This is a genomic window from Mesorhizobium sp. LEGMi-168a (genome assembly GCF_058312955.1).
The window spans coordinates 112,916-167,475 of sequence record NZ_JBZEGV010000007.1 but is presented as its reverse complement, the minus strand read 5'-3'; the positions used below and the strand labels follow the sequence as shown (position 1 = coordinate 167,475).

Here is a 54,560-nt window from a genome sequence, read left to right as displayed (position 1 = left end):
GCTCGCCAGCGGTCCGAACTATGCGCCGAACTGCGCCTATCTCGGCTGGGGCGTCTATGTCATGGCCCGCGTCGACAGCGACGAAAAGAAGAAGAAGGCGGCATGGTCCGCCGCCGCCCATCTCGGCGGCAAGGATCTGTCGCTCTGGTGCGCGGCGTATCCGTCCGGCTTCCAGCCATACCGGAACAGCCATTTCAACATTCCGGAATGGGTGGCGGCCGGCTATGACGAAGCGTTCATCAGTTCATATCTGAAGTCGGAGGGCGACTCTTACAACCATCCGAACGCCGCGATCGAGCCGCGCATCCCCGGCATCTTCCAGTATTACAGCGCCGCCGAGGACATCCTGGCCAACACCTTCGCCGGCAAGATGAAGGCGCAGGAAGGGGCCGACGCGATCGCCGCCGCCTGGGAGAAGCTGACTGACCAGATCGGCCGCGAGAACCAGATCAAGCTCTACAAAGCCTCGCTGGGCATGTAGGCTGTCTACGGAGAAGTCGCGGCCCGGCGACACCCTGTCGCCGGGCCGCATCTTTACCGGCAACGACCGGTCATTCTTGCAAACGAGGCGAGAGGCGTGGCTGACCAGATTTCGACCGCGAACGCGTGGCCGGCAAATTCCACATCGGCCGATCTGATCCCGCCCGGCCGCAAGCGCCTCGGCTGGGCCCTGCTGATCGCCGCGACGCTCGCGCTGCTGGCGACGATCGTGATGCAGATCCTTTACAAGACCGAGGTCGACACGATCGGCTTCTATACCTGGCGTCCCGTGGTCTATGCCTATGTGCTGTGGGGCGTGGCGCTTGGCGCCTGGCAGGTGCTGACGCGCGGCGAGGAGGGCCAGCGCGCGCTATTCCTGCTGCCCGCGCTGCTCTTCACCATCGCCATGGTGATCTTTCCGACCCTGTTCGGCTTCTACATCGCGCTGACCGACTGGAACCTCTCTTCCTTCTCGGGTCGGAAATTCAACGGGCTCGACAATTTCTGGCAGATGCTGGCCGACCCCTATTACCGCAACGCGTTGTTCAACATGGTGTTCTATGTGCTGGCGGTGCTGGTCGAATACACCATCGCCTTCGGCCTGGCACTGCTGCTCAACGCGCAGATCAAGGCGCGAAAATTCTTCCGTGTCGTCTTCCTGCTGCCGCTGATGCTGTCGCCGGTCGCTGTCTCCTGGATGGTCGGCAAATCACTGATGGAATACCGGTTCGGACCGGCAGCGACGCTGGCTCGCCATCTCGGCTGGGACAATCCCGCTTTCTTCTCCGATCCGATCATCGCGCGTATCTCGATCATGGTGCTCGACGCCTGGACGTTCATTCCGTTCATGATGATCATGCTGCTCGCCGGTCTGCAGGCAATGTCGCGCGAGGTGCTCGAAGCGGCACGCGTCGACGGCGCGACCACTTGGCAGACATTCTGGCAAGTCACCTTCCCGCTGATGCTGCCGGTGTCGCTGACGGCGGTGATCCTGCGCATCATCTTCAAGCTCAAGCTTGCCGACATCATTATCACGGTGACGTCCGGAGGACCCGGCGGTGCCACGGATTCGGTGTCGAGCTTCATCTATCGCGAGTATCGCGACCGCTCGAATGTCGGCTACGGCACGATGCTCGCCATGGTCTACCTGATCATCATCATCGTGTTCGTCACCTGGCTGCTGAAGATTGCCAGCCGCTTCGTGCGCAACGTCAACTGAGCGGCATCATGAGCGTCCAGACCACCGACTACACCGTTTCCGAGATCCGCTCGCCGGCGGCCTTCGTCACCAGCCGCGTCTTCATCTATGGCGCGCTGGTGTTCTGGTCCTTCGTCTGCCTGTTCCCGATCTACTGGACGATAACCACCTCGTTCAAGTCGGCGGTCGACGTCACGCAAGGCCACCTCATCCCCTTCGTCGACTTTCTGCCTGACTGGAAGGGCTGGCGCTCGCTCGGCCTGTCGCCGGATTCGATCTTCCAGACGTCGACCGTGCGCGACGAGTTCCTCAAGCGCTTCATGAACTCGGTCATCACCTCGGTCGGCGCCTCGAGCCTCGCCATCGTCATCGGCAGCCTCGCCGCCTACGGCCTCACGCGCTATCGCTATCACTTCGCCTGGTTCAAGAATGAGGACATCTCCTTCTTCTTCCTGTCGCAGCTCATCCTGCCGCCGGTCGTGCTGGCGCTGCCCTTCCTGGTGCTCTACCGGGAAGTGGCGCTGCTCGACACGCGCATCGGGCTTGTGCTCCTCTACACGCTGATGGTGCTGCCGATCGTCATCTGGATCATGCGCGACCAGTTCAATTCTATTCCCGTCGAGCTCGAGGAGGCGGCGCTGGTCGATGGCCTGTCGATCTGGGGCGCCTTCTTCCGCATCGTCATGCCGATCGCGCTTCCCGGCATGGTCGCCGCCTTCATCCTGGCGATGGTGCTCTGCTGGAACGAGTATTTCTTCGCCGCCTTGCTCACCTCGACCGATGCCAAGACGATCCCCGTCATGGTGGCGAGCCAGACCGGCTCGCAGGGCATCAACTGGTGGTCGATGGCAGCCCTTGCCACGGCCGCGATCGCGCCGCTGGCGATCATCGGCGTCCTGCTCGAACGCTACCTGATCATGGGCATGACGGCCGGCTCGGTGAAGTAGGCTTGGCGGTACTGACCAGCGCCCTGATCGGAGTACAGCGCCCGGCAGTGCCGGGCGCATACCCTAAGTTTGTGCTTACATCGCTTCTGACGGCGCGAAGAAGCAGTTTTCGTGCTCCTCAGTCGGATGCAAGCAGATGTGAAACTTGTCGTCGCCGGACGGAATGACAACGTCATAAGGGACAAAATAGCGGTCTTGGTGAGTGACTTTACGGTGATCGCCCGGCCGCAAGATGATCACATAGCCGTCACGCTGCGGTGTAACCGTCACGCTCGGAATGCTGCTGCATTCGCCCGAGATTGCGTCTCCGTGGCAGCAGGCCGGCGGATAGGTCCACCCGCTAGTAGCGCTGTGCGCGAAAGCCGAGAGATCCTCAAGCCCTGCAGCCGCGATGATTGCGCCTGCCAAGCACGCCATGCGTCGCTTTCCGACTGTGTGCACAGAATGGCTCCACGGTCCGACGACATTGTAGCAATATTATATTACAAATTGCTAATATAGCAACCAAAAGCTCCCGATTGCCTTGTTCGAAAGCGCATCGGCTAGGTCCGAAGCGTCGCGCGCAAATGCTCGAGGATCATCGCGACGCCCTTTTGCCCGAGCTCGGCCGACGCCTCCGGCGCGCTTTTCGTGTACCAGCCGGTATTGTCCGCGAAATGACCGGCATCCACTGCTTCGGGGCATAGTGCCAGCATCAGCGATGTCTCGCCGATGCCGGCATGGTCGAATGGGTATTGGCCGTTCATCGCGTCCGGCATCAGCGGATGCACCTGCACCCAGTTGAAGACGTTCTCGCCCTGGGCATGGCCGGCATAGTAGTCGGCCATCTTGTCGGAGCCCCACCAGCCCTCGCCGCGCTCCTTTTCCAGGAAGCGGAAGATCGCCTGCCGCCCGGCGGTCTTGAAGGCGAGATCGGTCGGCATGCCGGCAACGAAATTCTCGGTCTGGTGATGGATGATGGCGTGGATGTTGCGGAAGCCGATGCGCAGCAAGCCGTAGAAAAGCTCCTCGGCGAAAGGCGCCAGCACCGGACCGCCGACCTGCACCGAGCCGCTGCTTTCCGGCGGCGCCACGGCATAGCTCGCCGCGCCATAGTAGAACGGCGGCAGGATGACGATGTCCCTCTCCTTCTCGAAGAGTTCCAGCGTCTTGACGACGGCGAGCGTATCCATGCCGACCGCCATGTGCTCGCCATGGTATTCGAGCACGCCGAGCGGCAACACGACCGGCCAGTTCTCCTTGATCGCCTCGCGGATCTGGTGCGGCAACATCAGCTCGTAGCGCATCACCCTACTCCATGTTGGTGTGCCGGGCGCGCATCGCCTCCGGCGTCGCGCCGGTCAGCGCCTTGAGCTTCAGCACCATCACTTCGAACAGCAGGAACAGCACCCCCTCGAACAGCGAGCCCATCGGCAGCACCGAGGTTCTGACAGAGCCCTGGTCGCTGGCCATGGTTTGGGCCGAAATAAGCAGCGTGAAGTCGGCAAGCTTGGCCGCGCTGCTTGCCGGCTGGGCGGTCAGCAGCAGCACTTTGGCGCCGGCGTCGCGCGCGACACGCATCAGGGTCAAAACCGTCGTGGTCTCGCCCGGTCCGGAACTCGCGAGGAAGATGTCCCCTTTCCCCAGCGCCGGCGTGGTCATGTCGCCGACGACAGCGACAGGCAGGCCGAGATGGAAGAGCCGCATGGCGAAGCCTTTGACTTGCAGCGCTTCGCGGCCGCAGCCGTAGACGACGATCCTGCCGGCGCTTGCAAGCATTTCGCAGGCGGTGTCGACCCGGCCGTCATCGATGCGCCCCACCACGGCGCCAAGCTCGTCCAGCGCGGTCTCGAACATCTCCGATCCGGCTTGCGTCATGGCAATTCGTCCCATCTGCCGAAGGTTGGAAACACTTGATTTTGTTCATGCTATCACCGCGAAAATTCGCGTCCAAGGAGCCTCGCCGCTTTTGCTGTACCACCGGCGTGATAGTGTCATTTCAGACAAATCAATCCGGGACATTCGAGGATATGAAGACACGGCATTTCGACCGCATCGGCAATGGCGGCATCACCTTCACAGAGCTCGGCTTCGGCACCGCGCCGCTCGGCAATCTCTACCGCGCCGTCTCCGACGAGGATGCCAATGCCACGCTGGAGGCGGCATGGGAGACCGGCTGCCGCTACTTCGACACCGCTCCTCTCTATGGCCTCGGCCTGTCGGAAACCCGGCTCAACCCTTTTCTGCGCGGCAAGAAGCGGGACGACTACGTGCTGTCGAGCAAGGTCGGCCGCCTCATGCGCGTCTGCCCGCCCGACCAGCGCACCGGCATCGGCAAGTTCTTCGAGACGCCCTCGCGCAAGGAAGTCTACGACTACAGCTATGACGGCGTGATGCGTTCCTTCGAGGCCTCGCTGGAGCGTCTCGGCGTCGACCGCATCGACATCCTCTATGTGCACGATGTCGACATCTTCACCCATGGCAGCAAGGAGGCGTCCGACCGGCGCATCGAGGAATTCATGTCCTCTGGCTATTACGGGCTGCTTTCGCTGCGCGACCAGGGCGTGATCAAGGCCTTCGGCGGCGGCATCAACGAATGGCAGGTCTGCCAGACGCTCGCCGAGCGTGGCGATTTCGACCTCTTCCTGCTCGCCGGCCGCTATACGCTGCTCGAGCAGGAAGCGCTGGGCTCCTTCCTGCCGCTCTGTGAAAAGCGCGGCATCGGCATCGTTCTCGGCGGCCCTTACAATTCCGGCATCCTGGCGACAGGGCCGAAGCCTGGCGCTTTCTATAACTACACCGAGGCGCCAAAGGACGTGCTGGAGCGCGTGGCGCGCATCGAAGCGGTCTGCAAGCGCCATAGCGTGCGGCTGATCGAGGCGGCACTCCAGTTCCCGCTGCAGCATCCTTCCGTGATGTCGGTGATCCCCGGCGGCCAGCGCCCGGCCGAGGTCGAAAGCAACCGCGCGCTGCTCGACGTCAAGATCCCGGCGGCCCTGTGGGCGGATCTGAAGCAGGAAGGCCTGATGCGCGCCGACGCGCCGACCGCCTGAATACGCATGCAGCCGCAGGGCACAAAAAAGAAGAGCCGGGGCAAGCCCGGCTCTTCTGAGCTTAAAAGAAAAAGGTCTTAGTTGACCGCGTCCTTGAGGCCCTTGCCAGCCGAGAACTTCGGCACGGTGCGCGCCGGAATCTTCACTTCCGCGCCGGTCTGCGGGTTGCGGCCGGTCGAAGCAGCGCGTTTTGACACGGTGAAATTTCCGAAGCCGACAAGCCGGACATCGCCGCCCTTCTTCAGTTCGCCAGTGATCACGGAGAACACCGCATCGACGGCGGACTGCGCATCAGCCTTCGAAATGCTTGCGGAGTCGGCGACAGCGGACACCAGTTCGTTCTTGTTCATCAAAATTCCCTTCCATGAGAAAACCGGAACTACGACTCATCCGGCAGGAAACGGACTTTAGAAAGAAGCGTTGAGGAACCCAAGCCGAAAACCGCAGAATTCCGGGCTTTTTTGCACTTTTTCGGAGATTTTTCACATGAAAAAGCCGGGCTGGAAGCCCGGCTCTCTCTTTGTGCGCTGCAACGTTAGAACATTCTAATGAGCTAGCGATTTCCCGGCATCGTCGCCGGCATCCACCCCGGTCGGCGGAACCACCGGCTCGACCCACTCGATCGGCTCCGGCATCCTGACCAGCGCGTGCCTCAGCACCTCGCCGACCCGCGACACCGGAACGATCTCCATGCCGTTCTTCACATTGTCCGGAATCTCCGCCAGATCCTTGACGTTTTCTTCCGGGATCAGCACCTTCTTGATGCCGCCGCGCAGTGCGGCAAGCAGCTTCTCCTTCAGACCACCGATCGGCAAGATGCGGCCGCGCAGCGTTATCTCGCCGGTCATCGCCACATCAGCCCGGACCGGAATGCCCGTCAGGACCGAGACGATGGCCGTGGCCATGGCAGCACCTGCAGACGGGCCATCCTTCGGCGTGGCGCCTTCCGGCAAGTGCACGTGGATGTCGCGCTTGTCGAACAGCGGCGGCTCGACGCCGAAATCGATGGCCCGCGAGCGGACATAAGAAGCCGCCGCCGAGATCGATTCCTTCATCACGTCGCGCAGGTTGCCGGTCACCGTCATGCGGCCCTTGCCGGGCATCATGACGCCTTCGACCGTCAGCAGCTCGCCGCCGACTTCCGTCCAGGCGAGACCAGTGACGACGCCGACCTGATCGTCGGCCTCGACCTGACCGAAGCGGAAGCGCGGAACGCCGAGATAATCGGCGAGGTTGTCCGCCGTGATCTTCACCGTCTTCTTCTTCGTCTTCAGGATCTCGGTCACCGCCTTGCGACCGAGCTTCATCAGCTCGCGTTCCAGGCTGCGCACGCCGGCTTCCCTTGTGTATGTCTGGATGATGCCGCGGATCGCGTCCTCGCCGACCGAGAATTCGTTCGGCTGCAAGGCGTGGTCGCGGATCACCTTGGGCATCAGGTGCCGCTTGGCGATCTCGATCTTCTCATCCTCGGTGTAGCCGGCGATACGGATGATCTCCATGCGGTCCATCAGGGGCGCAGGGATGTTCAGCGTGTTCGCCGTCGTCACGAACATCACGCTCGACAGGTCGTATTCGACCTCGAGGTAATGGTCCATGAACGTCGAGTTCTGCTCCGGATCGAGCACCTCGAGCAGGGCCGACGACGGGTCGCCGCGGAAGTCCTGGCCCATCTTGTCGATCTCGTCGAGCAGGAAGAGCGGATTGGACTTCTTGGCCTTCTTCATCGACTGGATGACCTTGCCAGGCATCGAGCCGATATAGGTCCGCCTGTGGCCACGGATCTCGGCCTCGTCGCGCACGCCGCCGAGCGCCATGCGGATGAACTCGCGACCGGTCGCCTTGGCGATCGACTTGCCGAGCGAGGTCTTGCCGACGCCGGGCGGGCCGACGAGGCACAGGATCGGCCCCTTCAGCTTCTTCTGGCGGCTCTGCACGGCGAGATACTCGACGATGCGCTCCTTGACCTTGTCGAGGCCGAAATGATCGGCGTCGAGCACGTCCTGCGCGAAAGCGAGGTCCTGCTTGACCTTGGAGTTCTTGCCCCACGGGATCGACAGCAGCCAGTCGAGATAGTTGCGCACGACGGTGGATTCAGCCGACATCGGCGACATCGACCGCAGCTTCTTCAACTCGGCTTCCGCCTTCTCGCGGGCCTCCTTGGACAGCTTGGTCTTCTTGATGCGCGCCTCGATCTCGGCGGCCTCGTCGCGGCCGTCCTCGCCCTCGCCGAGCTCCTTCTGGATCGCCTTCATCTGCTCGTTGAGATAGTACTCGCGCTGCGTCTTCTCCATCTGGCGCTTGACTCTGCTGCGGATGCGCTTCTCCACCTGCAGCACGGAGATCTCGGCTTCCATGAAGCCCATCGCCTTCTCGAGACGCTCCTTGATGGAGAGCGTGGCAAGCATTTCCTGCTTCTCGGGGATCTTGATGGCGAGATGCGAGGCAACCGTGTCGGCGAGCTTGGAGTAGTCGTCGATCTGGCTGGCCGCGCCAACCACTTCGGGCGAGATCTTCTTGTTCAGCTTGACGTAGTTTTCGAAGTCGGTGACGACCGAGCGGGCAAGCGCCTCGATCTCGACCTCTTCCTCTTCCGGCTCGACCAGCGCGGTGGCGCGGGCCTCGTGGAAGTCGGCACGATCGGTGAACGAGACGATCTTGGCGCGCGAAGCGCCCTCGACCAGCACCTTCACGGTGCCATCGGGAAGCTTCAGGAGCTGCAGCACATTGGCGAGCGTGCCGATGTCGAAAATGGCATCGGGCTCAGGATCGTCGTCGGCTGCATTCATCTGGGTGGCAAGCAGGATCTGCTTTTCCTGACCCATCACTTCTTCCAGCGCCTTGATCGACTTCTCGCGCCCGACAAAGAGCGGGACGATCATGTGCGGGAACACGACGATATCGCGCAGTGGGAGAACTGCGAAAACGCCGTCGCCGGAAGCCTTGGATATCTTGGCCATTGTCCAACCTTTCATGTCGCGGACGCTAATTGAGCCAACCGCGAATCTCATATTAACGACCGAGTGTCGTTCCGCCTACCACCGTTTGTGACGGGAGTTTTACAGCACAGAATTCGGCGCTTCGGCCTTCTGTTGTTAGGTGGATGCGGGCGGAGCAAAGATCAAGGGTTAACATGGTCCGCTCATCCACTCCGTCACCTGCCAATACCCCCTTCACAGCAAAACGGCGCCACACGGGCGCCGTTCCATGAAAAATTGCAGGGTCAGCTGCCATGTCAGGCGCTGACGTTGCCCTTCTTTTCCTTCTGCTCGGAATAGATGTAGAGCGGCCGGGCGTTGCCCGAGACCACCTCTTCCGAGATCACCACTTCGCGCACGCCTTCCAACGCCGGCAGCTCGAACATCGTGTCGAGCAGGATCGCTTCCATGATGGAACGCAGGCCGCGCGCGCCGGTCTTGCGCTCGATGGCGCGCTTGGCGATCGCAGACAGCGCGTTCTCGTGGAAGGTCAGGTCGACATTTTCCATCTCGAACAGCCGCTGGTACTGCTTGACCAGCGCGTTCTTCGGCTCGGTCAGGATCTGGATCAGCGCCGGCTCGTCGAGATCCTCGAGCGTTGCCAGGACCGGCAGACGGCCAACGAATTCCGGGATCAGGCCGAATTTCAACAGATCCTCCGGCTCGACCTGGCGGAACAGATCGCCGGTGCGGCGATCCTCGGGTGAGGCCACGGTGGCGCCGAAGCCGATCGAGGTCTTGCGGCCGCGGTCGGAGATGATCTTGTCGAGCCCGGCGAAGGCGCCGCCGCAGATGAACAGGATGTTGGCGGTGTCGACCTGCAGGAACTCTTGCTGCGGGTGCTTGCGGCCGCCCTGCGGCGGCACGGAGGCGACCGTGCCTTCCATGATCTTCAAGAGCGCCTGCTGCACGCCCTCGCCCGACACGTCGCGGGTGATCGAGGGGTTGTCCGACTTGCGCGAGATCTTGTCGATCTCGTCGATATAGACGATGCCGCGCTGGGCGCGCTCGACATTGTAGTCGGCCGACTGCAACAGCTTCAGGATGATGTTCTCGACGTCCTCGCCGACATAACCGGCCTCGGTCAGCGTGGTGGCGTCGGCCATGGTGAAGGGCACGTCGATGATGCGGGCCAGCGTCTGCGCCAGCAGCGTCTTGCCGCAGCCGGTCGGGCCGATCAGCAGGATGTTCGACTTCGCCAGCTCGACGTCGTTGTTCTTGCCGGCATGCGCAAGGCGCTTGTAGTGGTTATGGACGGCCACCGACAGCACCCGCTTGGCGTAGGGCTGACCGATGACATAGTCGTCGAGGACCTTGAGGATCTCCTGCGGGGTCGGCACGCCCTCGCGCGACTTCACCATCGAGGTCTTGTTCTCCTCGCGGATGATGTCCATGCAGAGCTCGACGCATTCGTCGCAGATGAAAACCGTCGGACCGGCGATCAGCTTGCGCACTTCGTGCTGGCTTTTGCCGCAAAACGAGCAATAAAGCGTGTTCTTTGAATCACCGCCGTTGTTGCTGACCTTGCTCATTTTTCTGTCCTTTCACCGCCTGCCTGCCGATGGTCTGGCTGCATGGGCGTCTCACCAATCTATCGCGGGAATCCGCCACCGCCAGTGTTCCGGCTCACACAGCGCATTCCGTACGAAACCCAAATCAGAAAACGCGACAATGATTCGCAGCAACCCCATGCAAAGCTAAGCCGTCGAAAATCAACATAGCCTTAACGTAGGCAATCCCGACCTTTGAGGGAACAGGCAATTGTGGCCGAAATGCCGCAAGCCGCGCCAAAAGCGCGTTATCCCGCCATTCAGCTGCCAATCAGGGCCTACGCGACGGCGGTTTCGCCCAGCTCTCGCGTCGTGATGACCTTGTCGATCAGACCAAAGTCCTTGGCCTCGTCGGCGCTCATGAAATGGTCGCGGTCGAGCGTCCGTTCGATCTCGTCATAGCTTTTGCCGGTGTGCTTGACATAGACCTCGTTCAAGCGGCGCTTCAGCTTGATGATGTCCTGCGCATGACGTTCGATGTCCGACGCCTGACCCTGGAAGCCGCCGGACGGCTGATGGACCATGATGCGGGCATTCGGCGTGGCAAAGCGCATGTCCTTGTGGCCGGCGCAAAGCAGCAGCGAGCCCATCGAGGCGGCCTGGCCGATGCAAAGCGTCGACACCGCAGGCTTGATGAACTGCATGGTGTCGTAGATCGCCATGCCCGAAGTGACAACGCCGCCCGGCGAGTTGATGTAGAGGTTGATTTCCTTCTTGGGGTTCTCCGCCTCGAGGAACAAAAGCTGTGCACAAACCAGCGTCGCCATGCCGTCTTCGACCGGGCCGGTGATGAAGATGATGCGTTCCTTCAACAGGCGGGAGAAAATGTCGTAGGCGCGCTCGCCGCGATTGGTCTGTTCGACCACCATCGGAACGAGGTTCATGTAGGTTTCGACGGGGTTCTTCATGGACTACCCTTATTGGATGGATTCCGGCGCCGTGAAATTATGAGCAATCGGGCGGAATCGGCTCTGGATCGTTAAACCCTAAATAGGATGCCGGCTCACCCTAGCGCAAGGCCGCCCCTCCTAGCCATCTGGTTAAGTCGAATCAAGCGCCTCGGCCCAAGGAATGCCGGCGGTTGCGCCTGAAAAATATCCGGGATCGGAGAGCGATCCGCCAAGGTAGCAGTTTCTTAACCGCACCGCTTAACGACAAGCCCCGAAATCCCTGTCCGGCAGCGGACCTTCCGATACACTCCTGCGTTGAACCGGCGTCCTTTTTCAACGGGGGAATGTCATGTTTCGCCAGAGTTCCTTTCGCAAGGGTTCCGCATCGCTCGCCACAGCCAGCCTCGCAATGCTTGCCACTGTGTCGCAAACCGCCGCCGGCGGCCGTGCGCTCGAATGCTACGAGCCGGTGCGCAGGCCGGCGCTCTACGATACCGTTTATGAAGACGTGATGGTGAGCCCCGGCGGCCAGCTCGTCGACTACGACCCGCCAATCTACGGCACGAGCGAAGGCCTGGAGCAGATCGCGCCGCCTCGCGTCACCTATGAGGTCGTGCCCGCCGTCACACGCACCGTCTACCATACGGTCAAGGTTGACGACGGTGGTTATGCCTGGGAGTGGCGCGTCATCCATGGCCGCAAGGTGCTGTGCAAGGTGTGGCGCAAGGCCCGCTACGCGCGGGTCGCCGAAACCGTGGTCGTCGAGCCGGAACGTGTCCGGCGCGTCGTCCTTCCAGCCGAATATGAAGGCGTTGCCCGCGAGGTGCTGGTGCGGCCCGAGCAGCAGCGCATCACCGAAATCCCGCCTTCGTACAGGACTATGGCGCGCCGCGTGGTGGTGCGGGAAGGCTCGACCAACTGGCGGCGGGTGCATATTCCGCGGCATTGCCGGGACTAGGATCGACCGGAATTGTTGCATCCGTGGACCGGAAGCCGATCTTTCGGCATTTCGCCTGGCTTGCCCTGTGGTAGCTTCTACATCTAACTGCCAGGAATCCGAGGAATGCGGCCTTCAGACATCCCCGTTGTCGGCATGCTGCTGGCCGGCGACCGGTCGTATCCGAGCTTCGGCACTTTCTGCGCCGGGATCAGGGAACTGGGCTACCGGGACGGTGAAAACATCCAGATCGAGCCTCGCTTCGCCGACGGGCATCTCGATCGCCTTCCAAGCCTTGCAGCGGAGCTTGTTCACCGGCGAGCCAAGATCATCGTGGCCATTGGGGCAGTGAGCTACTGGGCTGCTCGCGAAGTGGCGCCCGATTTGCCGATCGTCTTTGCCATCGTGCTCGATCCAGTATCGGCGAAAATCATCCAGAGTGCCGAGTGGCCCGGTGGCCACACAACGGGATGTACGAACTTCGACCCCGGCCAGATCGGCGAGCAAGTGCGGATGTTGAAGCAGGTGGTGCCGAGCCTGAGATGCTTGGCGGTTTTGGGCGACGCTGGGGTTCCGGACATCCTGCCGAGGCTTTCGAAGGCGGCCGCCAAAAAGCAAGGCCTCGACATCTGCGTTCACCTGCTTGGCCGCGAGGAAGACCTGGAGGCGGCCTTCGCTGCATTCGCCGCCGCCGAGGCGGGTGGTCTTCTGTGCCTGGAGGTGCCGCGAACCACGACATACGGAGCCAAGATCGTCGAGATGGCGAACGCCGCTCGGCTGCCGGCTATCTTCGGCAGGGATCATGCAAGATACGGTCCGCTGATGGCCTACGGCACGAGCCTTGCCTTTGCCGCGCGCCGAATGGCCAGCCAGGTCGATATCATCCTCAAGGGAGCCGACGCCGGCGCGCTGCCAGTCGAATATGTCCGCCGGCCCGAGTTGATCGTGAACTTGAACGCCGCGCGGAAAATGGCAGTCACATTGCCCGACCGTCTCCTGAGGTCGGCCAGCGAGATCGTCGGATAGCTGCCGGGATGGGCGCGACACGGCTTAAGCCACCGCTCCGCTCGCGGCCTTCTTTGATTTGAGAACGCCGGGTTGGTCGCAGGAGGCTCGACCAACTGGTGGAGGGCACAAATCCGGCAGCACTGCCGGACTATAGGCGGCAGGTCGCTGGGAGCAGCTCAGGCCAGATCGATGTCGAGGATCGCCATCGAGAAATTGTAGTCGCCGTCGTCCTCGTCCTTGAAGACGATGCCGAGGAACTCGTCGCCGACATAGACCTCGGCCGAGTCCTCCTTGCGCGGGCGCGCCTTCACCTGCAGCTTGGGGTTCTGGAAGACGCGCTTGAAATAGGCGTCCAGCTTTCTGATCTCGTCGGGCTTCAAAGTCTTCTCCGAATGCGGCTGTTCGTTGGGACGCGCTTCTGACACGCCGACGATGGCGATGTAAAGGCAAGCCGGCAGCATAACACGGGACAACCGGCGCTTGAAACGGCAGCCGGAATCCGGCCGCCGTCAATGAGGGCCGAATTCAGATGTCGAAGCTGACGACGTGGTCCATCGTCTGCGAAGGCAGGAGCTGGTCCATCTGCCGCGAAGGCTGGTCGCAGCCGGTCTCGCCGACGACACGCGCCGGCACGCCGGCGACCGTCTTGTTGTGCGGCACGGGCGACAGCACGACCGAACCGGCCGCGATCTTCGAGCAGTGGCCGACCTCGATATTGCCGAGGATCTTGGCGCCGGCGCCGATCAGCACGCCGCGGCGGATCTTCGGATGGCGGTCGCCGCTGGCCTTGCCGGTGCCGCCCAGCGTCACGCCGTGCAGGATCGACACGTCGTCCTCGATCACGGCCGTCTGGCCGACGACCAGGCCGGTAGCGTGGTCGAGGAAGATGCCCTTGCCGATACGGGCGGCCGGATTGATGTCGGTCTGGAACACCGAGGACGAGCGGCTCTGCAGATAGAGCGCGAAGTCCCTGCGGCCCTGGTTCCACAACCAGTGCGCCAGCCGGTGCGTCTGGATGGCATGGAAACCCTTGAAATAGAGCACCGGCATGATGAAGCGGTCGCAGGCCGGGTCGCGATCGTAATAGGCCTGGATGTCGACGCGCACCGTGGCGCTCCAGTCGGGGTCGTCGGCTAGCATCGCCTTGAACGTCTGGCGGATGAGGTCGGAACCGATGTCCTGATGGTCGAGGCGCTCGGCCAGGCGGTAAATCACCGCCTCTTCCAGGCTCTCCTGGTTGAGGATGGTGGAATAGAGGAAGGCGGCGAGCAGAGGATCGCGGTTCACCGCTTCCATCGCCTCGTCGCGGATCGCGCGCCAAATCGGGTCGACCGGCTGCACCATGCTGGGGCGGGCTATCGTAACGCTGTTCATCGACGGTCTCCGGCCTGCTCATTCTCCGGCGGCACATATAGGCCAGATCATAGCACGGTTGAACTCAATTTTCCTTAGTGCTTTGTCAAATGGACTTGGTTCACGGAAATTCAAGCGGCCATGGAAAACGAACCCTTGATCGACGAAGCGCTCAAAACCGAGCTTTCCGCTCTCTATCACGCCGGGGATCGGCACTATCACAGCCTCGCCCATATCGAGGCCATGCTGGCGCTGGCCGGAGAATACCGGCGCCTGCTCCATGACCCGGATGCCGTCGAGGCGGCGATCTGGTTCCATGACGCCATCTATGACAGCCGCGCCAAGGACAACGAGGCGAAAAGCGCTGATCTGGCGAAGAAAAAGCTCGCCGGGCGCGCCAGTCCCGATCGCATCGCCCGCATCGCGGCGATGATCAATGCCACCGCCACGCACCAACTGCCGCCACTCAGCGATGAGAAAGCCGCCAATGACACAGCTCTCGTCCTCGACATGGACCTGGCGATCCTCGGCGCCGAGCCGGACGCCTTCGATGCCTATGAGAAGGCCGTCCGACGAGAATATGGCTGGGTCGAGGAGCCGATGTGGCGCGCCGGCCGCGCGGCGGTACTGAAGAGCTTTCTCGCACGTCAGCACATTTTCCACACCACAGAATTCCAGCAGCGCTTCGAGCCGAGGGCCAGGCTGAACTTGGAGCGCTCTCTCGCAGCGCTCGAAGCCGGATAGGCAGGGCCTTCAGAGCGGATTCTCGGCGTAGAACTCCAGCACCCGCTGCTTGAAGCTCTTGTCGCCGACGGCGAGCATGTGGTCGCGGCTCTCGATGTGAAAGGCTTTGGCGTTGGGCATCAGGGCGGCCAGTTCGTCGGGCGAGCCGGCGATGTCGTCCCTGGTCCCGACGGCAATCAAGGTCGGCTGGGCAATGCGCGCGACGTCGTCCTCGCTCATCGACGCGCGCGAGCCGACGATGCAGACGGCGAGCGCCCGGCGGTCGCTGCGCGTCTGGTCGGCGAAGGCGCGGAACGAGCGGCCGCGCGCATGGCTGATCGTACCGGGATCCTCGGCCAGAAGCGCATCGGCGATCGGGTCCCAATCGCCGACGCCGTCGACAAGGCCGATGCCGAGGCCGCCGAACACCAGCGTCGCCACCTTGTCCGGATTGGACAACGCCATGAATGCGGATACCCGCGCGCCCATCGAATAGCCCATGACATGGGCGCGTTCGATGCCGAGATGGTCGAGCAGCACGGCCGCGTCCGAGGCCATCTTGGCTGGCGTGTAGTCGGCCTCGTCGTAGCTTTTCGAAGAGGAGCCGTGGCCGCGATTGTCGAAGGCGATGGCGCGGTACCCGGCGTCGTTCAGCGTCTTGAACCAGCCGGGCGAGACCCAATTGACGTAATGGCTCGAGGCGAAGCCGTGGATCATCAGCACCGGGTTGTCCTCTCCGGACGCGGGCTGGCGATCGAGATAGGCAAGTTCGAAGCCATCGTGGGAAAAATATTGCATCGATGCTGCCGCGGTCAGTTGGAACCGGCGCCCGAGGCTTGGGCGATCGCCGGGTGGCGCAAGAGGTCACCGTCCTTGAGACCGTCCTTCGCGGCCGTTCCCGCCTTCAGCTCGAGCACGAAGCTCACCGGCTGTCCGGGCGAGATGATCGCCTCCGATTCTGGTTCGCCGCGCTTGATGGCCTTGATCCTGCCGTCCTGGCCGATGAAGACCAGGTCGAGCGGCATCGGCGTGTTCTTCATCCAGAAATTCACCTCGCCGGGCCGCTCGAACACGAACAGCATGCCGTGATCGTCGGCCATGTCCTTGCGGAACATCAGCCCGGCCTCACGCTCGTCCGAAGTGTCGGCGATCTCGATCGAGAAGGATTGCTTGCCGGAGCCGGTCACCGCGACCAGCGGCGTCGGATCGACCGGCAGCATCATGGCCTGGCCGTCCGCCGAGCTCGGTTTCGAGGTGCCGAGATACGAAGCCAAAACGATAGCGACGCAAAGCGCGCCTGCAGTCAGCCAGTTGCGATGAGCCATATGATACCTCGTCCAGGCCCTCGTCCTAGACCATGATCCAGACAAGTGGAACCGGTTTTCGGACAAGATTGGGCCTCACGGGAGACAAGGCCTTCCAGACACGTCTGGAAGGTCCTAGTGCGAGACCGGCAAGGTGCCCATATCGGGGTGAATTTCTGCGGCCATAAGGCCTTTGTCACCGCGCCCGAAGCGGACCAGAACGACCTGGCCGGGCCTCAGCTCGGTGATGCCATAGCGGCGTAGCGTCTCCATGTGGACGAAAATGTCCTCGGTGCCCTCGCCCCGGGTCAGGAAGCCGAAGCCCTTGGTGCGGTTGAACCACTTCACCAACGCCCGCTCGAGCCCGCTCTCCGCCGTCACCGTGACATGCGTACGTTGCTCCTGCTCCGCCGGATGAACCGCGGTCGAGGCATCCATCGAAAGGACACGGAAAGCCTGCAGGCCGCGATCGCCCTGCTTGACGAGGCAGACGACGCGGGCGCCTTCCAGCGCGGTCTGAAAGCCATCCCTTCGAAGACAAGTCACATGGAGGAGAATATCACCCGAGACGCCGTCGTCCGGAAGAATGAAGCCGTAGCCCTTGGCCACGTCGAACCATTTGATAGCGCCGGCGATTTCGACAAACTCGGCGGTCTCGCCGCCACTGTCTCGCGTCAAGGCGTCGTCAAGGCTTCCGTCCCGCCTCAAGAAAGAGGCTTTTTCCCCCATAAGAATGCCCCCTTTTCGAACTGCAACCAGAACTGATTCTTGCCAAGAGATTAACACCGCGGCTTCCCGGGTGTGCAAGACCTGACGTGCCTTTTTTCACTGTTGAACACCGGAAAGCCTTAATTGTTGTTTGCCGGCGCTGCTTGACGCGCAATCGCGCGGCCCGAAATCGCCTGCTTCGCCCGTTTTGTCAGACGATTGCCCTTTGGCGGAGCGGCTCCTATGGTGCGCCGCAACGCAATGCATCGAGGAAACCGATATGCGCTATCTCCACACCATGGTCCGCATCGCCGACATCGATCGATCGCTCGATTTCTACTGCAACAAGCTCGGCCTCAAGGAAGTGCGTCGCTACGAGAACGAACAGGGGCGCTATACGCTGATCTTCCTCGCCGCGTCCGAGGACGAGCAGAGCGGCATTTCCGAGAAGGCGCCGCTGGTCGAATTGACCTACAATTGGGATCCGGAGGAGTATAAGGGCGGCCGCAATTTCGGTCACCTCGCCTATGAGGTCGACGACATCTACGCCACCTGCCAGAAGCTGATGGACAACGGCGTGACCATCAACCGGCCGCCGCGCGACGGCAACATGGCCTTCATTCGCTCGCCGGACGGCATCTCGATCGAGCTCTTGCAGAAAGGCCGGGCAAAGGCCAAGGCCGAGCCGTGGGCCTCGATGCAGAACACGGGAAGCTGGTAGGCCGCTCGCTACAATTTGACCGGCAATCTTATGGCGTTTGGCAGGAGGCTGCCTATCTATCTGGTTATGGCGCCAGCCTGGAGGGGCTGGTGTTTTTCTTGATCCGCCAGGAGAATTTCATGCCGACCAGCCGCGCCGACGTCGCCACCGAACACGCCAGCCGCTATCTGCAGCAGCTCTGCAAGCACTGGGCGCACAAGTTCCCGGTCGAGTTCGATCCGCATCACGGCGCCATTCAGCTCTCGCTCGGCCGCACCGTCATGGATGCCGACGACAAGGCCCTCCACATCGCGGTTGCCGCTGATGACGCTGCCGCGCTCGAGCGGCTGGAAATGGTCGTCGCCGACCACATCAAGCGCTTCGCCTTCCGCGAAGAGCTGACCTTCGACTGGCAGAAGGCCGCCTGAGCCGATTGGTGTCAGGCGCCGGCCTTGCCCGCCATTTCGAGCAAGGCAAGCACGCTGCGCCAATTGCGCGCCGTGCCCGGCACCTTGAGCGTGCGCGGGATGAGGTTGGCGAACACCGACTTGCCGAGTCCGTCAGGCGCATGCAGGTAAAGCACGTCGCCCTTGATCTCGAAGCTCTCCGGGCCGATACACTTTTCCGAGAGCCGCCTCGCCTCCTCCGCGGTCGGCTCGCGTTCCAGCGCGTAGGCATGCAGCTTGGTCGGCTCGCCGGCAACCTCGGGATAGGGATTGTCCTTCACTAGCCGCTCGAACCAGCCGGCGTCGCGCACCATGATGCGCGAATTAAAACCCCACTTCTTCTCGAAGGCCGCTTCAAGCTGCTTCGTCAGCGAGGCCGCATCGCCCTTCTTTGCGCGAAACACCACGTTGCCGCTTTGCACATAGGTCGCGATATCGGTGAACCCTGACCCCTCGAAGAACGACCTCAGCTCCGCCATCTTGACGATGCGGTTGCCGCCGACATTGATGCCGGAAAACAGCGCGACGAAGACCGTCCCTTTTTCGCTCCTTTTTGGCCCGCTCATATGATGAACCCTGCCAGCGTCTCGTTGTCGGTGATATCCTGATATTGCACGCCTTCGGCGTCGAAATTGGCTTTCAGCAGATCGAAATTGCGCCGGTCCTTGGTTTCGATGCCGATCAGCACCGAGCCGAAATTGCGCGCCGACTTCTTCAGATACTCGAAGCGGGCGATGTCGTCGTCCGGACCAAGCATTTCGAGGAAATCGCGCAGCGCGCCGGGCCGCTGTGGGAAGCGGATGATGAAATACTTCTTCAGGCCCTCGAAGCGCAGCGCGCGCTCCTTGACGTCAGGCAGGCGCTCGAAATCGAAATTGCCGCCGGAGACGACGGCGACAATGGTCTTGCCCCTGATCTCCTTGCGCGAAAAATCCTTGAGCGCGTCGATCGCCAGCGCGCCGGCCGGCTCCAGCACCACGCCCTCGACATTGAGCATCTCGATCATCGTCGCGCAGAGCCGGTTCTCTGGAACGAGGCGCACGGCGTCGGCGGTGAACTCCTTGAGATGGCGCAGCGGCTCACGGCCGATCTCGGCAACCGCGGCGCCGTCGACGAAATTGTCGACCTTGGCGAGCTTGACCCGCTTGCCGCTGGCGAGACTCTCGCTGAGGCTCGGCGCGCCCGCCGGCTCGCAGAACACGAAGCGCGTGTCGCGGTGCTGGTCGGCGAAATAGTGCGTTACCCCGGCAGCCAGGCCGCCGCCGCCCACCGGCAGCATGACGATGTCGGGAATGCGCCCGCCTGGCATCTGGGCCGCGATCTCACAGGCGACCGTCGCCTGACCCTCGATAATGTCCTTGTGGTCGAAGGGCGGCACCATATGCGCGCCGGCGGTTTCGGTGAATTCGAAGGCGGCGCGATAGCAATCGTCGAAGAAGTCGCCGACCAGTCTGATCTCGACGAAATCGCCGCCGAACAGCCGCGTCTTGTCGATCTTCTGCTGCGGCGTCGTCACCGGCATGAACACGACGCCCTTTTTGCCGAAATGGCGGCAAACGAAGGCGAAGCCTTGCGCGTGGTTGCCGGCCGAGGCGCAGACGAACAGCTCGGCATTGTTGCCGGCGGCAAGCGCCTTGCGGAAGAAATTGAAGGCGCCTCGGATCTTGTAGGAGCGGACCGGGGTCAGGTCCTCGCGCTTCAATAAAATGCGCGCGCCGGTCTTCTTCGACAGATAGTCGTTCTCCTGCAGCGGCGTTTCCGGAAAGATCCCGCGGATCGCCTCGGCGGCATTGGCGACGCGAGAAGAGAAGCTGTTCATGAGGCGACCGCCTGAAGATCACATGGTTCGAAACACCAGCCTATTGCACAATTCGATGTTTGCGGCCACCGATGCGGCGGCGCGACATATCCTGGCTTTCGGGCAACAGTGCCAAGGCCCTCGCCTGCCGCTGAGCAAATTTCCGCTGGACACGACTTACTTCCGCCGCACTTCGCCTGTCCGGGAGATTTCGCGGAGGTCGATGGCCAATTGCGGCCGGAGTGGATTTGTTCGACGTGCATGTGAAGACGCTTTTGATCATTGCCCTGGCTCTGTTGATGGCAGGTTGCGCGGGGCGGCAGACGGAGGAAATTCTGGGCAGCGTCGTCGTGCCGACGACGGCGACCGAGATCGCCGGCAACCACTCGATCTTCATCGCCACCACGCGCAAGCGCTCCGACGACCCGAACAAGGTTTTTGACGGCGAGCGCTCGGCGACGCTGAATTACGCCCGCGTCAACGTCACGGTGCCGCCGGTCCACCAGACCGGCCAGATCGAGCGGCGCTCGCGCGGCAAGTCGAACGACCCGACCAAATATTTCATGGCCTCCGAGGTTGTCGGCTACGACACGCAGCCCAAATTCGCGAGCGCCCTCAACGCCGATATCGACGCCCGTGGCGGCCGCGTCATGGTCTTCGTCCACGGTTACAACACCGGCTTCGACGACGCCGTCTACCGGCTGACCCAGATCGTTCACGATTCCGGCTATCCCGGCACGCCGGTGCTGTTCTCCTGGGCTTCGGGCGCCAAGACCACGGACTATGTCTATGACAAGGAAAGCGCTGCCGCCGCCCGCGACCAGCTCGAAGTGACACTGAGGATGCTCGCGCAGACCAGTGCGCGGCGCATCGACATCGTCGCGCATTCGATGGGGACCTGGGTGACGATGGAAACGCTGCGTCAGCTCGCCATCACCGGCGACCGAGACCTCGGCGGGAAGCTAGGCGACGTCGTTCTGGCCTCGCCGGACATCGATGTCGACGTCTTCAAGAGCCAGATGCGCCGCTACGGCAAGCCCGACAAGCCCTTCATCCTGCTTCTGTCGGACGACGACCGGGCGCTGAGGCTCTCCGGTCTGATTGCCGGTTCGCGGCCGCGCGTTGGCGACTATAGGGACGCGGCCGATCTCGCTTCCTACGGCGTCACAGTGGTCGACCTCTCCAAGGAGAAGGGCAGCGACAGCTTCAACCACACCAAATTCGCCGACAACCCGGCGCTGGTGAAGATGATCGGCCAGCGGCTGCGCGAGGACGACGGTTTTGCCAGCGACCGCGACGTCACCGACCGCATCAGCCAGCTCGGCACCCAGTAACCGTGTTGACGTGGTTGCTGCCCTGCATCGACTTTGAACTGGACCGGGCCGCCCTCAGGCTTTATCGAAGTAGCCAGAGAGGTTTGCCGCCCTTGGGGGACTCCGGGTGATCGTGCGTTCGAAGATCGTCCTTGGCCTTGCCTTTGCGCTCGCCCTGACGGGCTGCGCCGGCGGAAACACGCATGATCTTCTGAACAGGAAGACGGTTGCGGTACCGGCATCCGATATTGCGGCCACCCATGAAATCTTCGTCGCCACGACCCGCCAGCAGGCGACCAAGGACCCGCGGCAGGTTTTCGACGGCGACCGTTCGCTGATCGCCAGCTACGCCCGTGTCGATGTCACGGTTCCAAAAATCCATCAGGTCGGCGCGATCGAGCGTGCCAAGGGATCGGCTGACAGTAATCCGGCCAAGCAGTTCACCGCCACCGATGTCGTTCACTATGGAGACGCCTCGCAATTCGCCAAGGCGGTCGGCGCCGACATCTCCACGCGCGGCGACCGCGCGCTTGTGTTCGTGCACGGCTTCAACAACGGTTTCGATGACGGCGTCTACCGGCTGACGCAGATCGCGCATGACACGAATTACACCGGCACGCCGGTGCTGTTCTCGTGGGCGTCGAGCGGCAAGACGACCGGCTACATCTATGACAAGGACAGCTCCACCGCCGCGCGCGACGATCTCGAGGCGACGCTGAGGATGCTTGCCAAGTCGCGCGCCAAAAGCATCGACATCATCGCTCATTCGATGGGCACTTGGCTGACGATGGAAGCGCTGCGGCAGCTCGCCATCACCGGCGACCGCGATCTCAACGGCAAGCTCGGCTATGTCATTCTCGCCTCGCCCGACATCGACGTCGATGTGTTCAAGAAGCAGATGATCCGCTACGGCAAGCCCGACAAGCCGTTCGCCATCCTGCTCTCGGGTGACGACCGTGCGCTGAAGCTGTCCAGCTTCATCTCCGGCGACAAGCCACGCGTCGGCGACTACGGCAACGCGGCTGATCTCGCCAACTACGGCGTGACGGTCGTCGATCTGACCCAAGCCAAGGGCGGCGACCAGTTGAACCACGCCAAGTTCGCCGACAATCCGATCCTGGTGCAGTTGCTCGGCAATCGCCTGCGCACGCCCGCCGGCCTTGCCTCCGATGAGCCCGATCCGACGCAGCTCAACAATATCGGCCAGGGTCTCGGCAAAGCGGTCGGCTCCGTCGCCGAGGTGGTCATCACCACGCCGTTCAAGGTGCTGACCATCGCCACCGGAGGCTAAAGCGCGTCGCGTCGAACGGATTCAAGCGACGCGCTTTAAGCCTTTGTTTTTATGCATGTCGTTATCCCAAAACCGCTGCACACTTTGGGCGACATGCATTAGCCAGTGGGCGCTTCAAACAAATAGATCGACTTTCTGGAACGTCGTCACGTCGACCAGGCCGACATCGGAAATCCTGAGTTCCGGAATGACCACCAGCGCCAGCAGCGAATGCTGCATGTAGGCGTTGTTGAGCGAGCAGCCGACCTTGCGCATCGCCTCCGTCAATTGCTCGGCCTTGGCCGCGACGATCTCGGCGCGCTCGTCCGACATAAGCCCGGCGATCGGCATTTCGACCAGCGCCAGTTCCTTGCCCTTGGAGTAGAGCACGACGCCGCCCCCAACCTCGCCCAGCCGGTTGACGGCCAATGCCATGTCTTCCTTGTTGGTGCCGACGACAATGATGTGGTGCGCGTCATGCGCGACGCTCGAGGCCATCGCGCAATCTTCCATGTAGCCGAAGCCGGAGACGAAGGCGTTGGTGACGCCGCCGGTGCCCCTGTGGCGTTCCACCAGGGCGATTTGGCAGATGTCGTTGCGGCGGTCCATGGCGACCAGGCCGTCCTCGACCGGCAGATCGGCCTCGAGCGCCCGCGTCGGCGCCTGATTCTCGATCACGCCGATTACCCGCGCCCGCACCTCGTTGGCGCCCTGGGGCGCGGCGATGTCGAAATCCGCGGCCTTGAGCTTCTTGCCGAGCTTGACCGTGTTTTTCGCCGTTGGCGGATAGTCATAGGCCGGGATGTCGATTTCGAGCTTGCCGGCCTTCGCCAGCCTGACGCCGCGGCCATACACTTCATCGATGGTCATCTGAGTGAGATCGGAAACGATCAAAAGGTCGGCCAGTCGCCCTGGCGCGATCGAGCCGATCTCGCGCTCCAGCCTGAAATGCTGCGCGGTGTTGAGCGTCGCCATCTGGATCGCCGTCACCGGCTTGAGGCCCTGGCTGATGGCGTGCCGTACCACGCGGTCCATATGGCCTTCATGCACAAGCGTGCCGGAATGGCTGTCATCCGTGCACAGGATGAAGTTGCGCGGATCGATGCCGCCTTCGGTCACCGCCTTGATCTGCGCCGCGACGTCATACCAGGCGGAGCCCAGCCTGAGCATCGCCTTCATGCCCTGACGCACGCGGGCGATCGCATCCTCCGCGCGCGTGCCTTCATGGTCGTCCTCGGCGCCGCCTGCGACATAGCCGTGGAACGGCAAGCCGAGATCACGCGAGGCATAGTGGCCGCCGACCGTCTTGCCGGCCTTGACCGTCTCGGCGATCTCGCCCGACATCACCGGATCGTTGGCGGCGACACCCGGAAAATTCATCACCTCGCCGAGACCGATGATGTTCTCCCAGGTCATCGCCTCGGCGACGTCGGCGACCGTAAGCTCGGCGCCGGCATGCTCCAGTCCCGGCGCCGACGGGACGCAGGACGGCATCTGGACATGCACGTTGATCGGCATCGCGACCGCCTCGTCATGCATCAGGCGGACGCCCGGCAGACCCAGCACATTGGCGATCTCGTGCGGATCGATGAACATCGAGGTGGTGCCGTGCGGGATCACGGCGCGGCAGAATTCCGTCACCGTCACCATGCCGCTCTCGACATGCATGTGCGCGTCGCAGAGGCCGGGCACCAGATAGCGTCCGCCGGCATCGACCACCTTGGTCCCCTGCCCGATGGCGTGGCCGGCATTCGGCCCGCAATAAGCGAAGCGTCCAGCGGCGATGGCAATGTCGGTGCCAGGAATAATCTCGCCCGAATGGACATTCAGCCAGCGCCCGTTGCGGATCACGAGATCGGCGGGTTTGCGCCCCATTGCGACGTCGACCAGATGCGTCGCCACCTCGGTCCAGGGCTTGGGTTTCGTCGGATTGGTGCGGCTCGCCATGAAAAACTCCTGTTTGCCCGACTGTGCCAAGCGGACACGGTTTTGACCAGTTGGCAAAATGTTTTTAAGGCAGACCCGGTTTTTGAGCGATCTCTCCTCCGGCAGGGCGAAACCGCCTAGACTTGATGCTGAGGCCGCCGTTTGGGAGTGCAGAAGAGATGGTACAAACGATCCGGTTCGCAATTTTCGCGCTGTCGGCATGTTGCGCCGGCCTGGCCTTCTTCGCCTTGCACTCGTTCTGGGCATGGGCCGCACCGGTCGCGATCGTCATCGTCGGCTCCATGCTTGCCGAGCTTGTCTTCAGCCGGCTGGCGTCGTCCGAGGAGAAACAGCGCGACCTCGAAGACCGCGTCCGCAATCCACCGACGTAAACCACTGTTGCAGGTATGCAATTCCGTTTTGCGGCGAATAACGCTAGGTTGTGCCAAGGAGTCGTTCGAAACCGCCATTCGGAGCGCTCTATGCATCGCCTGACGCTTGCCAGTGCCGGCTTTCTCATCCTGCTGTCCGGGCCGGCCTTGGCCGCAGACCTAGGCGCCGATTTGCCCATGACCGCGCCCGGCTTCGACTGGACGGGCTACTATGCCGGCCTCCAGGCCGGCTATGGCTGGGGCTCCTCCGACATCTCCGGCACGGAAGGCGAGCCCTTCGCGGCTTCGCCCGATCTCGACGGCGGCTTTGTCGGCGGCCATGTCGCCGGCCTCTGGCAGTTCAACCAGGCGGTGATCGGCGCGCGGGCCGAGCTCAACTATTCCTCGATCGACGGCTCGGCCCTGCTCGAACCCGGAAATTCCGTCGGCACAGACATCAAATGGCTCGGATCGATCAATGCCGAGGCCGGCTTGGCGGTCGACCGCTGGCTGGTCTACGGCGTCGGCGGCGTCGCCTTCGCCGGTATCGAAACCTCGCAAAATGCCGGGACCAGCTTCGCCAAGACACGCACCGGCACCGGCTGGACGATCGGCGCCGGGGTCGACTATGCGCTGAGCAACAACATCGTCGTCGGCGCGCAGTACCGGTACTATGATTTCGGCAAGGAGCATTTCGACGTCCCGGACGACTTCTCAGACCGCGACCAGGACGTGAAGCTGCACACGCTTGGCGTGAACTTCAGCTATAAATTCTGAGAGGAATTAAGGCCGGCGCCCCGCAGGGGGCGGGGGGAATGGGTAGGGCCTGATGGACGCCGGCCTCGGCGGATCAAATCCGCCGCGAGACCGACACTACTCTCCCGCCCGGAATCCGTAATTCCGCGATCGCGCCACTATCCAGGATCAGGCCGAAATGTCTTGCCGGCCGGCATTGCGGCGCAAGTTTTGCGCTTCGCGCTTCACGGAAATACCGCGCGCCCCTAAACATGGCTTGACGGCTCCCGGCTGGCATCTGAAAAGGGCTCGCCTGCGGACGTGGCGGAATTGGTAGACGCAAGGGACTTAAAATCCCTCGATCTCTGATCGTACGGGTTCGATTCCCGTCGTCCGCACCACATCGGGGCTGATTATTGGACCAGAAACACGGGTTCAATGCTCCGCTTGCGACAAGAAATCCTACACCTGGCGCAGCCTGGTTCTTTTGCCGCGAACAAGGATGGCGGAGCGCATCGGGCTCGCCCTTCGCGGGATAAGAAAACGCCCACCACGTTTTCCGCAGCGGGCGCTAGGTCGGGAGGAAAATGAAAACGCGTGCGGTCAGGGCCCCTCGCCTGTTAGACAACGGTACGCCTCGCTTGGCTGGATAATAAGCGCGCACCAGTTGAAGCGCTGCATATTCGAGTTGCGTGACTTTTCCGCCACAGAGATGGAAATGCCCGGCCACTTGAGCAGCTGGGCCTGAATTCGGTCCAGCTATGCAATGCCTACGAGGCTAGGCCCAGAACGTGTCCCAGGCGTAGAGGTCGTAGAGGTGGCTCATAAGTCGCTCACCTCAGCATCCGCCAAACGATGGTGGCACACAGCAAAAACACGAGCACGGCACACGCGATCAGTATCCCTCTTCGCGTTTGCCACCTTGGCGACTCAGCCGGCACAAGCCGGAACTGCTGGGCATGCTCCGTCGCGATTTTCTGTAGGGCTGCAGCCGTTTCGTGCGGCGTCCACCCCTGCGCTTCCGAGGCAGTCACCAGCGCTGCGAATGCGGCTTCCAGGGCGACTTCACAGTTGACGTCCCGATCTGGGCTACCCTTTGGCAATATGGGTGGTTCAACGGTTCGGGACATGCAGAAAAAGCGGCTCGCGGATGAAAGGTTCCCGCGTTTCGAGCCCTTCACTTTCGAAGGTCAGCCTCCAGTCCCGGAACTTCCTGTCCGAGCGGACCCAGCACAGCGGTCAGAACTTAAATTAGCAGTCACTAAGCACTGGTGCGATAACGCCATGAAGCTGGGATTCACATTCGGCAAGTTCCGATCTAGAATCGGAGAATGGAAGCTGCATTCGACGAGCTTGCCCGTATCCTGAGAGCCCCACAGACCGGCCTACGGGGCCGCTACGGCGCCATTGTGCTGCGGCTGATGGAATGCTCGCCACCGGCCTTGCAATTGGCATAGGTATTGCGGTGGTTCGCGTCATTGCCGGCTAGAGCGGCTTTTCAGTCCTTGTGAAGCAATCGTCGCACATATTCTCCTGCGGCAACTGTGACCCTGTTGAAGAGTAGCCCGCAGTGGATGCACTCGGCATCGCCGATCCGTGGCGCCGCGACGTCCGTCAGAGGGTGATCGGGTTCAGCTTCAGATGCTGGATCAGGATGATGGTCTTGGCGTCGACGATGCGGCCGTCGGCGATACCGGCGAGCGCCTCGTCGAGCGGCATCTCCAGAACCTCGATGTCCTCGCCCTCCTCCGGTGCCCCGCCGCCGTCGGAAATGCGGTCGGCCGGCGAATAGCGCGCGGTAAAGAACCAGAGCCGTTCCGTCACGCTGCCGGGGCTCATGTAGGGGGCGAACAGCCGCTCGACGTTCTTCAGCCGGTAGCCGAGCTCCTCTTCCGCTTCCTTGCGGATGCAGGTTTCGGGATCGTGTTCGTCGAGCAGGCCGGCGCAGGCCTCGATCAGCGGCTCGCGATGGCCGGTGACATAGGCCGGATAGCGGAACTGCCGCACCAGGAGCACCGTCGAGCGTTGCGGATCGAAGGGCAGGATGACCGCGCCGTCGCCGCGGTCGTAGGTCTGGCGGGTCTGCGTTTCCCAGCGCCCGTCGCGGCGGCGATAGTCGAGCACCGTCTTCTTCAACACCGCCCAGTCGTCGGACAGGACTTCTTCAGAGCGGATACGGACGCGATCTTCCATGATGAACTCCGTGCTGTCGGCAAGCGTTAAAGCAATTCCGGGAAAAGTGTGAAACGGTTTTCCGTCCGGAATTTCGTCAAGACAAAGAGAGGGAACGGTTCTCCGTTTCCGCGAAACGGTGAACCGCTCTATCGGCGAACCGGCTCCGGCACAACCCGGGAAGCGCCGGCAAGACTTTCACCGGCGCGGTTTCCTTGGCGCCTCGCAGCCCTGCCCCCGGACGATCAGGCGTTGCATATGCGCCACAATCGCCGTCGGTTTTCGCGCGGCGCCCGCCTGTCCAACACGAAGGCCCGTGCTTCCAAGACGGCGTGCGCGGAATCGCCAACGGTGTCGGCAATCAATGGAAGCTGAAATTCCGCATGAGACTTGTCTTCGCCGGCGGCGTCGCGGCCATCCTGTCATCCCAGGCCACAACCGCAGACGCCGACACGGCAGGCCCTGCTCCGGTCGCAGCATCCTCCCATGGCCGGTATGGCTGGATCAACCTTTGGTCGAAGCCGGCGATATCTCAAAGATCGAAAACTGCTTGGGGTTGGACATGAAATCGATTCTCTTTGCCACGGTCGCGCTTGCCGTGCTGACCACGCGCGTCATGGCGGCAGACGACGCAACCCAATCGCCGGCGGCGTCAACATACAATTGGAGCGGTTTTTATGCCGGTGCCACGGCCGGCTACGGATGGGGCGACAGCAAGTTCCAGGATGCCGGAGTTTCGGACCCTTTCGATATCCGCGGGTTCATTGGCGGCGTGGCAGTTGGCTACAATTACCAGTTCCACCCGGATTTGGTGGTCGGCGGAGAAGTCGACTTTTCTTATTCGGCGATCAAGGGCAGCTTTGGTCCCGGCAAGCTGGGCGCTTGGGGTTGCGGTCCCGGCGCGTGCGCCACCGATATCGATTGGTACGGGACCGCCCGCGCACGCGTTGGCTACGCCGCCGACACCCTTCTCGTCTACGGCACGGGCGGCCTGGCCATCGGTCAAGTCAGATCGCAGATCGAAGGCAATCCGGCATATCACGTCAGACATACGAACGTCGGTTGGGCGGCCGGGGCGGGCATCGAATATACGCTTGACGCGCACTGGACCACCAAGCTGGAATACCTGCTCATAGACCTCGGCTGGACAAACCAGCCGATAGAAATGAAGGCTGACGCGAAGTTTGACGCCGTCCGCGTCGGTTTGAACTACAGGTTCTGACCTGCCACCGCGCAACCGCATCAAGCCAGCATCGTCAGAGGCTTCCTTGTTGGGTGTGCGGGATCGAGCCGTCCGCATTTCCGTGAAACGGTGAACCGCTCCGGCGGCGAGCCGGCTTCGGCGCAATCCTGGAAACCGACTGGTCCGGCAGGACTTTTACCGGCTCGTGTCTGGCGCGAAGCCCCACGGCTGCCTAGATAGCGATATCTCTCCCAGGAGCCCGTTTCATGACATCTTCGCTTTTCCAGCCGATCACCCTCGGCGGCCTCACCTTTCCCAACCGCATCGCGGTGGCGCCGATGTGCCAGTATTCGGCCGAGGACGGCTCCGCCAGCGACTGGCATCTCCACCACTGGATGAACCTGGCCATGTCCGGCGCCGGCATGGTGACCGTCGAGATGACAGACGTCGAGCGGCGCGGCCGCATCTCGCATGGCTGCCTTGGCCTCTACTCCGAGGACAACGAGGCGGCGGCCAAGCGCACGCTCGATGCCGCCAGGCGCGTCGCAGCGCCCGATACCAAGTTCGGCGTCCAGCTTGCCCATGCCGGCCGCAAGGCCTCTTGCCAGCGCCCGTGGGAGGGCGGCGGGCCGCTGAAGCCGGACCAGGATCCCTGGTCGATCGTGTCGGCCTCGGCGATCGCCTACGACACGGGCTGGCAAGTGCCGCACGCGCTGGAGGAAGAAGAAATCCAGCAGGTCATCCAACGTTTCGCCGACGCGGCCAAACGAGCCGAGCGCGCCGGCTTCGACTTCATCGAGCTGCACGCCGCGCACGGCTATCTGATCTTCCAGTTCCTGTCGCCGCTTTCAAACCAGCGCATCGACCGCTGGGGCGGCTCGCTGGAAAACCGCATGCGCTTCGCCGTCGAGATCGCCAGGGCTGTGAAGAAGGCCGCGCCGGATCTGATGCTGGGCGCGCGTCTTTCGGTGAAGGAATGGGTCGAGGGCGGCTTCGATGTCGAAGAGGCGATCGAAGTGGCCAATGCGCTGAAGGCGGAGGGCGTCGCTTATCTGTGCTGCTCCAGCGGCGGCAATTCGCCATTGCAGAAGCTGCCCAGCGGTCCCGGCTATCAGGTGCATCTGGCCGAAGCCGTGCGCAACGGCGCCGGCATTCCGACACGCGCGGTGGGGCTGATCGACGATCCGAAGCAGGCCGAGACGATTTTGGCCGACGGCCGCGCCGACATGGTCGCGCTGGCGCGCGCCTTCCTTGCCGATCCGCGCTGGGGCTGGCGTGCGGCGGCGACATTCGGCGAGCAAATCCGGCCGGCGCCGCAGCTGGCGCGTTCGGTGACGACGATGCAGCATTGGATGAAGGCGGCCGGCTGAACGGTCTGTGTTGGTGACGCAGGGGCTGAGACCTTTGGGCGCAGGCCTGCCGCCACGATTGCAACCAAATTGGCCGCTTTGCGTTGGCGGCCATGACAGACAGCAAGCCATTTGAAAAGCCGGTGGTGGTCGAGCTCGGCCATGTCGGCAAATATCGCCAGATAAGCAGCACCCGCGAGGCCGCCGAGTGCCTGATGACGGTGTGGCCGCTCAATCGCGGCCAGCGGCATCGTGATGCTCTCGACACTTGCCTCAAGGCGCTGGAGGGGTATCGTTCGACGGCGGACGCACGCCGCGCGTTGATCGAGGCAGCCGAGGAATCCGAAGTGCTGGTTCCCGAAGACAGGTTGCCTGACGGAAAGTTGCATTAGAGCAATTCCAAGAGAAGTGCGAAGCGGTTTTCCGTCCGGAATTGCGTGAAACAAATAGTCAGAGCAGGTCGGCGATTCCGACAGACGCCGAACTGCTCTAGCAAGCAGGGGTTTCTCAACCGGAGGATTCCATGGCGAAACTGACTTACAAGATCGTCGAGCATGACGGCGGTTGGGCCTATAAGGTCGGCTCGACTTTTTCTGAAACATTTCCCACGCACCAGGACGCGCTGCGCGCCGCCGAAATTGCCTCGGCCGAGCAGCAGATCGCCGGCGCCACGGACGGCATCCAGTATGAGGATTCCGAGGGTGTCTGGCATGACGAATTGGCCGACGGCCGCGATAGGCCACAGACCGAAGTCTCGGATTGATGGCCGAAGTCTCGGACTAATTCTGTCGCATCATTCCCACGCCGCGACCGACATGCCCCAACAATCACGTCGGCCCGCGGTGGGCACATGGATCACTTGCCGCAATACTGGTCGTTGACGTTCATCCCGGCATTGGCGTCGGGTCCGGGAGTGTTGGAGGCGCATGGGCCGACGGGACCGGGATTGCCAAGACTGTTGAGACCGGAGGCCTCGCTGCCGGAATAGATGCTGCCGGTGGTGTAGGGATCGACCGGCACGACCCGTTCGTTCGAGACCGGACGATCGTGGTGCCACCACGACCACATTTCCGAGGACTGCGCCATTGCTGAGCTTGCCATGCCCAGCACGAGCGCGGAGGTTGCAAGAACTTTCATAAGCATCGGATACTCCATTCGGTTGGTCGCCGAGATTTTTGACGGCGACGCGATGAAACCCTGGGTTGGGCGTAAAAGTTCCGAGAGAAAATCGGCGCGAGGCAAGATGCGCGACACGTTTGCGTGACGAGGCCGTGAGCCGCCGGAACATTCGACTTGGCTGAAATTCAGGTGACGCCTGCGAATGCACGTTCGGCGATGCGTTGGATGAAGGCGACCACGCGCTCCGGTTCCACGAATTGCGGCATGTGCCCGAGCCCCTCGATCCGTTCGAAGTCGAGCTCCCTGATCTTGGCCTCCATCGGCTCGCCATGGGCCGCGATGCCGATGACGCGGTCCTGCGCGCCGAACAGAATGCCGGCCGGCATCGCGATCTCGTGGTAGCGCTGCTCCAGGCCGCCGAGATCCTCCTCCACCGCCACAAAGTCGGTCGACGTCGCATGGAAATGGGCGGGCCGCAGCCCGAGCCACCCGCCCCCGGCGGTCATGTAGTCCTGGGGAACTGTTTGCGGCGCGAAGATGAATTTCATCGTCGGCGCCGCGTATTTCAGGCTAACCGGTATCGCCACCGTACAGGCCAAGACCCGGCGCCACAGGCGTGAGGGAACATAGAGCAGGTCGAATTTCTGGCGCGCCCTTGCTTCCAGATGTGTCAGCGGGGCGAGCAAGGCGATACCGGAAATCGCCGTCGGATGCTCGATCGCAAGCGCAAGCGCGATGGCGCCGCCCAGCGAGTGGCCGACGACCAAAGGCCGTTCCAGCCCAATTTCCTCGATGAAGCGCCGCACCACTTCCGCCTGTTCGGGCAGCCGGCCGGTCGCTCCATTCGCCCGCACCGAATATCCCGAACCCGGGCGGTCGAGAGCGATCAGCCGGTAGCCGGCGCCGAAGCGTCCGAACAGCGTGCGCCGGAAATGGTGGAGCTGCGCGCCGAGACCGTGCAGGAAGACGATCGGCCTGCCCGCGCCTTCTTCGACATAGTGGATGTGGTTGCCGCCGATCTCGACGAACTTGCCGCAAGCCGGAACCAGCCTTTCGGCCCTGGCGGCGATCCACCATGTTGCAATCATCAGGCCGAGCACGACGACAGCCGCCGCAACGAAAAGGCCGCCGATCAGCCACGACAAAATCGATATCAGCATCTTCCACCCGAACCGGACTTTCCATTCGAGCCGGACTGGCGCACCTTACCCGCAACCGCCTCTGCCACAAGAGCCTTACCCTGCTTGCGCATTGCGGCCGGCTGCCCGCCGCGTTATCTCAGGCGACCTGCTGCCGGAGTGAGCCATGCCTGAAATCGTCACCGCCGCCATGCTCGTCATCGGCGACGAGATCCTCTCCGGCAGGACCAAGGACAAGAACATCGGCCATCTCGCCGACATCATGACGGCGATCGGCATTGATCTTAAGGAAGTGCGCATCGTTCCTGACGAGGAGGACGAGATCGTCGCCGCCGTGAACGCCCTACGTACCCGCTACACTTACCTCTTCACCACCGGCGGCATCGGTCCGACACATGACGACATCACCGCCGATTCGATAGCCAAGGCCTTCGGCGTGCCTTGCGAATACGATGCCAAGGCCTATGCCATGCTCGAAGCAAGCTATGCTGAGCGCCGCATCGAATTCACCGAGGCGCGCAAACGCATGGCGCGCATGCCGCGCGGCGCCGACCACATCGACAACCCGGTATCGATCGCGCCCGGCTTCCGCATCGGCAATGTTCACGTGATGGCCGGCGTGCCGTCGATCTTCCAGGCGATGCTCGACAATGTCGTGCCGACGCTGAAGACGGGCACCAAGATGCTGTCAGCCACGGTGCACTGCCCGTTCGGCGAAGGCCTGGTCGGCGGGCCGCTGGCCGACATCCAGAGGGAGCATCCCGACACCATCATCGGCTCCTACCCGAAATATGGCGACGGCAAGTTCTGGACCGAGCTTGTGGTCCGCGCCCGCAGCGAAGACGCTCTCGAGGCCGCGCGCAAGGACGTCGAGACGATGGTGGCAGGCTTGTCGGCCGCAAGCTGATCCCCGGAACCAGAAAGGGTACACTGACGTTTCTGATGCAGCACTTCGTGCCGGCCATTGAGGGGGACGTCATGCGCTTCAAGACGATCGTCGCCATTCTGCAGAACGAACAGGACGCCGAGCGCGTGCTCGACTGCGCCATTCCGCTCGCCGAGCGGTTCGAGAGCCATCTCGTCGGCATCCACGCGGAGGCGCTTCCGGTCCCTTACACGTCGGCCACCGGTTTCCCCGATACGGAATTCCTCCAGGTCTCGGCCGAGATGAACAAGGAGCGCGCCGACAAGTTGCAGGCTGTCTTCTTGAGGCGCATCGAGGATACCGGCCTCTCTTTCGAGTGGCGCAGCCTGGAAAGCTTCTCCGGCGACAGCGCGCTGACCGGTATATCGAGCGTGCGGGCCGCTGACCTGATCATCGCCGCGCAGCGCGATACGGGTGGCGATCCGGGCGCCGATGTCGACACGCTGGTCTACGACGCCGGCCGGCCGGTTCTGGTCGTTCCGCATGCGGGGCCGCTCGTCACCACCTTCAGGCGCGTGCTGCTTGCCTGGAACGGCAGCAAGGAGGCGGCTCGCGCCGCGTTCGATGCCCTGCCCTTCATCAGCGAAGCGGACAAGACCGACATTCTCGTCATCGATCCTCCGGAGACGCTGGACGAAGCGCCCGAGGCGGCGGGCGCCGAGATTGCGGCTGCCTTGTCCCGCCACGGCGCCAATGTCAGTGTTTGCGTGCAGAAATCGAGCGGAGCCTCTGTCGACGACATCATCCAGGAGAGGATCGCCGAATCCGGCGCGGATCTGCTGGTGCTCGGCGCCTACAGCCACTCCTGGCTGCGCCAGCTTCTGTTCGGTGGCGTCACCCGCACCGTGCTGCGCACCGCAAACATAGCGGCCTTCCTGTCGAGGTAAGCATGTCTCCCGAAAGTGGGCGCCGGTTTCGGGGTGAAGACATGCTTGGATCAAGAACTTAAATCGCGTCGCGCTGAAATCGGATTTCAGCGCGACGCGCTTTAAGTCCACAGCCATCGCTGCTGCCACCTTGCCAAGACTGGCGCTTTCCGGCTAATTCCGCCTGCATTCCATTGTATCTGCGCGCTGCGGCGCGCGCTTGCGGAGTGCGCGAACCATGTCCCTTCCCGAAAAAGCCTTCCCGGTCTCCTGGGACCAGTTCCACCGCGATGCCCGCGCGCTCTCCTGGCGGCTCTCCGGCGCCAACAAGGGACAGTGGAAGGCGATCGTCTGCATCACTCGCGGCGGCCTGGTGCCCGCCGCCATCATCGCGCGCGAGCTCGGCATCCGGGTCATCGAGACGGTTTGCGTCGCCTCCTATCATGACTACACCAGCCAGGGTCAGTTGCAGGTGCTGAAGGAGATCACGCCCGCGCTGCTTGCCGACGACGGCGCCGGCGTGCTCATCATTGACGACCTGACGGACACCGGCAAGACGGCGGGCATCGTGCGCGCCATGATGCCGAAGGCGCATTTCGCGACCGTGTACGCCAAGCCGAAAGGCCGGCCGCTGGTCGACACATTCGTCACCGAGGTCAGCCAGGACACCTGGATCTATTTCCCGTGGGATATGGGCTTCACCTACCAAAAGCCGATTGCTGACGACCACGCCGGCTGATTCGTCCGAAGCGGCTAATTCTATCCAGCGCCCGCGCTAGCGCCCGCGACGAGCACTGTTTGCTGCATAAAGCAGGCCGTCGGGCGCGATATTTCGCGAGCTGGCCCACCCCTGGTCGGAACCTAACCAATCCGAGTGAAGTTTTTTACTTTTATTGTCCACAATACGTCGTAAGATTCATTTGACGGCAAACGATTCTGGAGGCTGGGGCAGCTTCTGCAATGTTGACGAGGCCGACGACACACAACCAGATGGCCGATAGAGTCCGACGGCTCTTCGGCACCGCGCTGTGCCGTCTCCAGGTTGCCGCCTTGCCTTGGCGCAAGGATGAAAACGGCGTCGAGATCATGCTGATCACCAGCCGCGACACCGGACGCTGGGTTCTGCCTAAGGGTTGGCCGGAGGCCAGGGAGCCGCTCTGCGAGGCGGCGGCCCGCGAGGCGGGCGAAGAAGCGGGACTATACGGCACCGTCTCGCATCTCGAAGCCGGCCGCTATTTTTACGGCAAGGTCCTTGCCTCCGGCGAGGAAGTGCCTTGCGAGGTCCTGGTTTTCCCGCTCAAGGTCGATCGCGTTGCCGACCGCTGGAAGGAAAAGCGCGCCCGTACCCGCAAATGGGTCGGCTCCGCGGAGGCCGTTCGCATGGTCAACGAGCCTGATCTTTGCCAGATCATCGCCTATTTCTGCGCCGACCCGCATAAATTCGCCTGAGCGTGATCATATAACCACATATGCGGCCTGACGAGCGGCCGCGTATTGCCGTGGGCGAACATCGGTGCTCTGTTTGCTGTCGCAGAGCCGATTCGGCCAGAGCAATTCCAGGAAGAGCAATTCCAGGAAAAGTGTGAAGCGGGTTTCCGTCCGGAATTGCGTAGAAACAAAGAGATAGAGCGGTCCGGCGTTTCCGTGAAACGATGAACCGCTATGACAGCGTCGACCGATGATGAACCCCGCGCAACCACTCGAAGAGACCTCCGGCGAACACCGGCGTGAGCACCGCCAACGCGTGCTCAAGGGCGGGACGATCATCACCGGCATCCAGAATTCCGAGGTGAGCTGCACCCTACGGAACCAGAACGAGGGCGGCGCCGAGCTGAAGGTCGCGCCGGAATCGCGCGTTCCCGATCGTTTCCTGCTCTATGTTCCGGTCGATGGCGTGGCTTATCGGGCAGAGGTCCGCTGGCGCCGCAATGACCGCGTCGGCGTCAAGTTCACCGGTACCGAGCCCAAGCCCAAATTGCATTACGGCTGACAGTCCGCCTGCAAGGCAGGAAGGCACCCGGCCTAATTTAAGCCGGATGCCGTTCACTTCACATGACAAGCCCCTTGGTCAGCTCGAGCGCCTGGCGCTCGAACAGCCGCCGATAGATGCCGCCATTCAGCCGGATCAGCTCGTCATGCGAGCCTTCCTCGATGATGCGGCCGCGGTCGAAGACCAGCAGTCGGTCGAGCGCGCGCACTGTCGAAAGCCGGTGCGCGATGACCAATGTCGTGCGCCCGACCATCAGCCGCTCCATCGCCTTCTGGATAAGCACCTCCGATTCCGAATCGAGGCTCGATGTCGCCTCGTCGAGGATCAGGATACGCGCATCGGCCAGGAAGGCGCGCGCGATCGCCACGCGCTGGCGCTCGCCGCCCGACAGCTTCACGCCGCGCTCGCCGACCAGGGTTCCGTAGCCCTTGGGCAGATTGGCGATAAAGTCGTGCGCGCTGGCGAGCTTCGCCGCACGCTCGATCTCGGCCTGGGTGGCGCCAGGCCTGGCATAGGCGATGTTCTCGGCCAGCGACCGGTGGAACAGGATCGGTTCCTGCTGCACGATGGCGATCTGGCTGCGCAGCGATGCCTGCTCAACCTGTGCAATGTCCTGGCCGTCGATCAGGATCCGGCCCGCATTCACGTCATAGAGACGCTGGATCAGCTTGACGAAGGTCGTCTTGCCCGATCCCGAATGCCCGACCAGTCCGATGCGCTCGCCCGCGTCGATCTCGACCGAGAAGTCGCGATAGAGCGGCAGCCGATGATTGCCGTAGTGGAACGTCACCCTGTCGAAGGCGATACGGCCGTCGGTGATCCTGATCGGCCTGGCGCCTCGCCGATCCTCGATGCCGAGCGGTTCGGACTGGAAGTCGACCAGTTCCTCCATGTCGTTGATCGAGCGCTGCAGGTTGCGGATATGCGTGCCGATATCGCGCAGATAGCCCTGCAGGACGAAGAACGACGTCAGCACGAAGGCGATGTCGCCGGCACTTGCCTCGCCCCACGTCCAAAGCATGAGCGCCAGGCCGATCACCGCGGCCCGCATCAAGAGCAGCATCGCTCCTTGCGTGGTGCCGTTGAGCGTGCCGCGCATCCAGGTGCGGCCGGTGCGCAGGCGCCATTTGGCCACGACCGTGGCAAGGCGTGCCTCCTCGCGGGTCTCGGCGCCGAAGCCCTTGACCACCGCGTTGCAGCTCACCGCGTCGGCCAATGCGCCGCCGAGGCGCGTGTCCCAGCTGTTGGCAAGACGTGCCGCCGGCGCGACATAGCCTAGCGACAGCATCGCGGTGACGGCAATGAAAAGCACCGAGCCGATGGCGACCACCAATCCCATCATCGGCCAGAACCAGCCGAGCAGCAGCGTCGATCCGACCAGCATGACAACCGACGGCAGCAGCGCGATCAGGATCGTGTCGTTGAGCAGGTCGAGCGCCCACATGCCGCGCGTGATCTTGCGCACGGTCGAGCCGGCGAAGCTGTTGGCATGCCAATCCGTCGAAAAGCGCTGCACGCGGTGGAAGGCGTCGGCTGCGATGTCCGACATCATCTTCAACGTCAGTTCGACGATCCACAGGAAGGCGGCGTTGCGCAGCACGACGCTGGCCAGCGCCAGCGCGATCAAGATGGAGAACGCCGTCATTGCCGCGTGCCAGGCGACCTCATCGGCGCCGGCGCTGCTGGCAACCGCGTCGACCAGCCGACCGGAGTAGAGCGGCGTCAGCACGTCGGCGAGCGTCGACAGCAGGAATGCGCCCATGATGAGCGACAGCCGCCACGGCTGCCGGCGCCAGTGGCCAAACGTGAAGCCGAGCACGCTGCGGAAAGCGCTGGCGCGCAGATCAATCTTGAAACGAGCCATGATATTATCCGGGCGCAAACGTGCCCGGTCCCGGTAAAGTCAAATTGGAAAACCCGCGGCGGCGCCTTTGGCGCCTTGCGATGCGGAGGTTCAGTATGGCTGGCCGTTCGCCCTCAGGCGGCGACCTGCAACGGCAAAGGTCTTGCCCACGTCCTGCCTTGCTCCGAAAGGCCTTCGGAGCGGCGCAGACCTAGGCCTCGCAGCCTCGCATAACGATGTCAAATCCTGCCATACGGTCCTCCCGATAGGGAATCGCGGAGAGGCTCTTATAGAGGTGGCCCGCTACCTCGCCAAGGCAGGCTGTCCCCAAAACGACATCTGGCCCAAGCACTGGTACTATTTTGCAACAACGGCGGGTTGTGGCGATCCTACGCATTCAGGCTGCGGGATTGCGCTCCAGTCGCATATAGCGCCCGTCGGTCTCGAACCCGAACTTCTGATAGAGGCTGTGGGCGTCGTTAGTCGAGAGGCTCCAGTGAGACACGGTCTTCAGGTCTGGATGGTCGATGAGCGCCTGCACCAGCCGCCTGCCGATGCCTTGTCCACGATACTCCGGCCAGATGATGACGTCGGCAAGGTAGGCAAAGACCGTATAGTCGGTGATCGCGCGGGCGAAGCCGACCTGCCTCCTGTCGATATAGGCGCCTACGCAAAGCGAGTTGGCGAAGGCCCGATGATGCGCCTCATCGCTGCGCGCACTCCCCCAATAGCTCGCCATCAATTGGTCGGAAGTCGCCCGGAAATCGATCCGCGACTGGTCGAAACTGATTTCAACGTCAGGCATGGCTAAGCTGATGGCTGGGGTTCGCTAGCCGCGATCCCGAAACCGGTTGGTGATCGGATAGCGGCGGTCGCGGCCGAAATTCTTCCTGGTGATCTTAACGCCGGGTGCCGCCTGCCGGCGCTTGTACTCGGCGATGTAGAGCAGGTGCTCGACACGGTTGACGGTTGCACGGTCATGGCCGCGCGCGACGATATCGTCGACGCTCATCTCGTTCTCGACCAGGCATTCGAGAATGTCGTCCAGCACCGGATAGGGCGGCAGCGAATCCTGGTCGGTCTGGTTCTCGCGCAGTTCCGCCGACGGCGCCTTGTCGGTGATGTTCTTCGGGATCACCTCGCCCGATGGGCCGAGCGCGCCGGGCGGCACATGGCTGTTGCGCCAGCGCGAGAGCGCATAGACCTGCATCTTGTAGAGATCCTTGATCGGATTGAAGCCGCCATTCATGTCGCCATAGAGCGTGGCATAGCCGACCGACATCTCGCTCTTGTTGCCTGTCGTGACCACCATCGAGCCGAATTTGTTGGAGATCGCCATCAGGATCGTGCCCCGCGCGCGGCTCTGCAGGTTCTCCTCGGTGATGCCTTCCTGGGTGCCTTCGAAAAGCTGGGTGAGCGCATGCCGGAAACCTTCGACCGGCTCGAAGATCGGCACGATGTCGTAGCGGCAGCCGAGCGCCCTGGCGCAGTCCTCGGCGTCCTTCAGCGAGTCCTTCGACGTGTAGCGATAGGGCATCATGACGGTGCGCAACCGCTCCTCGCCGAGCGCGTCGACGGCCAATGCCGCGCAGATCGCCGAGTCGATGCCGCCGGAAAGGCCGAGCACCACGTTCTTGAAGCCGTTCTTGTTGACGTAGTCGCGCAGGCCGAGCATGCAGGCGCGGTAGTCGGCCTCCTCCCGATCGGGGATTTTCGACATCGGCCCTTCCGAGCAGACCCAATGGTCGGAATTATTTGCATTTTGCGCGCCTGCGGCGACGCGGCTTCTCTTCCAGGTGGTGACGGCGACCGCTTCCTCGAACTGGCTCATCTGGAAGGCGAGCGTCTTGTCGGAACCGATGGCAAAGGACGCGCCGTCGAAGATCAGTTCGTCCTGGCCGCCGAGCTGATTGGCATAGATCATCGGCAAACCGGTTTCGATGACCTGGCGGATGACGACCTGGTGGCGGACGTCGATCTTGGCGCGGTAATAGGGCGAGCCGTTCGGCACCAACAGGATCTCGGCACCGCTTTCGGCCAGCGTCTCGCAGACGGCGATGTCGCCCCAGATGTCCTCGCAGATAGGAACGCCGATGCGCACGCCGCGGAAATTGACCGGCCCCTGCAGTTCCGGCCCAACCTGGAAGACGCGCTTTTCGTCGAACTCACCATAATTGGGCAGGTCGAGCTTGTAGCGTTCGGCAATGATCTTGCCGCCATCGGCGAAGACGATGGAATTGTGCGTGCCCGACTTGCGCTTCAGCGGCGTGCCGATGATGATGCCCGGACCGCCATCGGCCGTGTCCCTGGCGAAATCCTCCGCCGCCTTTTCGCAGGCTTTCAGGAAGGCCGGCTTCAACACCAGGTCTTCCGGCGGATAGCCGGCAAGGAAGAGCTCCGTATAGAGCACAAGGTCGGCGCCCTGGCGGGCCGCATCCGCCCTCGCCTCGCGCGCCTTGGCGAGATTGCCGGCGACGTCGCCGACAGTGGGATTGAGCTGAGCGACGGCGATGCGCAGGATGTCTGGAGCGGTCTGGGTCATGCTGTGGATTTAGCGTGGCGGAAATCGCCGGGCAATGGCGATTGCTTGTGCCAATCCGCGGCACGACGATACGATCAGCCTAGTCGTCCATGTATTCGCGCAACGCTTCCACGGATCGGTTCTCGCCGATCGACATCGCCAGGATGCGCGAGATGTGCCGGCGCGGCAGCCCGGTTTCGGCCGCCCATTGGTTGATCTGGGCCTGGATCTTGTCGAGATCCCGCTTGGACGTCGGGCTTTCGGCGATGTCGAGGCCGGCGTCGCGCAGCGCCGCCGCCATGTCGGCCGAGACCACAAACGTGTCCCACTCCAGCCAGCGCAGAAAATACTGGCCGGTGTTGCCGCCCAGCCGGCTGCCGTGCTTGGCAAGATAGGCGGTCAGCCCGACCTGATCGTCGGCAGGCCACTTGGCGACGAATTTGCCGAAGCTGCCGTGCTCCTTCGAGACGCGGTCGACGAAGCCGGCATTGTCCCGAACGGATTTGATCTTCTGCGGATTGCGCACGATGCGCTTGTCGGACGCCAGCTCGTGCCAGAAATCGTCCGGCTGGAACAGCAGCCGCTTCGGCTCGAAGCCGAGGAAGGCCTCCTCGAAGCCTGGCCATTTCTGCTCGATGACGCGCCAGACGAAGCCGGCGGCAAAGATCCGCTCGGCCATGGTCGACAGGATGCGGTCGTCGGGGATTTTCGCCACCGCCTGATTGTCGGGCATCGGTCCAAGCAGCGACGCCAGCGCTTCCTCACCGCCCTTGCGCTTTGCCGCCCGGGCACGAATCTTCTGGAAATCGGCCATCTCCGCCCTCGCCTGTCCCAACCAATCTATCACTTCCCGTCCGGGTCGGCAGCCTCTACCTCTATGAGCAATTCCAGGAAAAGTGCATTGCGGTTTTCCGTCCGGAATTGCGCGGAAACATATGAGCAATTCCAGGAAAAGTGCGCTGCGGTTTTCCGTCCGGAATTGCGTGGAAACGACTATGCAGTCTCTGACGAGGAGAGGACAATGAACAAGACGGTCGAGGATCTGGCGAATCGCTGGCTGAAGCGGAAGCCTGACGGTCTTAGCGCCCTCGAAAGCCGGGTGCTGCAAAGCGCCATCGATCGCACAACCGTCACCCGCGACACCAACAAGGCCGTCGCCTTCCACCAGACCTATGGCGACCGCGTCGCCGACACCATCGCGCGGATCGGCGGCTCCTGGACCTTCATCCTCGGCTTCATCGCCTTTCTGATCCTGTGGACCTTCGGCAATGTCTGGATCCTGACGCGCGACGCCTTCGATCCCTACCCCTTCATCTTTCTCAATCTCGTGCTCTCCATGATCGCCGCCCTGCAGGCGCCGGTGATCATGATGTCGCAGAACCGCCAGACCGAACGCGACCGCATCGACGCCGCCCATGACTACGAGGTCAACCTGAAAGCCGAGATCGAGATCATGGCCCTGCATGAGAAGCTCGACGAACTGCGCCACAGCGAGATCATCGGCATGCGCGACGAGATCCTGCGCATGGCCGAGCAGATCAGGCGGATCGATGAGAAGCTCTCGGCACGATCGGCAAGCTGAATGACCGAGGCCATCCACCGTCTCGTCGAACAATACGGGCTGGTCGCGGTCTTCCTGGGCTGCGTCGCCGAGGGCGAAAGCGCCGCCATCCTCGGCGGCTTCTTCGCGCATCAGCAGGTTTTCGTGCTTTGGCAGGCTTTCGTGGCAGCCTTTCTCGGCGCCTTCGCCGGCGACACGTTCTTCTTCACCCTCGGCCGCAGCTTTGCCGATCATCCCTACGTACGCAGGCTGCGCAGGCGGCCTGGCTTCCGCCGCGCCTACCGGCTGCTCAACACCCATCCCAACATTTTCGTGCTGACCAACCGCTACGTCTACGGAATGCGCCTTGTCGGCGGCATCGCAGCCGGGCTGTCGACCGTGTCGGTACCGCGCTTTGTCATCCTGAACGCCATCTCATCGGCGGTCTGGGCGGCCCTGTTCGGCACCGTCGGCTACGTCTTCGGATTGGGCGCGGAGCGCATGGTCGGCCAGGCGTTCGCCCGTCACGAGCGCCTGCTGATTGCGCTGGCCGTTGGTCTCGGGGTGGCTATCCTTGCCTGGCTGGTCGCCCACCACTTTGCCCGAAGGGAACGCGTCAAGGATGCAAGCGACAATCAGGCAAATCGCTGATCAGAGGGCAACGGCTATGCCGGAGGGATCAGATCGGCGCTCCTGCGATGCGTTCGATGACGGCGATGACCCAGACACCAGCGGCGATCAGGATCGAAATCAGCACGGCCAGCGAGCCGCAATCCTTGGCGAGCTGGATATCGATGTGGAACTCGCGGGAGATGGCATCGCACGCCGCCTCGATGCCGGTGTTGAGCACCTCGACCATGATCAGGAGCAGGACCGCGCCGATCAGCAAGGCATAGCCGCGCCAGGATACCGAGATGAACCAGCCGGCCGGCATGGCGAGCGCAAGCAGCAGCAACTCCTGCTGGAATGCCTTTTCATGGGCAGCCAGCTTGCGGAAGGCCCGCACCGAATTGATGAAAGCGTCGATCAGCCGCTGCATGCCCAGCCTCGTTTCGAATCACCGTCAGGGGATATCGCAACGGCCGGATCAAGGGAATAAGGCAGCCGCTCCAAAAATCATTCGTCCGCGACCTTTATTGACGGCGTCGACTTCTCGAACTGCGGCAGTCCGTCATCGATCGCATAATAATCTCCCTTGTCGCCGACGAAGATATGGCTCTCGGCCGACAGACCGCTCGGCCTGTCGAACGAACCTGCCATGATCGAGATGGTGTCCAGTTCGTTGTGCTTCCAGAACAGCACCGAGCCGCAACTGCGGCAGAAACCACGTTTCGCAACTTCGGAAGCGCCATACCAGGTGAGCGCATCGGCTCCTTCGATGTCGATATCGGCATCTTTCGAGGACGTCGCGGCAACGAAATGGCCGGTTTGCTTGCGGCATTGCGAGCAATGGCAATACACCACGCCGCGCAAGGGGCCCCTCGTCATGAAGCGCACCGCCCCGCACAGGCACGATCCGCTGTGATTTCCATCCATCCCGGCCTCCATTGACATCGTTCGTCGCGATCGTTGCCGGACAGAATTCCAGCTTTCCGATCGCCTGGCGCAGGCAAATGCGACACCGAAAAGGCGTGTTTCAAAAGCCATGTCCACGCCGGATTGCAGCCTGTGGTAGCAAAGATGGTGAGGAAAAGCAGGCCATTAAGGAAACTTTAGCGCAACTGCATCTATGGTTCCTGCAAGCGAAGGTCGTGTTGGGGACGCGCCCTCGCATTTACAATTCTTGTTCAAATCCCCGCATAGGCGACTCCCGGCGGTGGCAGGTCTCCGGTCGCACTGAAGGGTAGTGAAACAGACTATGCAACCGGCAGCCGTCCCGATCGACAGAAATGGCGACATCGCCAGCACCGTTGTGGCGACCATGCGCCAGCTCGGCGTGCTCGGCCTGCCGCGCAACTACGAGATCTTCTACGAGGCGCTGAGCGGCAGCAATCACGAGCTCAGCCTTGCCGTCGTGTCGTTGAGCAACCGGCCAACGCAGGAGGAACTCGACAGCATCGGACGCACCTTCTTCCCGCAGCACCATGGGCCAGCCATTGTCGAGCACGCCCGCGAGATGGTCGCCAAGGAGCTCGAGGACATCGCCGCGCTGTTGCGCAGCGAGCGCACCCATATCGAGAAATACGGCCGCATCCTTCACGAGACGTCGAGCGGCTTGAGCAATCGCAGCCTGCTTTCCCAGGACCTGCTGCAGAAGATCGCCGGCGCCATGTCGACCGCCACCAGCTCGACGCTGGATCACAACCGCCAGATCGCCAGCACGCTCAGCGAAAAGACCGCCGAGCTCGAAAGCGTCAAATCCAAGCTCGAGGAATACAAGCGGCTCGCCGATACCGACCCGCTGACGCAGATCTGGAATCGCCGCGCCTTCGACAAGGAAATCACGCACATCTACAACAGCAATCGCGGCATCCTGTTCAACGCTCTGATCCTTGCCGATATTGATCGCTTCAAGGACATCAACGACCGTTACGGCCATCCGGTCGGCGACAGGATCATCCAGATCGTCGCCGAAATCTTCCAGTCCAGCGTTCGCGCCGATCTGTTCGTGGCCCGCACCGGCGGCGAGGAGTTCGCGCTCATCGTCGAAGGCGCCGGCGAGGACGCCACTTACCAGATCGCCGAGCGCATCCGAGTGCTGATCGAACAGACGCCATTCACCAGCAGCCAGACTGGCATGAACTACGGTACGGTGACGGTGTCCATGGGCATCTGCATGGCTTCCGAGGCCGACAGCCCAGAGGACCTCTACACCAAGGCCGACCGCGCGCTCTACCGCTCCAAGGTCAGCGGCCGCAACCGCGTGACCAGGTATTCCGCCATGGCCGGCCGTGCCGGCAAGGGTTGGCTGCTCTACAAGAAAGACTGATCTCAACGGACGCACCGCCACCCTTTCCAAATGAATTTTTGTGGACTATATTTTCCACAGAAATGAAACAGGTGCGCTCATGCAACGTCCAGTCGTCGCCGCGACGGCGGCGGAGAATGCCGTCATCACCAAGGCCACGCTGCGCGCGGCCGACCTGCTCGACATCACAGCGAGAACGCTGGCGCTGGTCATCGGCGTCTCGGAAGCGACGGTCTCGCGCATGCGCAAGCAGGAATTCCTGCTCGAACGGGGCACCAAGCCGTTCGAGCTTGCGGTGCTGTTCGTCCGCCTGTTCCGCTCGCTCGACGCCATCGTCGGCGGCGACGAGACCGTCGCCCGGGCATGGCTGAAGAACCCGAACACGGCGCTCGACGGCACGCCGCTCGAAAAGATCCTGACCATTACCGGACTTGTCGATGTCATTGCCTACCTGGACTCCCGGCGCGCTCTCGTCTGAGGCCGTCAGGCTCGAAGGCAAGTATTGGCGGATGGTCGAGGCGCAGCATCGCGTCTCGACGCTGAAGCTCGTCGACACGCTCGACGAGCAAGGTCTGCTCGAGGACCTCATCGAGGAGACCAAGCCGCAGATCCCGCTCGAATGCCGCCATCTTCACTATCTGCTCGCGACGCCCTTCCGCTACGGTTCGATCTATCCGTACGGCTCGCGTTTCCGCCGCGCTGGCAAGACGAAAGGCGTCTACTACGCCGCCGAGACGGTGCTGACGGCGGTGGCGGAAATGGCCTTCTACCGCCTGCTGTTCTTCGCCGAATCGCCGCAGACGCAATGGCCGAATGACGCGGCCGAATACACCGCCTTTGCGGCGGCGATCAAATGCGAGAAGGCCGTCGACCTCACCCGGCCGCCGCTCGACCGCGACGAGAAGGCGTGGACGCATCCGACCGACTATGCCGCCTGCCAGGCCATTGCCGACGTGGCGCGCGAGGCCGAAATGCAGGCGATCCGCTACCGCTCGGCGCGCGATCCGAAAGGCGCCAACATCGCGCTTCTCACCTGCAGGGGCTTTGCCAAGGCCAAGCCGCTCGAGCCTCACACCTGGCGCATCCGCATCGGCTCGCTCGGGGTCCAGGCAATCTGCGAATTTCCGGACAAGCGGCTCGAATTCTCAAGAACCAGCTTCCTCGACCCGAGGCTGGCGAACATGCGCTGGGAGCGCGCACGTTAAGCTAAAATGTTCACCGCACGCGCCGCCACCAACGCGATCGTCAGCAGCGAGATCATCGCCTCGGCCATCATCAACAGCTTCGCGCGCTGGCTGAGCGGCAAGGTGTCGGTCGGCGAGAACGCCGTCGCATTGGTGAAGGCCAGGAAGACATAGTCGACAAAGCCGGGCAGCCAGCCCTGGATCTCGCGGTCGGGCAGCGTCATTTGCGGGAACAGGAAATCGGCATGCGCGCGCTTGACCAGGCCGCAGGTCGGCGGGCCGCCGCGGTCGGTGCTCCAGAACCACAGCGCGAAGACGATGACGTTGGTGACCCAGATATTCAGCGCATCGACGAGCAGCGTCGTGCCGGCGCCGGCATGGCCTTCGAGCAGCGCCCTGACCAGTAAGGCCAGCGAGCCGCAATTCATGATGCTGATGACGCCGGTCATGACCAGGGCGGTGCGGCGGATGAAGACGCGAAACCGGCCGATCGCGTACCAATGCTCGTGATCCACGGCCTTCTGCGTCGCCATTTGCGTCCAGGCCGTTGCGATCGACAAGGGCACGAGCAGCGCCGCTTCGATCGCGGGGGCGAGCCAGCGCGGACCGAACGACAGGTCGTTGATGACGAGAAGCTGCAGGCAGATGACGACAAGCACCGCGCCGCGCGCCGACCAGAAGTCGATCGCGCGGTGATGGATGATGGCATGCTGGTGACGCATGGCGGAACCTGTATCGTGCGCGCGGCCTCTCGGCCGCGGCGGCGATAGCTCCACCTCAATCTTGGTCTTGCGATGGTCGCGGAACTATAAATTTTCGTAAGGTTTGGCGGGACGATGCCCCGCAGGACCGGTCCCATACGAAAAGAGCGCCGGGGGAAATCCGGCGCTCTGGTTCGATCGCCAGCAGGCAGCTCAGGCGCTGGCAGCCTGCTTGTGCTCGACCGGATGGCTCTTCTTCAAAAGGTCCGAGACAAGGAAGGCCAGTTCGATCGCCTGGTCGGCGTTGAGGCGCGGATCGCAATGGGTGTGATAGCGGTCCTGCAGGTCTTCCGCAGTGATCGCGCGGGCGCCGCCGGTGCATTCGGTGACGTTCTTGCCGGTCATCTCGACATGGATGCCGCCCGGATGCGTGCCCTCGGCGCGATGCACCTCGAAGAAGGTCTGCACTTCCTTGAGGATGCGGTCGAAGGGCCGCGTCTTGTAGCCGGCCGCCTCGATCGTGTTGCCGTGCATCGGGTCGGACGACCATACCACGCTGCGGCCTTCCTTCTTCACTGCCCGCACCAGCTTCGGCAGATGCTCGGCGACCTTGTCGGAGCCGAAGCGCGCGATCAGCGTCAACCGTCCCGGCTCGTTCTCCGGGTTGAGCAGGTCGATCAGTTCGAGCAGGCCGTCCGGCGTCAGCGACGGCCCGCATTTCAGGCCGAGCGGGTTCTCGATGCCGCGGCAATATTCGACATGGGCATGGTCGGGCTGGCGGGTGCGGTCGCCGATCCAGATCATGTGGCCCGAGGTCGCGTACCAGTCGCCGGAGGTGGAATCGACGCGGGTCAGCGCCTCCTCGTAGCCGAGCAGCAGCGCCTCGTGGCTGGTGTAGAAATCGGTCTCGCGCAGCGCGAAGTTGGTTTCCGACGTGATGCCCACCGCGCGCATGAACTCCATGGTCTCGGTGATGCGGTTGGCGAGCGACTCGTATTTCTCGCCCTGCGGGCTGTCGGCGACGAAGCCCAGCATCCAGCGATGCACGTTCTCGAGGCTGGCATAGCCGCCCTGCGCGAAGGCGCGCAGAAGATTGAGCGTCGCCGCGGACTGGCGGTACGCCATCTCCTGCCGTGCGGGATCCGGGATGCGCGAGGAAGCGTCGAATTCGATGCCGTTGATGATGTCGCCACGATAGCTCGGCAGCGTCACGCCGGCCTTTGTCTCGTTGTCGGAGGAGCGCGGCTTGGCGAACTGGCCGGCGACGCGGCCGACCTTCACCACCGGCTGCGCGCCGGCGAAGGTGAGCACCACCGACATCTGCAGGAAGACGCGGAAGAAGTCGCGGATGTTGTCGGCGCCATGCTCGGCAAAGCTCTCGGCGCAGTCGCCGCCCTGGAGCAGGAAGGCTTCGCCGGCGGCGACCGCCGCCAGTTGCTTCTTCAGCTTGCGCGCCTCGCCGGCAAAGACCAGCGGCGGATAGGTGGCGAGCCGCGCTTCCGTGGCCTGCAGCGCCCCAACGTCCGGATAGGCAGGGACCTGCTTGATCGGCTTTGCTCTCCACGAATTCGGCGACCATTTCGTCATCGCTGCACCCAAACGCCCTTCCAGAGCAATTCCAGGAATGTGAACGGTTTCCGTCTGGAATTGCTTCAAAAAACAGATGAGCAGGCACCCTCGCCCGCGTCTTCAACCCCGATATGGGGTGGCGGCTCCTTACACGAAGCCGATTTCCTATTCTAGCCGGGAATTTCAGCAGTGGCGAACGCCTTCGCCTGCCAAAGCGCCGCAGCGAAAGCCGTTAGGCGGCTTTGTCGATCAATCGCGCCAGTTGCGTCATGACAACAGCCGAGCCGGCCAACCGCTTCTCAGCATTCGGCCAGTCGCGGATGAAGACGACGCTGTGGTCGGCCCTGATCTTGGCCAGCGAGCCCTGCTCGCCGATGAACTTGACCAGCCCGACCGGGTTGGGAAACTCGCGCTTGCGGAAATGGATGACGACACCCTTGGGGCCGGCGTCGAGCTTCTCAACATTGGCCCTGCGGCAAAGCGCCTTGATGAAGACGATCTTCAGAAGATGCGTCACCTCTTCCGGCAGCGGCCCGAACCGGTCGATCAGCTCGGCGCCGAAGCCATCGATCTCCTCGGTGGTTTCGAGATCGCCGAGGCGGCGGTAGAGCGCCATCCTGAGCTGCAAATCGGGCACATAGCTTTCCGGGATCATGACGGCGGTGCCGACCGCGATCTGCGGCGACCAGCCGCCATCCTGCACCTCGCCGGAATCCTTCACCTCGGCCACCGCCTCTTCCAGCATCTGCTGGTAGAGCTCGAAACCGACCTCCTTGATGTGGCCGGACTGCTCTTCGCCCAGCAGATTGCCTGCGCCACGGATGTCGAGGTCGTGGCTGGCAAGCTGGAAGCCGGCGCCGAGCGTGTCGAGCGACTGCAGCACCTTCAGCCGCCGCTCGGCCGTGTCGGTGAGCTTGCGGTTGGCCGGCAGCGTGAACAGCGCATAGGCGCGCACCTTGGAGCGTCCGACGCGGCCGCGCAGCTGGTAGAGTTGCGCCAGGCCGAACATGTCGGCACGGTGGATGATCAGCGTGTTGGCGGTCGGGATGTCGAGCCCGGATTCGACGATGGTCGTCGACAGGAGCACGTCGTACTGGCCGTCATAGAAGGCGTTCATGATGTCGTCGAGCTCGCCGGCCGGCATCTGGCCATGGGCGACCGCTACCTTCAACTCCGGCACGGATTCCTTCAGGAAATCATGGATTTCGGCAAGATCGCTGATGCGCGGCACGACATAGAAGGAATGGCCGCCGCGATAGCGTTCGCGCAGCAGCGTCTCGCGGATGACCAGCTGATCGAAGGGCGAGATGAAGGTGCGCACCGCCATGCGGTCGACCGGCGGCGTGGCGATCAGCGACAGCTCGCGCACGCCGGTCAGCGCCAGCTGCAGCGTGCGCGGGATCGGCGTCGCCGAAAGCGTCAGCACGTGCACGTCGTTCTTGAGCTCCTTCAGCCGCTCCTTGTGCTTGACGCCGAAATGCTGCTCCTCGTCGATGATCAGCAGGCCGAGATTCTTGAACGAGATCGAAGACCCGAGCAGCGCGTGCGTGCCGACGACGACGTCGACCGTGCCGTCGGCGACACCCTTCTTGGTCTCCGCCAGTTCCTTGGAACCGACCAGGCGCGAGGCCTGCGCGATGCGGATCGGCAGGCCGGAGAAGCGCTGCGAGAAGGTCTTGAAATGCTGGCGCGACAGAAGCGTCGTCGGCACGACGACCGCGACCTGGAACCCTTCCATGGCCGCGATGAAGGCGGCGCGCAGCGCCACCTCCGTCTTGCCGAAACCAACGTCGCCGCAGACCAGCCGGTCCATCGGCTTGCCGGCGCCAAGATCGTCCATGACGGAATCGATCGCCGTCTGCTGGTCGTCGGTTTCCTCGTAAGGGAAGCGCGCGGCGAACTCGCCATAGAGGCCGTCGGCCGGAATCATAGCGGGCGCTGCGCGCATCTGCCGCTCGGCGGCGATGCGGATCAACTGTCCGGCCATGTCGAGCAGGCGCCGCTTCAGCCGCGCCTTGCGCGCCTGCCAGGCGCCGCCGCCGAGCTTGTCGAGGGGCGCTTCGGCGGAATCGGAACCGTAGCGCGACAGAAGCTCGATGTTTTCGACCGGCAGGAACAGCCGGTCGTCGCCGGCATAGTGGATTTCCAGGCAGTCATGCGGCGCGCCCACCGCCTCGATGGAGCGCAGGCCGATGAAGCGGCCGATGCCGTGATCGGCATGGACGACGATATCGCCAGACGACAGCGACGACGCCTCGGCGATGAAGTCCGAAGCGCGCTTCTTGCGTTTCGAGCGGCGGATCAGCCTGTCGCCGAGGATGTCCTGCTCGGCGACGACGACCATGTCGTCGGTCTCGAAGCCGGATTCGAGCGGCAGCACGGCGAGCCCCGCCTGCCCCGGCTCCAGCTTTTCAACCTCGGCAAGCGTGGCGACCGGCTTCAGATTGCCGAGATGATGTTCGGCGAGGATCTGGCCGAGCCGGTCGAGCGAGCCTTCCGTCCAGCCGGCAACGATGACGCGGCGGCGCGCTGCGCGCTCGTCGGCAATATGCTTCACCACGACGTCGAAGACGTTGGTATTGGGGTCGGCGCGCTCCTCGGCAAAGCTGCGCCCCTGCCGCGAACCGGCGTGGAATACCTTCTTGGCTCCCACATCGGGCGCATCGAAGACGGTAAAGTCGATGTCTTCGCGCGGGCCGAGCGAAGCTCTGAGATTTTCCGGCGAGAGATAGAGCAGATCCGGCGCCACCGGCTTGTAGGGCACCGCGTCCTTCAGCGCGGCGTCGGCCTGCTTGCGGCGTGCCTCATAGTGGTCGAGGATCAGCGTGTGGCGCTCGGCCAATGCCTCATGCGCCAGATGGTCGAAGACCACCGGCGCATCCGGCAGGTAGTCGAAGACGGTTTCCAGCCGCTCGTAGAAGAAGGGCAGCCAGTGCTCCATGCCGGCAAAACGCCGGCCTTCGCTGACCGCGGCATAGAGCGCGTCGTCGCGCGACGGCGCGCCGAAGGCCTCGATATAGGAGCGGCGGAAGCGGCTGATCGTCTCCGGCGTCAGCGCCACCTCGCTCATCGCCTGCAGCGCCATCGATTTGCGCTGCCCGGTGGTGCGCTGGGTGGCGACGTCGAAAACGCGGATCGATTCCAGTGTATCGCCGAAGAAATCGAGCCTCAGCGCCTCGCTCCAGCCGGGCGCGAACAGGTCCAGGATGCCGCCGCGTACCGCGAACTCGCCGACGTCGCGCACGGTCGGCACGCGCTCGAAACCGGAAGTCTCCAGCCTTGCGATCAGCACGTTCATGTCGATCTGGTTGCCGGGCTTGGCATGGAAGGTCTGCGCTTCGATCAGCCCGGCCGGCGGAATGCGCTGCAAGAGCGCGTTGGCGGTGGTGAGGATCACGGCGCGGTGCGGCTTCCGGGCGAGCGCAATGATGGCGGAAAGCGCATCGAGCCGCCGCGCGGCGGCATCCGCGCCGGGCGAAACACGGTCGTAAGGCAGGCAGTCCCAGGCCGGCAGTTCCAGCACCGGCAGGCCGGGCGCGGCAAAGGCCAGCGCATCGATGATGGCCGGCAACCGCTGGCCGTCGCGCGCGACGAACAGCACCGGCTTGTCAGGGGCGATCTCCTGCGCCGTCCGCACCAGCGCGAAGGCTTCATAGCCGTCGGCGACGCCGTCGACGATGAACTGGCCGGCGCGGCCCTTGGGCAGGCCGATGGAAGGAATGAGGCTCATACTTATGCGTTTTTCAAAGTGTCATGGTCCGGCGCGACGCCAGGATCTTTTGCAGCACCGTGCAATCGATATCGGGCGGAACCGGGCGCTCGCCGGTGACCATCGGCAGGAATTCGGTGTCGGGGATTTCGAGGAGCTTTTCATATTGGTCGATTTCGTCGCCGGTCAAGGCGCCGATCTCCGCATCGGCGAAGGAACCGAGGATCAGGTCCATCTCGCGCATGCCGCGATGCCAGGAGCGGAACAGGAGCTTGCGGCGGCGAGCATCCAGCCCCTCGCTTGATCGCTGTGTTCCGGTCATCGCGCCGCATCCCTGTTCGAAGCGGCGCATATAGCGTGGATAGAGGACGGTGTCAGCCTTGCAAGGAAAAGTAAGACGCCCGACAATCCACCTTCAATGATTGCATTCCTTCGCGCCCCCCTCTGTCCTGCCGGACATCTCCCCCACTTGGGGGGAGATCAGCCGGCGCCTCCGCTTTCGCCAATCTTCAATGTTGCAGAACGGGCGCAGCGCGAAAGCTGCCAATCTCCCCCCTTGTGGGGGAGATGTCCGGCAGGACAGAGGGGGGCGCGAAGGAACTCGGCTCATGTAATTTTGCGATCGGCGCAACACTGATGCGTCCCTCGATTCTTGACCCACTCTTCGTCCCGATAACCTCGCTTGCCGGCATTGGCCCGAAAGTCGGGACCATGATCGAACGGGTCGTGCCCGCCGACCTCGGCGACCGTCCCGCACGCGCCGCCGACCTTCTGTTCCTGCTGCCGAATACCGTGATCGACCGCCGCAACCGGCCCGGCATTGCGCTTTCCGCCGAAGGCCAGATCGTCACGCTCGAGGTGCGGGTCGACCGCCATCAGCCGCCGCCCCCGCGCAACAGGTCGGTGCCCTACCGGGTCTACGCCCATGACGACACCGGCGAAGTCGCGCTGACATTCTTCCATGCTCATGCCGCCTATCTGCAAAAGATGCTTCCCGAGGGCGAGCGTGTCGTGATCTCCGGCCGCATGGAATGGTTCAACGGCCGCCCGACCATGGTCCATCCCGACCATATCGCTCCGATCGACGAGGCCGAGGGCCTGCCGCTGGTCGAGCCCGTTTATCCGCTCACCGCCGGGCTGTCGGCGAAGGTGCTGCGCCGCGCCATCGGGCAGGCGCTCGGCCGCTTGCCGGAACTGCCGGAGTGGCAAGACGACGCCTTCATGCGCCGGCATACTTTTCCCACCTTCAGCGATGCGCTCACCCGCATCCACAATCCGAAAGATCCGATCGATGTCGCCGTCGAGGGATCGGCCTGGCGGCGACTTGCCTATGATGAGTTCCTGGCAGGCCAAGTGTCGCTGGCGCTGGTGCGGGCCAGAATCCGCCGTCTGTCGGGCCGGCCTCTCGTCGGTGACGGTCGCATCGTCGAGAAGCTGCGCGCGGCCCTGCCCTACAAGCTCACCCCCAGCCAGGAATTCGCGCTCGGCGAAATCAATGCCGACCTCGCCGATCCCGAACGCATGCTGCGTCTGCTGCAAGGCGATGTCGGCTCCGGCAAGACGGTGGTCGCGCTGCTCGCCATGGGACGCGCGGTCGAGGCAGGCGGTCAGGCGGCCCTTATGGCGCCGACCGAGATCCTGGCGCGCCAGCATTTGGCGACGATCGCACCGCTGGCGGAAAAAGCCGGGCTGCGCGTCGCTATCCTGACCGGCCGCGAGAAGGGCCTGGAGCGCACAGAGACGCTGGAGGGACTCGCCAGCGGCACCATCGACATCGTCGTCGGCACGCACGCGCTGTTCCAGGAAACCGTGACGTTCCACGACCTCGTCCTTGCCGTCGTAGACGAGCAGCATCGTTTCGGCGTCCATCAGCGGCTGGCGATCACCGCCAAGGGCGACGCGCCCGACATGCTGGTGATGACGGCGACGCCAATCCCGCGCACGCTGGTGCTGACCGCCTTTGGCGACATGGATGTCTCGAAGCTGACCGAAAAGCCGGCAGGCCGGCAACCGATCCGCACCGTGACGCTGCCGATGGAACGTCTGGACGAACTGGTCGGGCGCATGGTTGACGCCGTCACCGAAGGCCAGAAGATCTACTGGATCTGCCCGCTGGTCGAGGAATCCGAAGAAATCAAGTTGATGTCGGCGGAGGACCGTTTCGCTTCGCTGAAACCT

Annotated in this window: 57 protein-coding genes and 1 tRNA gene (2 of these 58 running past the window's edge); 30 read left to right on the top strand and 28 right to left on the bottom strand. The window is 63.0% G+C overall.

Annotated elements, in window-relative coordinates; translation table 11 throughout:
• The 3 genes from AC4FWB_RS12610 to AC4FWB_RS12600 all read left to right on the top strand — a co-directional run.
• Positions 1 to 481 carry the 3' portion of an ABC transporter substrate-binding protein gene (locus AC4FWB_RS12610; RefSeq protein WP_491026363.1) on the top strand. Its footprint begins 1,196 nt before the window's first position, so the window shows 481 of its 1,677 coding nt (coding positions 1,197-1,677); its start codon lies off the left edge, out of view; its stop codon occupies positions 479 to 481.
• 96 nt (positions 482 to 577) lie between these two features.
• Complete coding sequence (locus tag AC4FWB_RS12605) at positions 578 to 1,699, top strand: carbohydrate ABC transporter permease (RefSeq protein WP_491026362.1); 1,122 nt, start codon at positions 578 to 580, stop codon at positions 1,697 to 1,699.
• 8 nt (positions 1,700 to 1,707) lie between these two features.
• Positions 1,708 to 2,625, top strand: a complete 918-nt coding sequence (locus AC4FWB_RS12600; RefSeq protein ID WP_491026361.1) for a carbohydrate ABC transporter permease — start codon at positions 1,708 to 1,710, stop codon at positions 2,623 to 2,625.
• Between the two features lie 75 nt (positions 2,626 to 2,700).
• On the opposite strand, the gene AC4FWB_RS12595 is transcribed toward AC4FWB_RS12600, so the two are convergent.
• The 3 genes from AC4FWB_RS12595 to hxlB form a co-directional block, all read right to left on the bottom strand.
• Positions 2,701 to 3,042 carry a hypothetical protein gene (locus AC4FWB_RS12595; protein ID WP_491026360.1) on the bottom strand — a complete coding sequence of 114 codons (342 nt, stop codon included), beginning with the start codon at positions 3,040 to 3,042 and terminating at the stop codon, positions 2,701 to 2,703.
• Positions 3,043 to 3,167: 125 nt separating this feature from the next.
• Entirely contained in the window at positions 3,168 to 3,911 is a 744-nt protein-coding gene (locus AC4FWB_RS12590; RefSeq protein WP_491026359.1) for a creatininase family protein, read from the bottom strand.
• 4 nt (positions 3,912 to 3,915) lie between these two features.
• Positions 3,916 to 4,482, bottom strand: a complete 567-nt coding sequence (gene hxlB / locus AC4FWB_RS12585) for a 6-phospho-3-hexuloisomerase (protein WP_491026358.1) — start codon at positions 4,480 to 4,482, stop codon at positions 3,916 to 3,918.
• A 152-nt stretch (positions 4,483 to 4,634) separates the two neighbouring features.
• Here hxlB and AC4FWB_RS12580 point away from each other — a divergent pair, with 152 nt between their 5' ends.
• Positions 4,635 to 5,657, top strand: a complete 1,023-nt coding sequence (locus AC4FWB_RS12580) for an aldo/keto reductase (RefSeq protein ID WP_491026357.1) — start codon at positions 4,635 to 4,637, stop codon at positions 5,655 to 5,657.
• 77 nt (positions 5,658 to 5,734) lie between these two features.
• On the opposite strand, the gene hupB is transcribed toward AC4FWB_RS12580, so the two are convergent.
• The 4 genes from hupB to clpP form a co-directional block, all read right to left on the bottom strand.
• The gene (gene hupB / locus AC4FWB_RS12575) at positions 5,735 to 6,007 is read right to left on the bottom strand and encodes a DNA-binding protein HupB (RefSeq protein WP_027166452.1); all 273 of its coding nucleotides are present in this window, start codon (positions 6,005 to 6,007) and stop codon (positions 5,735 to 5,737) included.
• Between the two features lie 195 nt (positions 6,008 to 6,202).
• Positions 6,203 to 8,614 (bottom strand): endopeptidase La, encoded by a 2,412-nt coding sequence (gene lon / locus AC4FWB_RS12570; RefSeq protein WP_320301394.1) that lies wholly within the window; start codon positions 8,612 to 8,614, stop codon positions 6,203 to 6,205.
• Between the two features lie 275 nt (positions 8,615 to 8,889).
• On the bottom strand, positions 8,890 to 10,164 hold the full coding sequence (clpX, locus tag AC4FWB_RS12565) for an ATP-dependent Clp protease ATP-binding subunit ClpX (RefSeq protein WP_059185169.1): 1,275 nt from the start codon (positions 10,162 to 10,164) through the stop codon (positions 8,890 to 8,892).
• 296 nt (positions 10,165 to 10,460) lie between these two features.
• On the bottom strand, positions 10,461 to 11,090 hold the full coding sequence (clpP, locus tag AC4FWB_RS12560) for an ATP-dependent Clp endopeptidase proteolytic subunit ClpP (RefSeq protein ID WP_491026355.1): 630 nt from the start codon (positions 11,088 to 11,090) through the stop codon (positions 10,461 to 10,463).
• Between the two features lie 331 nt (positions 11,091 to 11,421).
• On the opposite strand from clpP, the gene AC4FWB_RS12555 reads away from it, so the two are divergent.
• Positions 11,422 to 12,030 carry a hypothetical protein gene (locus AC4FWB_RS12555; RefSeq protein ID WP_491026354.1) on the top strand — a complete coding sequence of 203 codons (609 nt, stop codon included), beginning with the start codon at positions 11,422 to 11,424 and terminating at the stop codon, positions 12,028 to 12,030.
• Positions 12,031 to 12,165: 135 nt separating this feature from the next.
• Positions 12,166 to 13,035, top strand: coding sequence for an ABC transporter substrate-binding protein (locus AC4FWB_RS12550; RefSeq protein WP_491026353.1), 870 nt, complete (start codon positions 12,166 to 12,168; stop codon positions 13,033 to 13,035).
• Positions 13,036 to 13,193: 158 nt separating this feature from the next.
• Here the strand turns inward: AC4FWB_RS12550 and AC4FWB_RS12545 are convergent, their stop codons facing one another.
• Positions 13,194 to 13,397: a DUF3126 family protein gene (locus AC4FWB_RS12545; protein WP_027166457.1), complete on the bottom strand. Its 204-nt coding sequence runs from the start codon at positions 13,395 to 13,397 to the stop codon at positions 13,194 to 13,196.
• A 145-nt stretch (positions 13,398 to 13,542) separates the two neighbouring features.
• Positions 13,543 to 14,391: a serine O-acetyltransferase gene (gene cysE, locus AC4FWB_RS12540; protein ID WP_491026352.1), complete on the bottom strand. Its 849-nt coding sequence runs from the start codon at positions 14,389 to 14,391 to the stop codon at positions 13,543 to 13,545.
• Between the two features lie 120 nt (positions 14,392 to 14,511).
• Here cysE and AC4FWB_RS12535 point away from each other — a divergent pair, with 120 nt between their 5' ends.
• Entirely contained in the window at positions 14,512 to 15,114 is a 603-nt protein-coding gene (locus AC4FWB_RS12535; RefSeq protein ID WP_491026351.1) for an HD domain-containing protein, read from the top strand.
• A 9-nt stretch (positions 15,115 to 15,123) separates the two neighbouring features.
• Here AC4FWB_RS12535 and AC4FWB_RS12530 read toward each other — a convergent pair whose 3' ends face one another.
• The 3 genes from AC4FWB_RS12530 to AC4FWB_RS12520 all read right to left on the bottom strand — a co-directional run bounded on the left by AC4FWB_RS12530 (position 15,124) and on the right by AC4FWB_RS12520 (position 17,126).
• Positions 15,124 to 15,891: an alpha/beta fold hydrolase gene (locus AC4FWB_RS12530; protein WP_491026350.1), complete on the bottom strand. Its 768-nt coding sequence runs from the start codon at positions 15,889 to 15,891 to the stop codon at positions 15,124 to 15,126.
• 14 nt (positions 15,892 to 15,905) lie between these two features.
• Positions 15,906 to 16,418: a DUF192 domain-containing protein gene (locus AC4FWB_RS12525; RefSeq protein ID WP_491026348.1), complete on the bottom strand. Its 513-nt coding sequence runs from the start codon at positions 16,416 to 16,418 to the stop codon at positions 15,906 to 15,908.
• Between the two features lie 114 nt (positions 16,419 to 16,532).
• Positions 16,533 to 17,126, bottom strand: coding sequence for a cold-shock protein (locus AC4FWB_RS12520; protein WP_491026499.1), 594 nt, complete (start codon positions 17,124 to 17,126; stop codon positions 16,533 to 16,535).
• A gap of 259 nt (positions 17,127 to 17,385) precedes the next feature.
• Between AC4FWB_RS12520 and gloA the strand changes: the two genes are divergently transcribed.
• Complete coding sequence (gloA, locus tag AC4FWB_RS12515) at positions 17,386 to 17,826, top strand: lactoylglutathione lyase (protein ID WP_491026347.1); 441 nt, start codon at positions 17,386 to 17,388, stop codon at positions 17,824 to 17,826.
• Positions 17,827 to 17,945: 119 nt separating this feature from the next.
• A complete protein-coding gene (locus AC4FWB_RS12510; RefSeq protein ID WP_491026498.1) occupies positions 17,946 to 18,233 on the top strand; it encodes a DUF2218 domain-containing protein in 288 nt (95 codons plus the stop codon).
• Between the two features lie 11 nt (positions 18,234 to 18,244).
• On the opposite strand, the gene AC4FWB_RS12505 is transcribed toward AC4FWB_RS12510, so the two are convergent.
• Entirely contained in the window at positions 18,245 to 18,817 is a 573-nt protein-coding gene (locus AC4FWB_RS12505; protein ID WP_491026345.1) for a DUF1697 domain-containing protein, read from the bottom strand.
• A complete protein-coding gene (gene ilvA, locus AC4FWB_RS12500; RefSeq protein ID WP_491026344.1) occupies positions 18,814 to 20,070 on the bottom strand; it encodes a threonine ammonia-lyase IlvA in 1,257 nt (418 codons plus the stop codon). Before ilvA ends, AC4FWB_RS12505 begins: the two co-directional genes overlap by 4 nt.
• 278 nt (positions 20,071 to 20,348) lie before the next feature.
• Between ilvA and AC4FWB_RS12495 the strand changes: the two genes are divergently transcribed.
• Both AC4FWB_RS12495 and AC4FWB_RS12490 read left to right on the top strand, forming a co-directional pair.
• Positions 20,349 to 21,383 carry an alpha/beta hydrolase gene (locus AC4FWB_RS12495; RefSeq protein WP_491026496.1) on the top strand — a complete coding sequence of 345 codons (1,035 nt, stop codon included), beginning with the start codon at positions 20,349 to 20,351 and terminating at the stop codon, positions 21,381 to 21,383.
• 106 nt (positions 21,384 to 21,489) lie between these two features.
• Positions 21,490 to 22,653 (top strand): alpha/beta hydrolase, encoded by a 1,164-nt coding sequence (locus AC4FWB_RS12490; RefSeq protein WP_491026343.1) that lies wholly within the window; start codon positions 21,490 to 21,492, stop codon positions 22,651 to 22,653.
• Between the two features lie 114 nt (positions 22,654 to 22,767).
• On the opposite strand, the gene ade is transcribed toward AC4FWB_RS12490, so the two are convergent.
• Positions 22,768 to 24,579 (bottom strand): adenine deaminase, encoded by a 1,812-nt coding sequence (gene ade / locus AC4FWB_RS12485; protein ID WP_491026342.1) that lies wholly within the window; start codon positions 24,577 to 24,579, stop codon positions 22,768 to 22,770.
• A gap of 158 nt (positions 24,580 to 24,737) precedes the next feature.
• On the opposite strand from ade, the gene AC4FWB_RS12480 reads away from it, so the two are divergent.
• The 4 genes from AC4FWB_RS12480 to AC4FWB_RS12465 all read left to right on the top strand — a co-directional run bounded on the left by AC4FWB_RS12480 (position 24,738) and on the right by AC4FWB_RS12465 (position 27,121).
• A complete protein-coding gene (locus AC4FWB_RS12480) occupies positions 24,738 to 24,950 on the top strand; it encodes a hypothetical protein (protein ID WP_491026341.1) in 213 nt (70 codons plus the stop codon).
• A 90-nt stretch (positions 24,951 to 25,040) separates the two neighbouring features.
• Positions 25,041 to 25,706: an outer membrane protein gene (locus AC4FWB_RS12475; RefSeq protein WP_491026340.1), complete on the top strand. Its 666-nt coding sequence runs from the start codon at positions 25,041 to 25,043 to the stop codon at positions 25,704 to 25,706.
• Positions 25,707 to 25,979: 273 nt separating this feature from the next.
• A tRNA-Leu gene (locus AC4FWB_RS12470) sits at positions 25,980 to 26,065 on the top strand.
• A gap of 930 nt (positions 26,066 to 26,995) precedes the next feature.
• Complete coding sequence (locus AC4FWB_RS12465) at positions 26,996 to 27,121, top strand: hypothetical protein (RefSeq protein ID WP_491026339.1); 126 nt, start codon at positions 26,996 to 26,998, stop codon at positions 27,119 to 27,121.
• Positions 27,122 to 27,278: 157 nt separating this feature from the next.
• Here the strand turns inward: AC4FWB_RS12465 and AC4FWB_RS12460 are convergent, their stop codons facing one another.
• Positions 27,279 to 27,857: an NUDIX domain-containing protein gene (locus AC4FWB_RS12460; RefSeq protein WP_491026337.1), complete on the bottom strand. Its 579-nt coding sequence runs from the start codon at positions 27,855 to 27,857 to the stop codon at positions 27,279 to 27,281.
• Positions 27,858 to 28,347: 490 nt separating this feature from the next.
• Between AC4FWB_RS12460 and AC4FWB_RS12455 the strand changes: the two genes are divergently transcribed.
• The 4 genes from AC4FWB_RS12455 to AC4FWB_RS12440 all read left to right on the top strand — a co-directional run bounded on the left by AC4FWB_RS12455 (position 28,348) and on the right by AC4FWB_RS12440 (position 31,131).
• Positions 28,348 to 29,058, top strand: coding sequence for an outer membrane protein (locus AC4FWB_RS12455; RefSeq protein ID WP_491026335.1), 711 nt, complete (start codon positions 28,348 to 28,350; stop codon positions 29,056 to 29,058).
• A gap of 227 nt (positions 29,059 to 29,285) precedes the next feature.
• Positions 29,286 to 30,389, top strand: coding sequence for an NADH:flavin oxidoreductase/NADH oxidase (locus tag AC4FWB_RS12450; protein ID WP_491026334.1), 1,104 nt, complete (start codon positions 29,286 to 29,288; stop codon positions 30,387 to 30,389).
• Between the two features lie 92 nt (positions 30,390 to 30,481).
• Positions 30,482 to 30,760, top strand: a complete 279-nt coding sequence (locus AC4FWB_RS12445; protein WP_128158923.1) for a DUF982 domain-containing protein — start codon at positions 30,482 to 30,484, stop codon at positions 30,758 to 30,760.
• A gap of 131 nt (positions 30,761 to 30,891) precedes the next feature.
• A complete protein-coding gene (locus tag AC4FWB_RS12440) occupies positions 30,892 to 31,131 on the top strand; it encodes a DUF2188 domain-containing protein (protein ID WP_127428219.1) in 240 nt (79 codons plus the stop codon).
• A gap of 92 nt (positions 31,132 to 31,223) precedes the next feature.
• On the opposite strand, the gene AC4FWB_RS12435 is transcribed toward AC4FWB_RS12440, so the two are convergent.
• Both AC4FWB_RS12435 and AC4FWB_RS12430 read right to left on the bottom strand, forming a co-directional pair.
• Positions 31,224 to 31,511, bottom strand: coding sequence for a hypothetical protein (locus tag AC4FWB_RS12435; RefSeq protein ID WP_491026333.1), 288 nt, complete (start codon positions 31,509 to 31,511; stop codon positions 31,224 to 31,226).
• A gap of 161 nt (positions 31,512 to 31,672) precedes the next feature.
• Complete coding sequence (locus AC4FWB_RS12430) at positions 31,673 to 32,647, bottom strand: alpha/beta fold hydrolase (protein WP_491026332.1); 975 nt, start codon at positions 32,645 to 32,647, stop codon at positions 31,673 to 31,675.
• 145 nt (positions 32,648 to 32,792) lie between these two features.
• Here AC4FWB_RS12430 and AC4FWB_RS12425 point away from each other — a divergent pair, with 145 nt between their 5' ends.
• From AC4FWB_RS12425 to AC4FWB_RS12405, 5 genes are all read left to right on the top strand, one after another.
• Positions 32,793 to 33,533, top strand: coding sequence for a competence/damage-inducible protein A (locus tag AC4FWB_RS12425; protein ID WP_491026331.1), 741 nt, complete (start codon positions 32,793 to 32,795; stop codon positions 33,531 to 33,533).
• A 71-nt stretch (positions 33,534 to 33,604) separates the two neighbouring features.
• Positions 33,605 to 34,438: a universal stress protein gene (locus tag AC4FWB_RS12420; protein WP_491026330.1), complete on the top strand. Its 834-nt coding sequence runs from the start codon at positions 33,605 to 33,607 to the stop codon at positions 34,436 to 34,438.
• 217 nt (positions 34,439 to 34,655) lie between these two features.
• A complete protein-coding gene (gene gpt, locus AC4FWB_RS12415; protein ID WP_010909158.1) occupies positions 34,656 to 35,156 on the top strand; it encodes a xanthine phosphoribosyltransferase in 501 nt (166 codons plus the stop codon).
• Positions 35,157 to 35,377: 221 nt separating this feature from the next.
• The gene (locus tag AC4FWB_RS12410) at positions 35,378 to 35,866 is read left to right on the top strand and encodes an NUDIX hydrolase (RefSeq protein ID WP_491026329.1); all 489 of its coding nucleotides are present in this window, start codon (positions 35,378 to 35,380) and stop codon (positions 35,864 to 35,866) included.
• A gap of 229 nt (positions 35,867 to 36,095) precedes the next feature.
• Positions 36,096 to 36,407 (top strand): PilZ domain-containing protein, encoded by a 312-nt coding sequence (locus AC4FWB_RS12405; RefSeq protein ID WP_126099901.1) that lies wholly within the window; start codon positions 36,096 to 36,098, stop codon positions 36,405 to 36,407.
• Positions 36,408 to 36,465: 58 nt separating this feature from the next.
• Here the strand turns inward: AC4FWB_RS12405 and AC4FWB_RS12400 are convergent, their stop codons facing one another.
• The 4 genes from AC4FWB_RS12400 to AC4FWB_RS12385 form a co-directional block, all read right to left on the bottom strand.
• Entirely contained in the window at positions 36,466 to 38,271 is a 1,806-nt protein-coding gene (locus AC4FWB_RS12400) for an ABC transporter ATP-binding protein (RefSeq protein ID WP_491026327.1), read from the bottom strand.
• A gap of 376 nt (positions 38,272 to 38,647) precedes the next feature.
• The gene (locus AC4FWB_RS12395; protein ID WP_491026326.1) at positions 38,648 to 39,055 is read right to left on the bottom strand and encodes a GNAT family N-acetyltransferase; all 408 of its coding nucleotides are present in this window, start codon (positions 39,053 to 39,055) and stop codon (positions 38,648 to 38,650) included.
• A gap of 24 nt (positions 39,056 to 39,079) precedes the next feature.
• Positions 39,080 to 40,792 carry an NAD+ synthase gene (locus tag AC4FWB_RS12390; protein WP_491026325.1) on the bottom strand — a complete coding sequence of 571 codons (1,713 nt, stop codon included), beginning with the start codon at positions 40,790 to 40,792 and terminating at the stop codon, positions 39,080 to 39,082.
• 79 nt (positions 40,793 to 40,871) lie between these two features.
• Positions 40,872 to 41,585: a DNA-3-methyladenine glycosylase I gene (locus tag AC4FWB_RS12385; protein ID WP_491026324.1), complete on the bottom strand. Its 714-nt coding sequence runs from the start codon at positions 41,583 to 41,585 to the stop codon at positions 40,872 to 40,874.
• Positions 41,586 to 41,792: 207 nt separating this feature from the next.
• Between AC4FWB_RS12385 and AC4FWB_RS12380 the strand changes: the two genes are divergently transcribed.
• Both AC4FWB_RS12380 and AC4FWB_RS12375 read left to right on the top strand, forming a co-directional pair.
• Entirely contained in the window at positions 41,793 to 42,353 is a 561-nt protein-coding gene (locus AC4FWB_RS12380; protein ID WP_491026322.1) for a DUF1003 domain-containing protein, read from the top strand.
• The gene (locus AC4FWB_RS12375; protein ID WP_491026320.1) at positions 42,354 to 42,962 is read left to right on the top strand and encodes a DedA family protein; all 609 of its coding nucleotides are present in this window, start codon (positions 42,354 to 42,356) and stop codon (positions 42,960 to 42,962) included. It abuts the gene before it with no gap.
• 28 nt (positions 42,963 to 42,990) lie between these two features.
• Here the strand turns inward: AC4FWB_RS12375 and AC4FWB_RS12370 are convergent, their stop codons facing one another.
• Positions 42,991 to 43,350, bottom strand: a complete 360-nt coding sequence (locus tag AC4FWB_RS12370; protein WP_491026319.1) for a diacylglycerol kinase — start codon at positions 43,348 to 43,350, stop codon at positions 42,991 to 42,993.
• A gap of 77 nt (positions 43,351 to 43,427) precedes the next feature.
• Positions 43,428 to 43,847 carry a GFA family protein gene (locus tag AC4FWB_RS12365; RefSeq protein ID WP_491026494.1) on the bottom strand — a complete coding sequence of 140 codons (420 nt, stop codon included), beginning with the start codon at positions 43,845 to 43,847 and terminating at the stop codon, positions 43,428 to 43,430.
• A gap of 322 nt (positions 43,848 to 44,169) precedes the next feature.
• Between AC4FWB_RS12365 and AC4FWB_RS12360 the strand changes: the two genes are divergently transcribed.
• From AC4FWB_RS12360 to AC4FWB_RS12350, 3 genes are all read left to right on the top strand, one after another.
• Entirely contained in the window at positions 44,170 to 45,240 is a 1,071-nt protein-coding gene (locus AC4FWB_RS12360; RefSeq protein ID WP_491026318.1) for a GGDEF domain-containing protein, read from the top strand.
• A 79-nt stretch (positions 45,241 to 45,319) separates the two neighbouring features.
• Entirely contained in the window at positions 45,320 to 45,697 is a 378-nt protein-coding gene (locus AC4FWB_RS12355; protein ID WP_491026317.1) for an antitoxin Xre/MbcA/ParS toxin-binding domain-containing protein, read from the top strand.
• Positions 45,657 to 46,424, top strand: coding sequence for an RES family NAD+ phosphorylase (locus tag AC4FWB_RS12350; protein ID WP_491026315.1), 768 nt, complete (start codon positions 45,657 to 45,659; stop codon positions 46,422 to 46,424). Before AC4FWB_RS12355 ends, AC4FWB_RS12350 begins: the two co-directional genes overlap by 41 nt.
• Here AC4FWB_RS12350 and AC4FWB_RS12345 read toward each other — a convergent pair.
• The 4 genes from AC4FWB_RS12345 to AC4FWB_RS12330 form a co-directional block, all read right to left on the bottom strand.
• Positions 46,421 to 47,125, bottom strand: coding sequence for a hypothetical protein (locus tag AC4FWB_RS12345; RefSeq protein WP_491026314.1), 705 nt, complete (start codon positions 47,123 to 47,125; stop codon positions 46,421 to 46,423). The two genes, AC4FWB_RS12350 and AC4FWB_RS12345, sit on opposite strands and share 4 nt — an antisense overlap.
• Positions 47,126 to 47,317: 192 nt before the next feature.
• Positions 47,318 to 48,691 carry a class II 3-deoxy-7-phosphoheptulonate synthase gene (locus tag AC4FWB_RS12340; protein ID WP_491026313.1) on the bottom strand — a complete coding sequence of 458 codons (1,374 nt, stop codon included), beginning with the start codon at positions 48,689 to 48,691 and terminating at the stop codon, positions 47,318 to 47,320.
• A gap of 214 nt (positions 48,692 to 48,905) precedes the next feature.
• Entirely contained in the window at positions 48,906 to 52,403 is a 3,498-nt protein-coding gene (gene mfd, locus AC4FWB_RS12335; protein WP_491026312.1) for a transcription-repair coupling factor, read from the bottom strand.
• A 13-nt stretch (positions 52,404 to 52,416) separates the two neighbouring features.
• Positions 52,417 to 52,704 carry a succinate dehydrogenase assembly factor 2 gene (locus AC4FWB_RS12330; RefSeq protein ID WP_491026310.1) on the bottom strand — a complete coding sequence of 96 codons (288 nt, stop codon included), beginning with the start codon at positions 52,702 to 52,704 and terminating at the stop codon, positions 52,417 to 52,419.
• 314 nt (positions 52,705 to 53,018) lie between these two features.
• Between AC4FWB_RS12330 and recG the strand changes: the two genes are divergently transcribed.
• Positions 53,019 to 54,560, top strand: the 5' portion of a protein-coding gene (gene recG / locus AC4FWB_RS12325) for an ATP-dependent DNA helicase RecG (RefSeq protein WP_491026308.1). Its footprint extends 567 nt past the window's final position; only the first 1,542 of its 2,109 coding nucleotides appear in the window; it begins with the start codon at positions 53,019 to 53,021; its stop codon lies off the right edge, out of view.

Bases quoted from the DNA above. Each gene is read 5' to 3' on its own strand.
- AC4FWB_RS12600 (WP_491026361.1), top strand. From the start codon at position 1,708: ATGAGCGTCCAGACCACCGACTACACCGTTTCCGAGATCCGCTCGCCG.
- AC4FWB_RS12595 (WP_491026360.1), bottom strand. From the start codon at position 3,042: ATGGCGTGCTTGGCAGGCGCAATCATCGCGGCTGCAGGGCTTGAGGAT.
- AC4FWB_RS12590 (WP_491026359.1), bottom strand. From the start codon at position 3,911: ATGCGCTACGAGCTGATGTTGCCGCACCAGATCCGCGAGGCGATCAAG.
- hxlB (WP_491026358.1), bottom strand. From the start codon at position 4,482: ATGACGCAAGCCGGATCGGAGATGTTCGAGACCGCGCTGGACGAGCTT.
- AC4FWB_RS12580 (WP_491026357.1), top strand. From the start codon at position 4,635: ATGAAGACACGGCATTTCGACCGCATCGGCAATGGCGGCATCACCTTC.
- hupB (WP_027166452.1), bottom strand. From the start codon at position 6,007: ATGAACAAGAACGAACTGGTGTCCGCTGTCGCCGACTCCGCAAGCATT.
- lon (WP_320301394.1), bottom strand. From the start codon at position 8,614: ATGGCCAAGATATCCAAGGCTTCCGGCGACGGCGTTTTCGCAGTTCTC.
- clpX (WP_059185169.1), bottom strand. From the start codon at position 10,164: ATGAGCAAGGTCAGCAACAACGGCGGTGATTCAAAGAACACGCTTTAT.
- clpP (WP_491026355.1), bottom strand. From the start codon at position 11,090: ATGAAGAACCCCGTCGAAACCTACATGAACCTCGTTCCGATGGTGGTC.
- AC4FWB_RS12555 (WP_491026354.1), top strand. From the start codon at position 11,422: ATGTTTCGCCAGAGTTCCTTTCGCAAGGGTTCCGCATCGCTCGCCACA.
- AC4FWB_RS12550 (WP_491026353.1), top strand. From the start codon at position 12,166: ATGCTGCTGGCCGGCGACCGGTCGTATCCGAGCTTCGGCACTTTCTGC.
- cysE (WP_491026352.1), bottom strand. From the start codon at position 14,391: ATGAACAGCGTTACGATAGCCCGCCCCAGCATGGTGCAGCCGGTCGAC.
- AC4FWB_RS12535 (WP_491026351.1), top strand. From the start codon at position 14,512: ATGGAAAACGAACCCTTGATCGACGAAGCGCTCAAAACCGAGCTTTCC.
- AC4FWB_RS12530 (WP_491026350.1), bottom strand. From the start codon at position 15,891: ATGCAATATTTTTCCCACGATGGCTTCGAACTTGCCTATCTCGATCGC.
- AC4FWB_RS12525 (WP_491026348.1), bottom strand. From the start codon at position 16,418: ATGGCTCATCGCAACTGGCTGACTGCAGGCGCGCTTTGCGTCGCTATC.
- AC4FWB_RS12520 (WP_491026499.1), bottom strand. From the start codon at position 17,126: ATGGGGGAAAAAGCCTCTTTCTTGAGGCGGGACGGAAGCCTTGACGAC.
- gloA (WP_491026347.1), top strand. From the start codon at position 17,386: ATGCGCTATCTCCACACCATGGTCCGCATCGCCGACATCGATCGATCG.
- AC4FWB_RS12510 (WP_491026498.1), top strand. From the start codon at position 17,946: ATGCCGACCAGCCGCGCCGACGTCGCCACCGAACACGCCAGCCGCTAT.
- AC4FWB_RS12505 (WP_491026345.1), bottom strand. From the start codon at position 18,817: ATGAGCGGGCCAAAAAGGAGCGAAAAAGGGACGGTCTTCGTCGCGCTG.
- ilvA (WP_491026344.1), bottom strand. From the start codon at position 20,070: ATGAACAGCTTCTCTTCTCGCGTCGCCAATGCCGCCGAGGCGATCCGC.
- AC4FWB_RS12495 (WP_491026496.1), top strand. From the start codon at position 20,349: ATGGCAGGTTGCGCGGGGCGGCAGACGGAGGAAATTCTGGGCAGCGTC.
- ade (WP_491026342.1), bottom strand. From the start codon at position 24,579: ATGGCGAGCCGCACCAATCCGACGAAACCCAAGCCCTGGACCGAGGTG.
- AC4FWB_RS12480 (WP_491026341.1), top strand. From the start codon at position 24,738: ATGGTACAAACGATCCGGTTCGCAATTTTCGCGCTGTCGGCATGTTGC.
- AC4FWB_RS12475 (WP_491026340.1), top strand. From the start codon at position 25,041: ATGCATCGCCTGACGCTTGCCAGTGCCGGCTTTCTCATCCTGCTGTCC.
- AC4FWB_RS12465 (WP_491026339.1), top strand. From the start codon at position 26,996: ATGGAAGCTGCATTCGACGAGCTTGCCCGTATCCTGAGAGCCCCACAG.
- AC4FWB_RS12460 (WP_491026337.1), bottom strand. From the start codon at position 27,857: ATGGAAGATCGCGTCCGTATCCGCTCTGAAGAAGTCCTGTCCGACGAC.
- AC4FWB_RS12450 (WP_491026334.1), top strand. From the start codon at position 29,286: ATGACATCTTCGCTTTTCCAGCCGATCACCCTCGGCGGCCTCACCTTT.
- AC4FWB_RS12445 (WP_128158923.1), top strand. From the start codon at position 30,482: ATGACAGACAGCAAGCCATTTGAAAAGCCGGTGGTGGTCGAGCTCGGC.
- AC4FWB_RS12440 (WP_127428219.1), top strand. From the start codon at position 30,892: ATGGCGAAACTGACTTACAAGATCGTCGAGCATGACGGCGGTTGGGCC.
- AC4FWB_RS12435 (WP_491026333.1), bottom strand. From the start codon at position 31,511: ATGCTTATGAAAGTTCTTGCAACCTCCGCGCTCGTGCTGGGCATGGCA.
- AC4FWB_RS12430 (WP_491026332.1), bottom strand. From the start codon at position 32,647: ATGCTGATATCGATTTTGTCGTGGCTGATCGGCGGCCTTTTCGTTGCG.
- AC4FWB_RS12425 (WP_491026331.1), top strand. From the start codon at position 32,793: ATGCCTGAAATCGTCACCGCCGCCATGCTCGTCATCGGCGACGAGATC.
- AC4FWB_RS12420 (WP_491026330.1), top strand. From the start codon at position 33,605: ATGCGCTTCAAGACGATCGTCGCCATTCTGCAGAACGAACAGGACGCC.
- gpt (WP_010909158.1), top strand. From the start codon at position 34,656: ATGTCCCTTCCCGAAAAAGCCTTCCCGGTCTCCTGGGACCAGTTCCAC.
- AC4FWB_RS12410 (WP_491026329.1), top strand. From the start codon at position 35,378: ATGTTGACGAGGCCGACGACACACAACCAGATGGCCGATAGAGTCCGA.
- AC4FWB_RS12405 (WP_126099901.1), top strand. From the start codon at position 36,096: ATGATGAACCCCGCGCAACCACTCGAAGAGACCTCCGGCGAACACCGG.
- AC4FWB_RS12400 (WP_491026327.1), bottom strand. From the start codon at position 38,271: ATGGCTCGTTTCAAGATTGATCTGCGCGCCAGCGCTTTCCGCAGCGTG.
- AC4FWB_RS12395 (WP_491026326.1), bottom strand. From the start codon at position 39,055: ATGCCTGACGTTGAAATCAGTTTCGACCAGTCGCGGATCGATTTCCGG.
- AC4FWB_RS12390 (WP_491026325.1), bottom strand. From the start codon at position 40,792: ATGACCCAGACCGCTCCAGACATCCTGCGCATCGCCGTCGCTCAGCTC.
- AC4FWB_RS12385 (WP_491026324.1), bottom strand. From the start codon at position 41,585: ATGGCCGATTTCCAGAAGATTCGTGCCCGGGCGGCAAAGCGCAAGGGC.
- AC4FWB_RS12380 (WP_491026322.1), top strand. From the start codon at position 41,793: ATGAACAAGACGGTCGAGGATCTGGCGAATCGCTGGCTGAAGCGGAAG.
- AC4FWB_RS12375 (WP_491026320.1), top strand. From the start codon at position 42,354: ATGACCGAGGCCATCCACCGTCTCGTCGAACAATACGGGCTGGTCGCG.
- AC4FWB_RS12370 (WP_491026319.1), bottom strand. From the start codon at position 43,350: ATGCAGCGGCTGATCGACGCTTTCATCAATTCGGTGCGGGCCTTCCGC.
- AC4FWB_RS12365 (WP_491026494.1), bottom strand. From the start codon at position 43,847: ATGGATGGAAATCACAGCGGATCGTGCCTGTGCGGGGCGGTGCGCTTC.
- AC4FWB_RS12360 (WP_491026318.1), top strand. From the start codon at position 44,170: ATGCAACCGGCAGCCGTCCCGATCGACAGAAATGGCGACATCGCCAGC.
- AC4FWB_RS12355 (WP_491026317.1), top strand. From the start codon at position 45,320: ATGCAACGTCCAGTCGTCGCCGCGACGGCGGCGGAGAATGCCGTCATC.
- AC4FWB_RS12350 (WP_491026315.1), top strand. From the start codon at position 45,657: ATGTCATTGCCTACCTGGACTCCCGGCGCGCTCTCGTCTGAGGCCGTC.
- AC4FWB_RS12345 (WP_491026314.1), bottom strand. From the start codon at position 47,125: ATGCGTCACCAGCATGCCATCATCCATCACCGCGCGATCGACTTCTGG.
- AC4FWB_RS12340 (WP_491026313.1), bottom strand. From the start codon at position 48,691: ATGACGAAATGGTCGCCGAATTCGTGGAGAGCAAAGCCGATCAAGCAG.
- mfd (WP_491026312.1), bottom strand. From the start codon at position 52,403: ATGAGCCTCATTCCTTCCATCGGCCTGCCCAAGGGCCGCGCCGGCCAG.
- AC4FWB_RS12330 (WP_491026310.1), bottom strand. From the start codon at position 52,704: ATGACCGGAACACAGCGATCAAGCGAGGGGCTGGATGCTCGCCGCCGC.